This is a genomic window from Methylorubrum populi, from assembly GCA_036946625.1.
GTDB lineage: Bacteria > Pseudomonadota > Alphaproteobacteria > Rhizobiales > Beijerinckiaceae > Methylobacterium > Methylobacterium populi_C.
On sequence record JAQIIU010000003.1, the window covers coordinates 959,795 to 1,016,371 of the forward strand.

At 70.4% G+C, this 56,577-nt stretch carries 52 protein-coding genes and 1 pseudogene (1 of these 53 running past the window's edge); 26 read left to right on the top strand and 27 right to left on the bottom strand.

Translation table 11 applies throughout. The annotated features are described in order from the left end of the window. Positions 1 to 92 precede the first annotated feature (92 nt). Both PGN25_15890 and PGN25_15895 read right to left on the bottom strand, forming a co-directional pair. The gene (locus tag PGN25_15890; GenBank protein ID MEH3119019.1) at positions 93 to 620 is read right to left on the bottom strand and encodes a DNA starvation/stationary phase protection protein; all 528 of its coding nucleotides are present in this window, start codon (positions 618 to 620) and stop codon (positions 93 to 95) included. 133 nt (positions 621 to 753) lie between these two features. Then, entirely contained in the window at positions 754 to 2,490 is a 1,737-nt protein-coding gene (locus tag PGN25_15895; protein MEH3119020.1) for a L,D-transpeptidase family protein, read from the bottom strand. Between the two features lie 185 nt (positions 2,491 to 2,675). Between PGN25_15895 and ruvB the strand changes: the two genes are divergently transcribed. The 8 genes from ruvB (at position 2,676) to tolB (ending at position 10,705) form a co-directional block, all read left to right on the top strand. Continuing rightward, on the top strand, positions 2,676 to 3,746 hold the full coding sequence (ruvB, locus tag PGN25_15900; protein MEH3119021.1) for a Holliday junction branch migration DNA helicase RuvB: 1,071 nt from the start codon (positions 2,676 to 2,678) through the stop codon (positions 3,744 to 3,746). 126 nt (positions 3,747 to 3,872) lie between these two features. Beyond that, entirely contained in the window at positions 3,873 to 4,688 is an 816-nt protein-coding gene (locus tag PGN25_15905) for a metallophosphoesterase (protein ID MEH3119022.1), read from the top strand. Positions 4,689 to 4,994: 306 nt separating this feature from the next. Further along, positions 4,995 to 5,723, top strand: coding sequence for a DUF4142 domain-containing protein (locus tag PGN25_15910; GenBank protein MEH3119023.1), 729 nt, complete (start codon positions 4,995 to 4,997; stop codon positions 5,721 to 5,723). 416 nt (positions 5,724 to 6,139) lie between these two features. After that, positions 6,140 to 6,580: a tol-pal system-associated acyl-CoA thioesterase gene (ybgC, locus tag PGN25_15915; GenBank protein ID MEH3119024.1), complete on the top strand. Its 441-nt coding sequence runs from the start codon at positions 6,140 to 6,142 to the stop codon at positions 6,578 to 6,580. A 173-nt stretch (positions 6,581 to 6,753) separates the two neighbouring features. Continuing rightward, positions 6,754 to 7,470, top strand: a complete 717-nt coding sequence (tolQ, locus tag PGN25_15920; GenBank protein MEH3119025.1) for a protein TolQ — start codon at positions 6,754 to 6,756, stop codon at positions 7,468 to 7,470. A gap of 42 nt (positions 7,471 to 7,512) precedes the next feature. Beyond that, positions 7,513 to 7,962, top strand: coding sequence for a biopolymer transporter ExbD (locus tag PGN25_15925; GenBank protein MEH3119026.1), 450 nt, complete (start codon positions 7,513 to 7,515; stop codon positions 7,960 to 7,962). Between the two features lie 16 nt (positions 7,963 to 7,978). Beyond that, complete coding sequence (tolA, locus tag PGN25_15930; protein ID MEH3119027.1) at positions 7,979 to 9,286, top strand: cell envelope integrity protein TolA; 1,308 nt, start codon at positions 7,979 to 7,981, stop codon at positions 9,284 to 9,286. 78 nt (positions 9,287 to 9,364) lie between these two features. Further along, positions 9,365 to 10,705, top strand: a complete 1,341-nt coding sequence (tolB, locus tag PGN25_15935; protein ID MEH3119028.1) for a Tol-Pal system beta propeller repeat protein TolB — start codon at positions 9,365 to 9,367, stop codon at positions 10,703 to 10,705. A 714-nt stretch (positions 10,706 to 11,419) separates the two neighbouring features. On the opposite strand, the gene PGN25_15940 is transcribed toward tolB, so the two are convergent. Further along, entirely contained in the window at positions 11,420 to 12,730 is a 1,311-nt protein-coding gene (locus tag PGN25_15940; protein ID MEH3119029.1) for an IS4 family transposase, read from the bottom strand. Positions 12,731 to 13,239: 509 nt separating this feature from the next. Here PGN25_15940 and PGN25_15945 point away from each other — a divergent pair. Beyond that, complete coding sequence (locus tag PGN25_15945) at positions 13,240 to 14,202, top strand: IS110 family transposase (protein MEH3119030.1); 963 nt, start codon at positions 13,240 to 13,242, stop codon at positions 14,200 to 14,202. A 122-nt stretch (positions 14,203 to 14,324) separates the two neighbouring features. Here PGN25_15945 and PGN25_15950 read toward each other — a convergent pair. Continuing rightward, positions 14,325 to 14,635: pseudogene (locus PGN25_15950) on the bottom strand (DUF2380 domain-containing protein). Positions 14,636 to 14,786: 151 nt separating this feature from the next. Then, entirely contained in the window at positions 14,787 to 15,422 is a 636-nt protein-coding gene (locus tag PGN25_15955; protein ID MEH3119031.1) for a glutathione S-transferase N-terminal domain-containing protein, read from the bottom strand. Positions 15,423 to 15,615: 193 nt separating this feature from the next. Between PGN25_15955 and PGN25_15960 the strand changes: the two genes are divergently transcribed. The 6 genes from PGN25_15960 to gltX all read left to right on the top strand — a co-directional run bounded on the left by PGN25_15960 (position 15,616) and on the right by gltX (position 21,156). After that, positions 15,616 to 15,894, top strand: coding sequence for a hypothetical protein (locus PGN25_15960; protein MEH3119032.1), 279 nt, complete (start codon positions 15,616 to 15,618; stop codon positions 15,892 to 15,894). A 100-nt stretch (positions 15,895 to 15,994) separates the two neighbouring features. Then, positions 15,995 to 16,441 (top strand): DUF4345 domain-containing protein, encoded by a 447-nt coding sequence (locus tag PGN25_15965; protein ID MEH3119033.1) that lies wholly within the window; start codon positions 15,995 to 15,997, stop codon positions 16,439 to 16,441. Further along, positions 16,438 to 18,462 (top strand): FUSC family protein, encoded by a 2,025-nt coding sequence (locus PGN25_15970; protein ID MEH3119034.1) that lies wholly within the window; start codon positions 16,438 to 16,440, stop codon positions 18,460 to 18,462. Before PGN25_15965 ends, PGN25_15970 begins: the two co-directional genes overlap by 4 nt. A gap of 8 nt (positions 18,463 to 18,470) precedes the next feature. Then, on the top strand, positions 18,471 to 18,665 hold the full coding sequence (locus PGN25_15975; protein ID MEH3119035.1) for a DUF1656 domain-containing protein: 195 nt from the start codon (positions 18,471 to 18,473) through the stop codon (positions 18,663 to 18,665). Then, positions 18,662 to 19,747, top strand: coding sequence for an HlyD family secretion protein (locus PGN25_15980; GenBank protein ID MEH3119036.1), 1,086 nt, complete (start codon positions 18,662 to 18,664; stop codon positions 19,745 to 19,747). The genes PGN25_15975 and PGN25_15980 overlap by 4 nt, the downstream gene beginning before the upstream one ends. 59 nt (positions 19,748 to 19,806) lie before the next feature. Next, positions 19,807 to 21,156, top strand: a complete 1,350-nt coding sequence (gene gltX / locus PGN25_15985) for a glutamate--tRNA ligase (protein ID MEH3119037.1) — start codon at positions 19,807 to 19,809, stop codon at positions 21,154 to 21,156. Positions 21,157 to 21,283: 127 nt separating this feature from the next. Here gltX and PGN25_15990 read toward each other — a convergent pair whose 3' ends face one another. The 5 genes from PGN25_15990 to PGN25_16010 form a co-directional block, all read right to left on the bottom strand. Then, positions 21,284 to 22,246, bottom strand: a complete 963-nt coding sequence (locus tag PGN25_15990) for an IS110 family transposase (GenBank protein ID MEH3119038.1) — start codon at positions 22,244 to 22,246, stop codon at positions 21,284 to 21,286. 322 nt (positions 22,247 to 22,568) lie between these two features. Continuing rightward, on the bottom strand, positions 22,569 to 23,342 hold the full coding sequence (locus PGN25_15995; protein ID MEH3119039.1) for a methyltransferase domain-containing protein: 774 nt from the start codon (positions 23,340 to 23,342) through the stop codon (positions 22,569 to 22,571). After that, complete coding sequence (locus PGN25_16000) at positions 23,339 to 24,562, bottom strand: MFS transporter (protein ID MEH3119040.1); 1,224 nt, start codon at positions 24,560 to 24,562, stop codon at positions 23,339 to 23,341. Before PGN25_16000 ends, PGN25_15995 begins: the two co-directional genes overlap by 4 nt. Before the next feature lie 81 nt (positions 24,563 to 24,643). Beyond that, complete coding sequence (locus PGN25_16005) at positions 24,644 to 26,695, bottom strand: OmpA family protein (GenBank protein MEH3119041.1); 2,052 nt, start codon at positions 26,693 to 26,695, stop codon at positions 24,644 to 24,646. 146 nt (positions 26,696 to 26,841) lie between these two features. After that, entirely contained in the window at positions 26,842 to 27,843 is a 1,002-nt protein-coding gene (locus PGN25_16010; GenBank protein ID MEH3119042.1) for a DUF2865 domain-containing protein, read from the bottom strand. A gap of 154 nt (positions 27,844 to 27,997) precedes the next feature. Here PGN25_16010 and PGN25_16015 point away from each other — a divergent pair, with 154 nt between their 5' ends. Beyond that, positions 27,998 to 28,537 (top strand): CreA family protein, encoded by a 540-nt coding sequence (locus tag PGN25_16015; protein MEH3119043.1) that lies wholly within the window; start codon positions 27,998 to 28,000, stop codon positions 28,535 to 28,537. 184 nt (positions 28,538 to 28,721) lie between these two features. On the opposite strand, the gene PGN25_16020 is transcribed toward PGN25_16015, so the two are convergent. After that, positions 28,722 to 29,051, bottom strand: coding sequence for a hypothetical protein (locus PGN25_16020; protein ID MEH3119044.1), 330 nt, complete (start codon positions 29,049 to 29,051; stop codon positions 28,722 to 28,724). 328 nt (positions 29,052 to 29,379) lie between these two features. Here PGN25_16020 and cysS point away from each other — a divergent pair, with 328 nt between their 5' ends. Next, on the top strand, positions 29,380 to 30,768 hold the full coding sequence (gene cysS / locus PGN25_16025) for a cysteine--tRNA ligase (GenBank protein MEH3119045.1): 1,389 nt from the start codon (positions 29,380 to 29,382) through the stop codon (positions 30,766 to 30,768). Positions 30,769 to 30,771: 3 nt separating this feature from the next. Here cysS and PGN25_16030 read toward each other — a convergent pair whose 3' ends face one another. Then, a complete protein-coding gene (locus tag PGN25_16030) occupies positions 30,772 to 31,560 on the bottom strand; it encodes a class I SAM-dependent methyltransferase (protein ID MEH3119046.1) in 789 nt (262 codons plus the stop codon). Further along, positions 31,560 to 32,162, bottom strand: a complete 603-nt coding sequence (locus PGN25_16035) for a TIGR00730 family Rossman fold protein (protein MEH3119047.1) — start codon at positions 32,160 to 32,162, stop codon at positions 31,560 to 31,562. The genes PGN25_16030 and PGN25_16035 overlap by 1 nt, the downstream gene beginning before the upstream one ends. Before the next feature lie 201 nt (positions 32,163 to 32,363). Here PGN25_16035 and PGN25_16040 point away from each other — a divergent pair, with 201 nt between their 5' ends. The 5 genes from PGN25_16040 to PGN25_16060 all read left to right on the top strand — a co-directional run bounded on the left by PGN25_16040 (position 32,364) and on the right by PGN25_16060 (position 38,880). After that, positions 32,364 to 33,887, top strand: coding sequence for a LysM peptidoglycan-binding domain-containing protein (locus PGN25_16040; GenBank protein MEH3119048.1), 1,524 nt, complete (start codon positions 32,364 to 32,366; stop codon positions 33,885 to 33,887). Between the two features lie 104 nt (positions 33,888 to 33,991). After that, positions 33,992 to 35,899 (top strand): ABC transporter ATP-binding protein/permease, encoded by a 1,908-nt coding sequence (locus PGN25_16045; GenBank protein ID MEH3119049.1) that lies wholly within the window; start codon positions 33,992 to 33,994, stop codon positions 35,897 to 35,899. Between the two features lie 87 nt (positions 35,900 to 35,986). Continuing rightward, positions 35,987 to 36,697, top strand: coding sequence for a phosphatidylserine decarboxylase (locus PGN25_16050; protein MEH3119050.1), 711 nt, complete (start codon positions 35,987 to 35,989; stop codon positions 36,695 to 36,697). 51 nt (positions 36,698 to 36,748) lie between these two features. Continuing rightward, positions 36,749 to 37,579, top strand: coding sequence for a phosphatidylcholine/phosphatidylserine synthase (locus PGN25_16055; protein ID MEH3119051.1), 831 nt, complete (start codon positions 36,749 to 36,751; stop codon positions 37,577 to 37,579). Positions 37,580 to 37,917: 338 nt separating this feature from the next. After that, on the top strand, positions 37,918 to 38,880 hold the full coding sequence (locus PGN25_16060; protein MEH3119052.1) for an IS110 family transposase: 963 nt from the start codon (positions 37,918 to 37,920) through the stop codon (positions 38,878 to 38,880). A 167-nt stretch (positions 38,881 to 39,047) separates the two neighbouring features. On the opposite strand, the gene serB is transcribed toward PGN25_16060, so the two are convergent. Beyond that, a complete protein-coding gene (gene serB, locus PGN25_16065) occupies positions 39,048 to 39,944 on the bottom strand; it encodes a phosphoserine phosphatase SerB (GenBank protein MEH3119053.1) in 897 nt (298 codons plus the stop codon). A 14-nt stretch (positions 39,945 to 39,958) separates the two neighbouring features. Between serB and miaA the strand changes: the two genes are divergently transcribed. Beyond that, positions 39,959 to 40,912, top strand: coding sequence for a tRNA (adenosine(37)-N6)-dimethylallyltransferase MiaA (gene miaA / locus PGN25_16070; GenBank protein MEH3119054.1), 954 nt, complete (start codon positions 39,959 to 39,961; stop codon positions 40,910 to 40,912). Here miaA and PGN25_16075 read toward each other — a convergent pair. Further along, positions 40,890 to 41,756: an NAD(P)-dependent oxidoreductase gene (locus PGN25_16075; GenBank protein ID MEH3119055.1), complete on the bottom strand. Its 867-nt coding sequence runs from the start codon at positions 41,754 to 41,756 to the stop codon at positions 40,890 to 40,892. The genes miaA and PGN25_16075 overlap by 23 nt on opposite strands. Before the next feature lie 101 nt (positions 41,757 to 41,857). After that, positions 41,858 to 42,892 (bottom strand): GTP 3',8-cyclase MoaA, encoded by a 1,035-nt coding sequence (gene moaA, locus PGN25_16080; protein MEH3119056.1) that lies wholly within the window; start codon positions 42,890 to 42,892, stop codon positions 41,858 to 41,860. A gap of 159 nt (positions 42,893 to 43,051) precedes the next feature. Here moaA and PGN25_16085 point away from each other — a divergent pair, with 159 nt between their 5' ends. Beyond that, positions 43,052 to 43,480, top strand: a complete 429-nt coding sequence (locus tag PGN25_16085; GenBank protein MEH3119057.1) for a DUF971 domain-containing protein — start codon at positions 43,052 to 43,054, stop codon at positions 43,478 to 43,480. 329 nt (positions 43,481 to 43,809) lie between these two features. After that, a complete protein-coding gene (locus tag PGN25_16090) occupies positions 43,810 to 43,947 on the top strand; it encodes a hypothetical protein (protein ID MEH3119058.1) in 138 nt (45 codons plus the stop codon). Between the two features lie 79 nt (positions 43,948 to 44,026). On the opposite strand, the gene PGN25_16095 is transcribed toward PGN25_16090, so the two are convergent. The 4 genes from PGN25_16095 to nadA form a co-directional block, all read right to left on the bottom strand. Then, complete coding sequence (locus tag PGN25_16095) at positions 44,027 to 44,701, bottom strand: L,D-transpeptidase (protein MEH3119059.1); 675 nt, start codon at positions 44,699 to 44,701, stop codon at positions 44,027 to 44,029. Positions 44,702 to 44,996: 295 nt separating this feature from the next. Then, positions 44,997 to 45,857, bottom strand: a complete 861-nt coding sequence (gene nadC / locus PGN25_16100; GenBank protein MEH3119060.1) for a carboxylating nicotinate-nucleotide diphosphorylase — start codon at positions 45,855 to 45,857, stop codon at positions 44,997 to 44,999. Then, positions 45,850 to 47,379: an L-aspartate oxidase gene (locus PGN25_16105; protein ID MEH3119061.1), complete on the bottom strand. Its 1,530-nt coding sequence runs from the start codon at positions 47,377 to 47,379 to the stop codon at positions 45,850 to 45,852. The genes nadC and PGN25_16105 overlap by 8 nt, the downstream gene beginning before the upstream one ends. Continuing rightward, positions 47,379 to 48,422: a quinolinate synthase NadA gene (gene nadA, locus PGN25_16110; protein MEH3119062.1), complete on the bottom strand. Its 1,044-nt coding sequence runs from the start codon at positions 48,420 to 48,422 to the stop codon at positions 47,379 to 47,381. Before nadA ends, PGN25_16105 begins: the two co-directional genes overlap by 1 nt. Positions 48,423 to 48,819: 397 nt before the next feature. Here nadA and PGN25_16115 point away from each other — a divergent pair, with 397 nt between their 5' ends. After that, positions 48,820 to 50,193 (top strand): methyl-accepting chemotaxis protein, encoded by a 1,374-nt coding sequence (locus PGN25_16115; GenBank protein MEH3119063.1) that lies wholly within the window; start codon positions 48,820 to 48,822, stop codon positions 50,191 to 50,193. Positions 50,194 to 50,242: 49 nt separating this feature from the next. Here PGN25_16115 and PGN25_16120 read toward each other — a convergent pair whose 3' ends face one another. From PGN25_16120 to acnA, 7 genes are all read right to left on the bottom strand, one after another. Further along, on the bottom strand, positions 50,243 to 50,536 hold the full coding sequence (locus PGN25_16120) for a hypothetical protein (GenBank protein ID MEH3119064.1): 294 nt from the start codon (positions 50,534 to 50,536) through the stop codon (positions 50,243 to 50,245). After that, a complete protein-coding gene (locus PGN25_16125) occupies positions 50,536 to 50,862 on the bottom strand; it encodes an EthD family reductase (protein ID MEH3119065.1) in 327 nt (108 codons plus the stop codon). The genes PGN25_16120 and PGN25_16125 overlap by 1 nt, the downstream gene beginning before the upstream one ends. 135 nt (positions 50,863 to 50,997) lie before the next feature. Further along, positions 50,998 to 52,329, bottom strand: a complete 1,332-nt coding sequence (locus PGN25_16130) for an NAD(P)/FAD-dependent oxidoreductase (protein ID MEH3119066.1) — start codon at positions 52,327 to 52,329, stop codon at positions 50,998 to 51,000. Between the two features lie 181 nt (positions 52,330 to 52,510). Then, positions 52,511 to 53,158: a maleylacetoacetate isomerase gene (maiA, locus tag PGN25_16135; protein ID MEH3119067.1), complete on the bottom strand. Its 648-nt coding sequence runs from the start codon at positions 53,156 to 53,158 to the stop codon at positions 52,511 to 52,513. 26 nt (positions 53,159 to 53,184) lie between these two features. After that, a complete protein-coding gene (locus PGN25_16140) occupies positions 53,185 to 53,484 on the bottom strand; it encodes an antibiotic biosynthesis monooxygenase (GenBank protein MEH3119068.1) in 300 nt (99 codons plus the stop codon). Between the two features lie 99 nt (positions 53,485 to 53,583). Then, complete coding sequence (locus tag PGN25_16145; protein MEH3119069.1) at positions 53,584 to 54,174, bottom strand: PadR family transcriptional regulator; 591 nt, start codon at positions 54,172 to 54,174, stop codon at positions 53,584 to 53,586. 157 nt (positions 54,175 to 54,331) lie between these two features. Continuing rightward, positions 54,332 to 56,577 carry the 3' portion of an aconitate hydratase AcnA gene (gene acnA, locus PGN25_16150; GenBank protein MEH3119070.1) on the bottom strand. Its footprint extends 454 nt past the window's final position, so the window shows 2,246 of its 2,700 coding nt (coding positions 455-2,700); its start codon lies off the right edge, out of view; its stop codon occupies positions 54,332 to 54,334.

Consider the following 56,577-nt stretch of genomic DNA (forward strand, 5'->3'; position numbering starts at 1 on the left):
CGGAAGAATCGTTTCACATCGCAGACGACGAAAGGGCCACCGACCCTCGACGGGTCGACGGCCCCGATCCGGCGCGCCGGAGGCCTGAAAGATCAGTGGCCGCCCTCGGTGGCGTCGCGGGTGGCCTCGTAGAGGAACCACGTGCGTTCCTCGGACTGGTCGATCCATTCCTCCAGCAGGCTGGTCGTCGAGACGTCGTTCGCCTCGTCGGTGACGCCGTGCAGCTCGCGCATGTTGGCGGTCAGCGTCTTGTTGTCGTCCCGCAGTTCCTTCAGCATCTCGAGCGGGCTGACGTAATCGGCGTCGTTGTCGGTCACGCGCTTGAGGCGCTCGGCCTGGCCGAGCGAGCGCAGGGTGGTGCCGCCGATCTTGCGGGCGCGCTCGCCGACCGCGTCGATGATCGCGAAGATCTGCTGCGACTGCTCGTCGAGCAGCAGATGATAGTCGCGGAAGTTCGGTCCGCTGACATGCCAGTGGAAGTTCTTGGTCTTGATGTAGAGCGCGAAGAGGTCCGACAGCAGGACGGTCAAGCCCTCGGAGATCTTCTTGACGTCGTTCGGATCGAGATCGGTCGGGGTGTTGAGACGGTCGCTGGCGACGCGCAGCTTAGCCTTGGCCATGGGTCGTGTCCTTGACGATCTGCAAACGGATTTCTCCGGCGGTGACAGGGCCGGCACTCGTTCGGCAGAATGTGGGACACGGGAGCTTTGTTCCGCCCTGCATGACTGCGCTGCCGTGGATGGGAAGCCGATGTCAGCCGCGCCCGCCGACGAGACCCGGCGGCAGCAGGACCGGATCGCTCCCCGGCGCGCGCTCGGGCGGCGGCGCCGCCTTGCGGGCCTGCGGCTTCGGCGCGGGCGGCACCGCGGCCGGCGGCGGGGACAGGGGCGGCACGGCCGGGGTGACCTTGGCGGATGCAGGCTTGGCCGGGGCGGACTTCGCCGGCACGCCCTGTGCGGCCGAAGGAAGGGCGGCCGACGGCGCGGGGGCCGCGGTTCGGCGGGGCGTCGGCACCGCGCGGGGTGCGATGGCGCCCGTCGTCGTCACGTCGGGCACGGGCGGCGTATCGAGGCCGTAGATGTCGTCGCGGAAATGCACGCGCCCGTCCGAGGTGGCGTAGCCGGTGAGATAGACGAAGGCGACCGGCGTCGGCTTCGCCAGCTTCACGTCGCGCCGCTCGCCCGCGGCGATGGCCGTCTCGATCTCGATCGGTCCCCAGGTCGAGCCCGGCCCGTTCGGCCCCTCGGTGCCTTGGAGCAGCCACGCGGCGAATTCCTTCACCTGCCCGACGCGCACGCAGCCGTGCGAGTGGAATCGCACCGAGCCCGCGAACAGCGATTTCGAGGGCGTGTCGTGCATGTAGATCGCGTGGCGGTTCGGCATGTCGATGCGCACCTGCCCGAGCGAGTTGTCGAGGCCGGAATCCTGGCGCAGCGTGTAGTTGGCCGCATCTCGCGTGTTCCAGTCGATCGCGGTCGGATCGACCTCGACGCCGCCGGGGCCGAGGATGCGGATGCGGTTCCTGGCGAGATAGCCCGGGTTCTTGCGCATCGTCGGGATGATCTCGTTCCTGATCACCGAGACGGGCACGGTCCAGGTCGGGTTGAGGTTGACGTCGGTGATGCGGGTCTCGACCGCGGGCGTCTGCTTGTCGGGCGAGCCGACGACCGCGACGTAGCGGCGCGTGACCGCACCGTTCTCCACCGCCTCGACGGTGGCCGAGGGGATGTTCACGGTGACGTAGCGCTCGCCGAAGGTGAAGGCCGAGCCCATCAGCCGCTGCGCCGAGGCGCGCAACTGGCGCTGGCGCATGTCGGCCGGCACGTTGAGCGCGTTCAGCGTCAGGCGGCCGAGGATGCCGGCGTCCGGCAGGCCGTGGCGGGCCTGGAACGCCTTCACCGCGGCGATCAGCGGCGGGTCGTAGCGGTCGGAGGGCGGCGCATCGGCGGGCAGGTCTCCGGTCAGGGTCAGGTGATGGCGCAGCGACGGGATCGCCGGGTGGCTGTCGCCGGGCTTGGGCGCGAAATCCGCGGGCAGCGTCTTCCAGCCGCCGGCCTCGGCATAGACCTGATAGCGCTCGGCGGCGCGCATGGTGTCGACGAAGGTCTGCGCCGTGTAGGTCGGCAGCGGATCCTCCGAGACGCGGGCATAGACGATCGGCGGCAGTTCCCGGGTCGCCTTCCTGGCCGGCGGCGCCTCGGTCGGAACGGCCACCGTTCCGGCGGTCGGGCGCTCCAGCTTCTGCTCGGGCTTCGCGTCCGCCTTCTCCGGCCGCGGCTCCGGCTTCGGGTCGGCCCTGAGTTCGCGCTTCCGTTCCGGCGCGCCCTCGGCCTTCGGCTCGATCCGCAGGTTGATCCGGGAATCGGGCTGCGGCTCGGGAACGGGCTCGGCCCGCAGCGGGGCGGCGAGCAGGAGCGCCAGGGCGGCGCCGGTGCCGCCGATGAGCCGGGCGCGGCGGGGGCGGCGCGGGGCGGAGATGACGTTCGGCATCGCGGATCCCGTCGGGTGCACGGCGCGATCATCGGCGCGGTTGGTTACCAACTCGCTTCGGCGCCCTGAGGCGGCGTGTGCCGTGGCACGTCGCCCGCGCCGTCCGCGCCATCGATTTCGCCGCGGTGGCCCCGGGGCGCGGGATGTGCAAAACGCGGGGGCAGCCGCCGCCCCGCGAGACCCCCGTGAGCGAAGACAAGCCTTCCAGGCCCGGAAAGACCCTGCTGAACCCCGAGCGCCGGCCGGACGACGTGGATCAGTCGATCCGCCCCCTGAGCCTCGCCGAGTTCATCGGGCAGCGGGCGGCGCGCGCCAACATGCGGATCTTCATCGAGGCGGCCAGGAAGACCGGCCAGGCCCTCGACCACGTCCTGTTCGTCGGCCCGCCGGGCCTGGGCAAGACGACGCTCGCTCAGATCGTCGCCCGCGAACTCGGCGTCAATTTCCGCTCGACCTCCGGCCCTGTCATCGCCAAGGCCGGGGATCTCGCCGCGCAGCTCACCAACCTGGAGGAGCGCGACGTCCTGTTCATCGACGAGATCCACCGCCTCAACCCGGCGGTGGAGGAGATCCTCTACCCGGCGATGGAGGACTACCAGCTCGATCTGATCATCGGCGAGGGTCCGGCGGCGCGTTCGGTGAAGATCGAACTGCCGAAATTCACCCTGGTCGGCGCCACCACCCGCGCCGGCCTGCTGACCACGCCGCTGCGCGACCGCTTCGGTATCCCGATCCGCCTCGAATTCTACGAGATCGACGAGCTCGAACTGATCGTGCGCCGCGGCGCGCGGGTGCTCGGCCTCGGCATGTCGGAGGAGGGCGCCAACGAGATCGCCAAGCGCGCCCGCGGCACGCCGCGCATCGCCGGGCGCCTGCTGCGCCGGGTGCGCGACTTCGCCATCGTCGAGGAGGCGCAGACGGTCAGCCGCGCCATCGCCGACCGGGCGCTGCAGATGCTCGACGTCGATCCCGTCGGCCTCGACGTGATGGACCGCAAGTACCTGACCCTGATCGCCACCTCCTTCGGCGGCGGCCCGGTCGGGATCGAGACCATCGCCGCCGCGCTCTCCGAGCCGCGGGACGCCATCGAGGACATCATCGAGCCCTACCTGATCCAGAAGGGTTTCGTGCAGCGCACCCCCCGCGGGCGGGTGCTGACGCCCCACGCCTTCCGCCACATGGGCTTCGCCGAGCCCCGGCGCGACCCGGGCACCCAGTTCGGGCTTTTTTCCGGGTCCGACGATCCGGATGCCTGAGGCGAAGCGCGCGGACGCTCCGTCTCCGTCACCCGCCGCACGGTCCTGCTCGGGCTCGGCGCGACAGCGCTGACCGGCGCGGGCACGGGCGCCTACGCCGTCGGCATCGAGCCGATGCGGCTCACCGTGACGCGCTATCGCCTCGAACCCCTCGGGCCGTGGCCGGCGGGCTTGCGCCTGCGCATCGTCGCCATCGCCGACATCCATGCCTGCGAGCCGTGGATGTCCGCCGCGCGGATCGAGGGCATCGTCGCCGCGGCCAACGCGCTGCAAGGGGACGTGATCGTGCTGCTCGGCGATTACGTCGCCGGCATGCGCGCCGTCACGCGCTATGTGGACGCGGCCGAATGGGCGCCGGTTCTCGCAAAGCTCGCCGCGCCGCTCGGCACCTACGCCATCCTCGGCAACCACGATTGGTGGGAGGACAAGTCGGCCCAGGCCCGCGGCGCCGGACCGACCATCGCCGGAGAGGCCCTGCGGCGCAGCGGCATCCGCGTTCTCGAAAACGACGCGCTGCCGCTCTCGGTGAAGGGTCACGCGGTCTGGCTCGCCGGGCTCGGCGACCAGCTCGCTTTCCTGCCGAGCCGGAAGCGCCACGGCCATCCCCGCACCGGCGCCGACGACCTGCCCGGAACGCTGGCGAAGATCCCCGACGGCGCACCCGCGATCCTGCTGGCGCACGAGCCCGACATCTTCCCGCAGGTGCCGCCGCGCATCGCGCTGACGCTGTCCGGCCATACCCATGGCGGGCAGGTGCGTCTGTTCGGCCGCTCACCCGTCGTTCCGTCCCGCTACGGCAACCGCTTCGCCTACGGCCATGTCCGCGAGCAGGCGGATCTCATCGTGTCCGGCGGCCTCGGCACCAGCATCGCCCCCGTGCGCCTCGGCGTACCGCCGGAGATCGTGGTGGCGGACCTCGGTGACGGGAACGAAGCGCCGTAGTCGCATGCAAAAAATGCATATCTGACATCCGGATTTCGGCTACACCGAAGCGCGCCGAAAAACCTCGAGGTTCAATCCCAGCATCGGAGGCTGCCGCCCCTCGCCGGTAAGTAACTCCAAGATCATCGTCTTTCGAGGAGTTGGCTGCCGCGAAGTGCCATCGCCCGCCATCCGTGATCCTGTGATCACAGACTTGTGCGCATGCGGAACAGGAATGCGCCGCACAGGTTGGAAGCGCGACGCCGCTCTCGGAAGAGCGCCGGCACGACCCACGATTCCAGCACGACCTTCAAGGAAGCATCCGCCATGAAGACGACCGTCCTGGCCGCCCTCGGCCTGTCCGCCGCCCTCGCCACGCCCGCCCTGGCTCAGGACGCCTTCACTCAAGACGCCCTGCCGCTGCGCATCGGCGCCGACGCGCCGATCGGCTCCGCCGGCACCGACACCCGCGACTTCCGCGCCGAGGCGCTCCGTTCGGATGCCGCCAGCATCGAGGCGAGCCGCATCGCCCTCGAACGCTCCCGCGATCCGCACGTGCGCAACTACGCCAACCGGGTGCTGGTCGAGCGTGAGGCCACCACCAAGGCGCTGCTGCCCGAGGGCACCTCGCTCTCCGCCACCGGCCGCGTCGTCTCCGACCAGCAGGGCATCCCGACCCGCCTCGACAATCCGGTCGGCGTCGTGCTCGCTCCGGTGACGCTGGCCGCCAACATCGGCACCGGCATCGTCGGCGGCGTGCTCGGCGGCGTCGGCCTGGTCGACAACAGCCCGGCCGAGCCCGGCCGCCGCGTGGCGCTCGGCCCGAACGGCCAGCAGCGCCTGGAGCGCCTGCGTTCGGCCCGCTCGGCCCGCGCGTTCGACCGCGCCTACGTCAACGGGCAGGCCCGCTCCGACGCCCGGACGCTGGCGCTCTACAGCACCTACGCCCGCAACGGCGACAGCGCCGCCGGCCGCACCTTCGCCACCCAGGCGCTGCCCTACATCGCCGACGAGCACGCCCACTCGGCCAGCCTCGCCGACCGTATCGGCGGCTGATTCCGACCGCGCGCGAAGTGTCGGTCAGGGCCGTCCCCGAAAGGGGGCGGCCCTTGCCGTTCCGGCACGCTCGCGCCGTCTCGCCCGGATCGGCACGACTCGTTATACCGTTTCCGATCGATCGCCTCGGGTTTGGCCCCCCTCCGTCATCGCGAGCGGCCGCGAAGCGATCCAGGGCGCGACCTGTCCGGAAAGGTCGCGCCCTGGATCGCCACGGCTTCGCCTCGCGATGACGCAGGAGAGGCCAAAGTCATCAACCGGATGTCGTATAGACACCGGCGCTCCGAGAGCATCGTCTTTTCAGACAAGCCGGCAGCCACCTTTCGGGACGAGGCGCTCGACTCTTGTTTTTGCATCGTCTTTTTCCGAAAGCCGGAGGCCGCCTTTCGGGACTATGCCCTAGAATCCGGAATTCCATGACTTCACAGACGCGCGCGGACGTCCACCGGCTCCCGGTGCGGGTCTATTACGAGGACACCGACTTCTCGGGCTTCGTCTATCACGCGAGCTACCTGCGCTTCATGGAGCGCGGGCGCACCGAATTGCTGCGCGCGCTCGCGGGCGACCAGTCGGAGATGCATGCGGAGGGGGCCGGCCTCGTCTTCGTCGTGCGCAAGATGAGCCTCGACTTCCTCAAGCCCGCCCGCATGGACGACTGGATCGACGTGCTGACATGGTCGAGCGCGCTGCGCGGCGCCTCCATGCATCTGGCCCAGGAGGTTCGCCGCGGCGAGGAAACCCTGGTGCGCGCCGAGGTCGTCGTCGCCTGCGTCAGGAACGGCCGGGCGATCCGCCTGCCGGAAGGTCTGCGCCGGGCTCTCACCCCGCCGCCGCACGTCGACGAAACCGATCCTTAACCTTGAGAGGTGCTTAAACACCCCTCGCGGGGAAAGCCTCACCGCCACGAAAGGGCCCGGAGGCGACCCTTACTTTCGACAGATTCACGAGTGATCTCAAGCTTCATCGCTCAAAGGATCAGTCGGCGGTCCGGCCCGCGGCGGCGCGGCCCTGACGACGCGAGGATCGTTCGATGACTCCAGCCGATGCCATGCAGGCCGCGCCCGCCGTGGACATGAGCCTGTTCGGCCTGTTCTGGCAGGCCCATTTCGTCGTGAAGATCGTGATGCTGGGCCTGCTCGGCGCCTCGATCTGGTGCTGGTCGATCATCGTCGACAAGACGCTGCTGTTCCGCCGCAGCGAGGCCGAGATGGACGCGTTCGAGGAGGCGTTCTGGTCCGGCCGCTCGCTGGAGGAACTCTACCGCTCCTTCAACGACCGGCAGCCGACCGGCCTCGGCGCCCTGTTCGTCGCCGCCATGCGGGAGTGGAAGCGCTCCTTCGAGGGCTCGGGCCGGCAGATCCACTCGCTGTCGCAGCGCATCGACAAGGTGCTCGACGTGACGATCCAGCGCGAGGTCGAGCGGCTCGATTCGCGCCTTCTGTTCCTCGCCTCGATCGGCTCGGCCGGCCCGTATATCGGCCTGTTCGGCACGGTCTGGGGCATCATGACCGCCTTCACCTCGATCGCGGCGTCCAAGAACACCTCGCTCGCCGTCGTGGCGCCGGGCATCGCCGAGGCCTTGTTCGCCACCGCCATCGGCCTGTTCGCGGCAATCCCCGCGGTGCTCGCCTACAACAAGCTCCAGGCCTCGGTCGCCAAGTCGCAGTCGCGGCTCGAAGGGTTCGCCGACGAGTTCTCGGCGATCCTCTCGCGCCAGATCGACGAGCGCCTCTCGGTCGCCGCCTGAGCGTCGCAGCCAACCGGAAGCGGGATCGATGGGCAAGATACGATGGGCATGACGCACGGCGCGGTACAGGGCGGCGGCAAGCGCCGCCGCCGCGGACGGCGCGGCCACGGCGCCATCAACGAGATCAACATGACGCCGTTCATCGACGTCGTGCTCGTGCTTCTCATCGTCTTCATGGTGGCCGCGCCGATGATGACGGTCGGCGTGCCCCTCGACCTGCCGCAATCGAAGGCGAGCCCGCTCAATTCCGACGTCAAGCCGATCACGCTCTCGATCCGCCGCACGGGCGAAGTCTATCTCGGCGAGGTCGAGCTGAAGGACGACGACATCGTGCCCCAGCTCATGCAGACGGCGAAGACCGGCACCGAGGAGCGCGTGTTCGTGCGCGGCGACAAGCGCGTCGATTACGGGCGCGTGGCGCAGGTGATGGCGATCGTGACCGGCGGCGGCTTCAAGAAGGTCGCCCTCGTCACCGAACCGGAATCGAACTAGGCGGAGCGGTACCAAAGTGGCTCTGCGCTGGCCCGAGTCCTTCAGGGATCGCGAACCGGGTGTCTGGATCTCGGCCGCGGCCCATGCCGCCGTGCTGGCCGCCGCCCTGTTCGCGGTCGCCGCTCCGGCCCTGCCCGACGCGCAGGAGGGTGTGCCGGTCGAGGTGCTGACCGAGCAGCAATTCTCGGAGCTGACCCGGGGCGAGCGCAACGCGGAGAAACCGGAGAACAATCCGAACCGCGCCGACCGCGTGGCGGAGAAGCTGGAGCAGCGCGAGCCCGAGAACGCCAAGACCGACGCGCCCGCCGCCCCGACCCGCACCGCCGACACCCGGCTCGCCGCCGTCGATGCGATGCCGCTGCGCGCCGACACCGCCGACCCGCTGGCCGACCCGGTGAAGGAGGAGGCGGAAGCCGCAGCCGCCCAGGCGGAGGCCGCGAAGGCCGAAGCCGAGAAGGCGGCCGCGGCCAAGGCCGCCGAGGCGAAGGCCAAGGCGGAGGCCAAGGCGAAAGCGGACGCCGCCGCCGAGGCCGCGAAAGCGAAGGCCGCGGCGGCGAAAGCGGAGGCCGAGAAGCGCGAGGAATTGCAGAAGCTGATCGAGCGCGAGCAGGCGGAGGCCGAAGCCGCGGCCAAGGCCGCCGAAGCGAAGGCCAAGGCACGCGCGGAGGCGAAAGCCAAGGCGGACGCGGCGGCAAAGGCCGAGGCGGAAGCCGAGCACCGCAAGCAGGTCGCCGAAGCCAGGGCCAAAGAAGCCAAGGCCAAAGCGGACGCCGAGGCGAAAGCCAGGGCCGAGGCCGCCGCGAAAGCCAAGGCGAAGGCGATGGCCGACGCGAAGGCCAAGGCGGATGCCGAGGCCAAGGCGCGCCAGCAGGCGGAACTCGCCGACAAGTTCAGCCCCGGCGACATCCGCCAGACGCTCGCCTCGAAGGCGCCCTCGCAATCGACCGGTGCGACCGGCCGGGAAGTGCAGCGCACGGCTTCGCTCGGCGCGGCGACCGGCAATGCCCAGCGCCTGTCGCCGTCGCTGCGCGACGCCCTCGTCGGCATGCTGCAGCAGCAGATCGAGCGGTGCTACTCGGCCCCGCCCGGCGCGACCCAAGGGGTGGTGCTGCCGATGCTCGACATCCGCCTCAACCCGGACGGCTCGCTCACCAGCGAGCCGCGGGTGATGCGATCAGGCAACAACTCGGTCGATCAGTCGATCGCCCAGGCCGCGCTCCGGGCGGTACGGCGCTGCGCGCCCTACAAGATCCCGGCCCAGTACGCGCCGTATTACAACGACTGGAAGGCCATCAACGCCGAGTTCGAGTTCTCGCCCGTGTGATCCGCGGCGCGAACCCGCCGAGCCCCCGCATCATCGGCCTCTCCCTCAAGCATCCCTCGACGAGCCCGGACTTCTCCCATGCCTGGAACAGCCCTCACCCGGCGCACCCTCCTGCCGGCGCTCGCGGCCGCCCTCGGTGTCCTCGCCCTGGCGCTCCCCGCCGCCACCCCGGCGCAGGCGCAGCTTCAACTGCGCATCGGCAGCGGCGCCTTCCAGCCGATGCCGATCGCCATCGCCGATTTCGCGGGCGATGCCAGCCTCGGCACGCTGGTGGCGAGCGTGATCACCAACAACCTGCGTCGCTCCGGCTACTTCACGCCGCTGGAGAAGGGGCGATTCCCGGAGAACCCGAGTTTCGACGCCGCGCCGAACTTCGAGGCCTGGAAGGGGACGGGCGTCCAGGCCCTCGTCACCGGCCGGATCGGGCGCGATTCCGCGGGCCGGCTCACCGTCGCCTTCCGCCTGTGGGACGTGTCCTCCGGCCAGCAGATCACCGGCCAGCAATACGGCACCGACGTCGCCAACGCGCGCCGCACCGGCCATCTCGTGTCGGACGCGGTCTACACCAGGATCACCGGCCTGGGCCCCTGGTTCGACAGCCGCGTCGCCTATGTCGACGAGTCCGGCCCCAAGGAGAACCGCCGCAAGCGACTGATGGTGATGGATCAGGACGGCGCCAACGTGCGCGCGCTGACCGGCGGCGGCGACGTCTCGGTGGTGGCGCCGCGCTACTCCCCGGCGGGCCAGGAGATCGCCTTCATGACCCAGGCCACCGGGCAGCAGCCGAAGGTGCAGATGATCGATCTGGAGACCGGAAAGCGTCAGACGGTCGGCCACTTCGCCTCCATGAGCGCGAGCCCGCGCTTCTCGCCCGACGGGCGCCGCCTCGTGATGAGCGTGCAGCAGGGCGGCAACGCCGACATCGTGACGGTGGACATCGCCTCGAAGGCGCAGACCCCGATCACGCAGGGCCTCGCCATCGACACCTCGCCGACCTACTCGCCGGACGGCAGCCAGATCGTGTTCGAGTCCGATCGCGGCGGCTCGCAGCAGATCTACGTGATGGGCGCCGACGGCTCGAACGCGCGCCGGATCTCCTTCGGCGAGGGCTCGGCCTCGCAGCCGGCGTGGTCGCCCAGGGGCGACCTGATCGCCTTCACCCGGCAGCGCAAGGGCGGCTTCGCCATCTGCGTGATGAAGTCCGACGGCTCCGGCGAGCGGGTGCTGACCGAGGGCTTCCACAACGAGAGCCCGACCTTCGCCCCGAACGGCCAGTACGTGATGTTCTTCCGCGATCCCGGCGGCCAGGGCGGCGGCAAGCTCTACATGGTCGACATCACCGGCAAGGTGGAGCAGCCGGTGCCGACTCCGTCCTTCGCCTCGGACCCGACCTGGTCGCCGCTGCTGTCGGGGAAGTAGGCCGGCCGAGCGCCGCCCCGCGGGCTTCGTCGCGATCCCGCTGACGAATGCCGCCCAGGGGGCCGGAGCCGCTTCCGACATCGTACCGACGGCAAAGCCCACGCTGAAATCCGCGCGGGCCTCGACGGCCGGCACGGCAGAAACCCTTTCGCCGACGATAGAGACCGCGGCGGAAGCGGTCCGCAGGTGGGGCTGATGCGTGTTCGAAGTCGCGCCGTGTCGGCCGCTTCTGCGCCCCTAGGGATCCGCTTCCGTCCGGTGTTCGTGGCGGGCCGCTAAGTCCGAGACCGAACGGGTTCTCAGGCTATCCGAGCGGCTTCCTGCTGCGGTGGAGTCATCCCTGTCTCCTCCAGCTTTCGCCAACAAACCGCGCACAAACGACGCCGCTTCCTGGCCGATGTGCTTGCGATCGCGAAGCACCCAGGGAGACTGCGACTGTATTGGCAGGCCGTCAAGCGGAAATCTGCCGCCAAGCCTTCCGATTTTCATCCCGTCGAATTCTTGGCGACCGAAATCGTTGGCCGGCAAGGGGTTATACCGTTTCCGCTTGATCGCTTCGGGTTTGTCCGCCCTCCGTCATCGCGAGCGGCCGCGAAGCGATCCAGGGCGCGACAGGTCCGGAAAGGGCGCGCCCTGGATCGCCACGGCTTCGCCTCGCGATGACGCAGGACAGGCCGAAGTCATCAACCGGATGTCGTCTCAGAGCCATGCCTTTTAAGGTGTTTTCTTAGCCATTAGCTTGGCCTTTTCGAGGACCCTGGCGGTGGCGACGTGTTTTCGGGCCGTAGCCGCCGCTACATAGGACTTGTCGACCTTGCGCTTGGGACCACGCGGGCTGGTTGCAATCCGCCCTGGGTCGACCCGCTCCGCCAAGGCGAGCAAGCGGGCCGCGACGCTCGCCGCATCCTCCTGGCCCGTCAACACAGAGCCGTGTCCGAGCGCCACCATCAGCCCCTCGTAGCCGGCACCGATCTGACGGCTCAGGTGGAACACCGAGACCCGCGGCTCGGGCCCGTGCACCTGCTCGATGCACGCGCTCAGCAGGCTCAGCACGTTGTGGGCCAGAACGGCAGCGGCAAACCCCAGCAGGGCCGCCCGCGGACGACCCAGGCGACCGGCCTCGCTGTGCAGCACCCGTTCCATCTGCAGGAACAGACCCTCGATCCGCCAGCGTCGCCGATACACCTGCGCGATCTGCGCCGCACTGACGCTCGCCGGCAGGTTGCTCCACAGCCAGATCGTCCGGTCTCCCTCCGTCGTTGGCGCCGTCAAGCTCAGCGCGATGCGCCGCCACGCATCGCCGCTCCCCTCCAGCGTAATGCTCTGCTCACACAGTGTGCCGGTCTCGCAGGAGCCGCACGCCTGCCAATCCCCCTGCGCGCCCAGGCGGGGATGGTTGCCGTGCCGACGCACCACGAAGTGGCTGCCTGCCTCAACCAGACCCTGCAGCCAGGTCCGGACACAGAAGTGCCGATCGGCAACCCAGACCTGACCGGGCGCGGCAGCGTCCAGGAGGGCCCGGGCCAGCGCCCGTTCGTCGGCATAAGCATCTTCGGCCGCCACCAGATCGACGGCCAGGCCGGTATCGGGATCGTAGACGACCAGGGTCTGCCCCGGCAGGGCGGCGCCGCGATGCGCGCGCAGAGGCTTCAGGCGCTTGTCGCTGCCGGGCAGATGGTTGCCGTCCAGCACGCGCAGTGCGTAGCCCGGCAGGCTCGGATGGCCGGTGCCCGCCGCGGTCATCACCGGGGCCAGTCGGGTCGCGCTGCCGCGCACGAGGGCGCGCAGCAGGTCGGGCTCGGTGCGGTTGACCTTGTCGTAGAGGGCGGGCAGCGAGACGGTCAGGTCTTCGGCTTCGCGCGCAGCGGCGTGCAACGACGAGCGCAGGCCGAGAGCGACGAGCATCGTCAGCCTGACGACAGTGGAGAACAGCAACTCCCGCGTGTATTGCCGCTGGCGATGCTGCTCGAACACCTCGTCGATCCAGCCGGCCGGCAGCGCGTGTTCCAAGGCCGTGCGGGCCATCAGGCTCGTCGGCGCATAGTTCTCGAACCGTTCAATGACGGCAGACCAGACTGGATCGGATCCTTGCAATGCTTCGCTCATTGCAAGGATATAGTTAATATAAACGAACCTTAAAAGGCATACGTCTCAGAGCCTGTTTGACCGGCCGCCGTATCTTCGTCAGGCCACGGCAAGGCGAGAGGAAAGCCCTGCTCCCATCCTGAACCCTCATCCTGAGGTGCCGGAGCGCAGCGGAGGCCTCGAAGGGTGCTCCAGGGATCGCGCGGAACCTGGAGCCCCCTTCGAGGCCGCTCACGCGGCACCTTGTATTGGCGACTCATGGCAGAGTGGCCGCGTCCCGTGAGGGATGCCGGGACCAGGGTGGCCACCCTGGTCCCGGCGGCGGCCGTCGGATCGAACGCACCTCAGCCCTCGGGGCTGATGCTGAGCCTGATCGCGGTCGCCCTCTTCATCGGACCCGGATGGTTGATTGAACGCCCGGTTCGCATCGCAAGGATGGGACGACGAAGATGGCCGAGCATACCAAACCCGTGGCCGGAATCGACACCGGCAAAGTGACTCTCGACGTGGCGCGCACCGACAGCACCGAGCTGTGGAAGATCGCCAACACCGCCAGCGGCTGGGATGATCTGTGTGGTCGCCTGGAAGCGGCCAGCATCACACGCGTCGGCATCGAAGCCTCGGGCGGTTATGAACGCGGCGTGGTGGCCGCCCTGCGCACCCGCGGCTTCGAGGTGGACCTGCATCAACCCCTGCAGATCCGCGCCTTCGCCAAACTCAGCCTGCGCCGGGCCAAGAACGATCGCCTCGACGCACGCCTGATCGCCGCTTTCACGCTGTTCCAGTCCCAGCAGCGTGAGGCACGGCCCGCCCCCGATCCACGCCTGCAGCCCTTCGCCGCCCGTCTCGTCTTCATCGAGCAGGCGATGGAGGACGCCGCCCGTGCCAAGCTGCGGCTCGAACACCAGACCGACCCGCGCCTGCGCCGTCAGCTCGAAGGCGACGCCCGTCGCGCCCGCCTGCGCGCCGAGCGCGAGTTCGCCCGCTTGGCCGAAGAGGTCAGGGCCCAGCCCGATCTGGCCGCACGCCTCGATCTGCTGCTCACCATCCCCGGCCTGGGCGAGAAGACGGCGCTGCGGCTGCTCGTGCTGATGCCCGAGCTCGGGCGCATCTCCCGCGAGCAGGCCGCCAGCCTCGCTGGCCTCGCCCCCTTCGATCACGACAGCGGGCAGCATGAAGGCGAACGCCACATCGGCGGCGGACGCGCCCGCGTGCGCACCGCTCTCTACACCGCGGCCCTGCCCGCCTCCTATCGCTGGAACCCCGCCCTGATCACCCTGCGAACACGCCTGATTGCCCGCGGCAAGACCCACAAGAAGGCGCTGATCGCCTGCGCCCGCAAGCTCCTCACCTACGCCAACGCCGTCCTCGCTAGAGGCACACCGTGGAAACACGACACCGCGCACGCATAACGGTTGCTCAGGATGAGGGGCGAGAGGGGATCACCGCAGTCAAACAGGCTCTTAGACGCAAGGCTCGAAAAGGCCTTTCGCGTCACGCACGGATTGGCCTCGCCCGGCGGTTCGGCGAAGCGTCAGCGGCCTTCCAGCAGCCGGTTCTTGACGAGGTAGCGGATGCTGCGGTCGAAGGACTCGTCGGTGTTTCCGCGCAGATCGACGCTGTAGGCCCGAAGGTCCCCGCTCCTGGCCACCTCGTCCCGCAGGGATCGGTGGGCACCACCGTGCAGCGCCCGCTCTCGGCCAGCAGGATGCGAAGCGTGTCGCCGGTGCGTTTCAGCCGCTCGTGCTCCGCCTCGGTCGGTGCGCCCCGCGCGAACTGGAAATCGAAGACCGCGACCCTCTCGGGGGGCGCCCGCGCGGCGAAGGACGGCCTTTTGCCGGACAACGCCGGCCGGGAGGTTCTGGCTCAAAACCCGCAGCACGATCCCGCCGCCGAACCGGCAGGAACCGGACGCAAAGCAGTATCGATCGTCCGCGAAAGTGCCTCTCCCGACCCCGCCCTCATCCCCCGGCGGCAGGACAGGCTCGCGGGTTTCTCAGATCGCCGCGAAACCGCGCTGCACCGCCGGGCGGGCGAGCAGCGCGTCGAGCCAGCGGCGGACATTCGGCAGATCCGCGATCGCGATGCCCTGCTTCTCGTGGAACTTCGCCCAGGTCAGCGCGGCGATGTCGGCGATCGAGTAGTCGCCGGCGAGATGGTCGCGGCCGGCGAGGCGCCGGTCCAGCACGCCGTAGAGGCGCCTGGCTTCGTCCGTGAAGCGCTCGACGGCGTAGGGGATCTTCTCCTGCGCGTAGATCCGGAAATGATGGGCCTGTCCCAGCATCGGCCCGAGGCCCCCGACCTGCCAGAACAGCCACGCGTCCACCGCGGTGCGGGCGCGCTCGTCGGCGGGGTAGAGGCAGCCGGTCTTGCGGCCGAGATACTGCAGGATCGCGCCGGACTCGAACACCGTGATCGGCGCGCCGCCCGGCCCCTCGGGATCGACGATGGCCGGGATCTTGTTGTTGGGCGAGATGGCGAGGAAGTCGGGCGCCATCTGCTCGCCCTTGCCGATGTTCACCGGCACGATCCGATAGGGCAGGCCGCACTCTTCGAGCATGATCGGGATCTTCCACCCGTTCGGTGTGCTCCAGGTGTGAACCTCGATCGGCTGCGCCGTCGTGACCGCCATGCTGGCATCCCGGGAAAGCGGGCCCACGCCCATTCTCCGCACCGACGTAGCGCGGATCGGCCCGGCGGCTCAAGCCGTCGGGCCGGCGACGATCGTGTGCAAGTTGTGCGGGACGCTTGCTCTTTGGCCGCCGATGCGGCTGTGATGCGGCGTGGACGGCGGAACGGCCGAATCCACCCCACGGAGTTGCCCGATGCTCTCTCGACTTCTCGCTGCGGTTGTGATGGCCGCTCCGCTCCTTCTCGCGCAGGCCGCCGCGGCCAAGGAGGCCTGGGCTGCGCCGACCGCCAAGGAGACGGCGAAGGAGACCGCGAAGGAGCCGAGCGTCGCCCAATCCGCCGCCCGCGAGCGGCAGAAGAAGTGCGGCGCCGAGTGGCGCGCGCTCTCCGCCACCGAGAAGGCGGCCCAGGGGCCGAAATGGCCGCAATACTACAGCAAGTGCGTCAAGCGCCTGAAGGAGCAGAAGGCCTGAACGGATGCGACCATGCGCCGTCGCCCGCCGGCCCCGCGTGAACCGATCGGCCGCGGGCGTGTTGGCCCGCGGACCCGTTCGAGCCCGGAGCCTGATCGAGATGGAGCGTGAACGCCGCATCCTGCAGCGGACGGTGGCCGCCGCCGCGGTGATCCCCGTCGTGGCGGGGCTCTACGGCGTGCTGTTCGGCATCGACGGCATCGGCGGCGGCACGTCCGTCAACGTCTCGGCGGACAGCCACGTCCGCTACCTGTCGGGCCTGCTGACGGGCGTCGGCATCCTGTTCCTCACCTGCGTGCCCGGCATCGAGGGAAAGACGACGCTGTTCCGGTTCCTGACCCTCGTCGTGGTGCTCGGCGGCCTCGCGCGGCTGCTCGGACTCTACCTCACCGGCGTGCCCTCGCTCATCATGCTCGCCGCGCTCGCGGTCGAACTCGGCCTCGCGCCGCTGCTCTGCCTCTGGCAGACGCGGGTCGCGGGCCTCGCCAGGGATCGGGCGCAGAACCGGGCCCGGGATGCGGCACTCGACATCCGGGCCGGGCGGTGAGCGGGGCGGCGGACGGCGCGGGTCTCGGCGGGCGCCTGCTCGATGCCCTCGATCGGTGGGTGCCCGAACCCGCCGCCTGGGCCTTCGGCCTGCGGATCTGGCTCGCCATGGTGCTGGCGCTCTACGCCGCGTTCTGGCTCCAGCTCGACAGCGCCTCCTCGGCCGCGGTCTGCGTGGCGATCCTCGCCCAGCCGAAGCGCGGCCAGGCCCTGTCGAAGGCGGTCTACCGCTTTCTCGGCACCGTGATCGGCGGCGCGGTCGCCATCGTCCTGATGGGGCTGTTCGGGCAGGATCGGGTGCTGCTGCTCCTGAGCTTCGCCGGCTGGCTCGGCCTGTGCGTCTTCGTCGCCCAGTTCCTGCAGGACGCCCGCGCCTACGGGGCGATGCTCTCCGGCTACACCGTGGCGATCATCGCCATCGCCCATATCGACGCGCCGCAGACGACCTTCGACGCCGCGGTCGGGCGCATCGCCGCGATCGCCGTCGGCATCGTCGCGATCACCTTCATCAACGATGCGCTGGCTTCCCCCAGCACGTGGAAGGGGCTGCTGCCGCGCCTCGCCGACGCCCAGGCCGCGGCCAAGGCGTTCGCCCGCGCGAGCCTGACCCGGGGCGATCCCGGCCCGGAGCGCACCGCCGCCCTGATCGGGCGCATCGCCCCGCTGCGGGCGGACGCGAACGCCATCGGGGGCGAACTCGACGACGGCGTCCACCGGGCCGCGGGCGCCCGCAGCGCCATCGCGGCACTCTACGTCCTGCTGGCGGCGAGCCGGGCGCTGGCCGCCGCCATGGGCCGCATCGCCGAGCCCGATCCGCTGGTGCGCGAGGCGCACGCCCTCGCCCTGCGTTCGGTCTCGGAGGGGGAGGGATCGGCGGAGGCGCTCGCCCAGGACGGAGACCGGCTGCGCGACCTCGTGGACGCGGGCCTGTGCGAGGCCGGGCGATCCCTCGACGAGATCGTGGCCCTCCAGCGCGCCCTCGACGTCGCCGATGCCGCGACCTTCGCCGAGGACGGCCTGCGGGCTCTCGGCGACGGTCACAGGCCGCTGCGCGACATCGCCCTGCCGACGCATCGCGATTTCCAGGTGGCCCTGCGGGGGGCGCTGCGCGTGGTGATCGCCTTCGGGCTCACCGCCGGCTTCTTCGTCCTCGCAGGGCTGCCGCAGGCCTCCTTCGCCCTGGTGCAGGTCGCGGCCACCTGCGCCCTGTCCTCGGTCACGCCCGATCCGCGCAAGTTCGCGCAAGGGGTGCTGATCGGGATGCCGCTGGCGGCTGCCTGCGCCGGCATCGTCCTGTTCGGGATGCTCAACGGCGCCCAGGGCTTTCCCCTGCTCGCCATCGCCATGGCGCCGGTGATCTTCTTCGGCTGCTTCCTGTCGCTCAACCCGCCGACCTTCACCGTCGGCTTCATCACCATCGTGTTCTTCCCCGCCCTGATGGCGCCGGACAACCCGCAATCCTACGATCCGCAGACCTTTCTCCTGAACGCGCTGCTGGTCGTGGCCGCCGCGGTGATCCTGTTCCTCACGGTGCGGCTCGTCCTGCCGATCTCGGCCTCGCGGCACCGCGCCTTCGCCCTGGAGGAGGCACGCCGCGACCTCGCCGAGGCGCTGGCCGGGGAGGGGGGCGATGCCACCACCCGCACCAGCCTCGATGCCGACCGGCTGTTCCAGTTCTCCGCCTGGAACTCCGGCAGCGGCGCCGTGCGCCGGGCGAGCCTGCACCATGCCTTCGCCCTGGCGCAGTTGGAGGCCGCCGCCGCCCGGGCCCACGCGCAGCTTCGCCATCTCCGCGGGGTCGGCGAGCTCGTCCCGCTGATCGGACGGGCGCGCGAGGCACTGGCGAGCGCCCGCTCGGCCGAACTCGACCGGGCGGCGCGGGATCTGATCGGGCGGGCGAAGGCGCAGGGCCGCGACGGGCGCATGATGCTGGCACGCGCCGCCACCGACCTCGCGACCGCCTCGCATGTTATCAGGCGTCACGGGCGGTTCTTCCGGCGCCTGTCCCTCCCGAGTTCCTAGAAAGACGGATGCATCACGACCTCACCATCGGCGGGATTCTGGTCTCGCCCTTCGTCGCCTACGCGCTGATCGCCTTCGCGATCCTCGTGGCCCTGCGGGTCGTGTTCCGCTGGATCCGGTTCGGACGCTTCGTCGCCAACCCGCCGCTGGCCGAGGCCGGGATCTACGTCTGCATCCTCGCCCTCGTCGTGGTGCTGCTGTGAGACGCGACGACGACGCACCGACGAAGGCCGGCTCGGACGACCGGACGGCCTCGGACGCGGCCCCCTCCGACGAGCCGCGCTCCGCGCAGGCCGCCCGCTCGGCGGCGACACCGTGGGCCGGCCGGCGCCGGCGCTTCGGGCGCCTGCTGCGGCTCGCCGCGACCGCGGTGATCCTCGCCTTCGCCGCCGCCGCCGCATACGTGGTCTGGCAGTTCTACGTCACCGCGCCCTGGACCCGCGACGGTCGGGTGCGCGTGCAGGTCGCCAACATCGCCCCCCAGGTCGCGGGCACCGTCGTCGCGCTGAAGGTGGTCGATAACCAGCGGGTCGAGGTGGGCGATGTCCTCTACGTCATCGATCCGTTCGACTATCAGGAGGCGGTCGTCTCGGCCGAGGCCGAGATCAAGAACCGCGAGGCCGACCTCTCGGTGAAGCAGGCCCAGGCCGCCCGCCGTGCGGCGCTCTCCACCATCTCGACCTCGGTCGAGGAGAAGCAGCAATATGCCGGCACCGCCAAGATCGCCGAGGCCGCGCTGGAGACCGCCAGGTCGCAGCTCTCGCAGGCCAGGAAGAACCTCGAACGCACGCAGGTCCGCTCCACGGTCAACGGCCGGGTCACCAACCTGCTGCTCCGCGTCGGCGACTACGCCCAGACCGGCACCGCCAACGTGCGGGTGATCGACACGGATTCGTTCTGGATCGACGGCTACTTCGAAGAGACCAAGATGGCCCATATCCAGGTCGGCGCGCCCGCCGAGATGTCGCTGATGGGTTACGGCGCCTCGCTGCGCGGCACGGTCGAGAGCCTGACGCTGGGCATCTCCACCGCCAACGCCGCGCCGAGCACGCAGGGCCTGCCGAACGTCGATCCGGTCTATACCTGGGTGCGGCTGGCCCAGCGCGTGCCCGTGCGCATCCGCATCGACCGCGTTCCCCCGGGGGTGACGCTGGTGGCGGGCATGACCGCGACCGTGGTGATCGGCGACGGCAGGGCGGGTCAGCCCCAGTGGGTGACGACGTTGCGCGAGAAAGTTCTCGGGCTGCCCGATCGCCCGGTGCCCGCCGAGGCGGAGAACCGTTGAAGCCGGCCTTGCCTCACGGGGGCGGTGCGGCACCCGAAAAAATTGGGTAGAGCGGCGGCATGGCCGCCTCTCCCCTCGTCCGCTTCGCCCCCTCGCCGACCGGCTTCCTGCATATCGGCAACGCCCGCCCGGCGCTGCTGAACGCCCTGTTCGCCCGCCGCGGGCAGGGGCGCTTCCTGCTGCGCCTCGACGACACCGACCGGGAGCGCTCGACGGAGGAATTCGCCGCCGCCGTAACGGAGGATCTCGGCTGGCTCGGCATCCGGCCGGACCTGTTCTTCCGCCAGAGCCAGCGCACCGCCCTCTACGACGCGGCGGCGGAGCGGCTGAAGGCGGAAGGACGGCTCTATCCCTGCTACGAGACGCCGGAGGAGCTGGAGCGGCGGCGCAAGCGCCAGCTCGGCCGCGGCCTGCCGCCGATCTACGACCGCGCGGCCCTCGCCCTGACGGAAGCCGAGCGCGCCGCGCTGGAAGCCGAGGGCCGGCGCCCGCACTGGCGGTTCAGGCTCGATCACCGCGTGGTCGCCTGGAACGACCTCGTGCGGGGCGAGAGCCACGTCGATTGCGCCTCGCTGTCGGACCCGGTGCTGATCCGCGCCGACGGCAGCTACCTCTACACGCTGCCCTCGGTGGTGGACGACGCGGAGGTCGGCGTCACCCACGTGATCCGCGGCGAGGACCACGTGACCAATACCGGCGTGCAGGTGCAACTGTTCGAGGCCCTCGGCGCGGCGGTCCCCGCCTTCGGCCACCACAACCTGCTGACGACGGCGGACGGGGAGGGGCTGTCGAAGCGCCTCGGCCACCTGTCGCTGCGCGCGCTGCGCGAGGCCGGCTACGAGCCGGCCGCCGTGCGCTCGCTCGCGGTACTGACCGGCTCGGCGGAAGCCGTGCGCCCGGTCGCCGCGCTCGATGAATTGGCGGGCCTCGCCGATCTCGCCCACCTGTCGCGGGCGCCGGCCAAGTTCGACCCGGCCGAGCTCGACGGGATGAACGCCCGCCTCGTCCACGCGATGCCGTTCCCGGAGGCGAGCGCCCGCCTCGCCGCGCTCGGCATCCCGGAGGCGGTCGCGGAACCCTTCTGGACGGCGGTGCGGGCCAATCTCGGCCGCGTCGCGGAGGCCGGCGACTGGTGGCGGGTGGTGACGGGGCCGGTGACGCCGGCCATCTCCGAGCCGGATCTCATCGCCGCCGCCGCCCGCCTGCTGCCGGAGGCGCCCTTCGGCCCCGGCACGTGGAAGGCCTGGACCGACGCGGTGAAGGGGCGGACCGGCGCCAAGGGCCGCGCCCTGTTCATGCCGCTGCGCCGCGCGCTGACCGGCCTCGACCACGGCCCGGACCTTTCGGCGCTGCTGCCGCTGATCGGCCGGGAGCGGGCCGCGCGGCGGCTCGCCGGGGAGGCGGCCTGACGCCGCGACGAACCGTCTCCGGCTTGCGTCGCGGTCCTGGATTGCTTCGCCTGACGGCTCGCAATGACGGTGCGGGCCACCCTCTCCGTCATTGCGAGCGGAGCGAAGCAATCTACCGTGTCTCAGGTCAAGCGGTCTGGAAGGTCTTTCCGGCGCGGACCATGGCGTTGAGGGTGGTGACGAGCTTTCGCACGACGGCGATGAGGGCGAGTTTGTGGGGCTTGCCGGCTTGGCGCAGGCGCTCGTAGAGGCGGCGGAAGACGGGGTTGTGGCGGCTGGCGGTCAGGGCGGCCATGAACATCACGTCGCGCAAGGCTTTGCGTCCGCCGGTGATGCTGGCCGAGCGGATCGAGGAGCCGCTGTGGCAGGTGATGGGCGCCACGCCGACCAGAGCCGCGACCGTGCGCCGGTTCAGGCGGCCGAGTTCCGGCAGCCACGCCAGCAGGGCACGACAGGCCACGGGTCCGACGCCCTTGCACGTGCGCAACAGGGCGGGGGTGCGAGCCAGTTCGGCATCGGCGGCGATGGCTTCGTCCAAGGCCGCGCCGATCGCGGCGATCTGGCCGTCGAGCAGGGCGAGGCTGGCGGTGATCGAGGCGCGCACGATCGTGCTCTCGGTGCGTTCGGCCCGGCACTGCTCGGCCTGTCGCTGATCCTTGAGCTGGCCGAGCCGGGTCATCAGTTCGGCGAGCGCGCGCTGAGCCGGGCTCGGCAGCGGCGGGGCGACTTCGTCCACGGTAAAGGCCGCCAAGGCGGCCAGGACGGCGGCGTCGATCCGATCGGTCTTGGCCAGCCGCGCCTGGGCGCGGGCGAATGCCCGGGCGCGGCCGGGATGGATCCGGCGGATCGGCAGCCCCAGCGCCGTGGCGGCTTCGATCAGCGGCCACTCGTAGCCGCCGGTGGCTTCGCACACGAGGTTGGCGCAGGCGCGCCAGTGCGGCTTGGACAAGGCGGCCGTCAGGGCCGCGACCGTGTTGTCGATGCGGGCGGTGCGTCCGCGCGTGTCGGCCAGATCGACCCAATCCTTCGAGACATCGGCGCCGAGAAAGCAAGGGGAGGCTGGCGCGGTGTGGGCTGGCGAGGCTACCATGACGAGGCCTTTCGCGAGACAGGCAAGGTCCTCTGGCACGGGATTGTAAGCTCGGGCTGCGCCCGCTCTACCGTTCGTGCTCAAGACCGTGGAGGCGCCGCCGACGGATCAAGATTGCTTGCGACCTCGCAGTCGATCCAGAAGCGATCCCGCCGGCGGCCCTCCCGTTGTCGCTCCGGTTCCGTCGCCGGAAAAGACCGACAAACCCAACGTACAATCCAGAACGCGACGAGAGCCGAACGATCCTCTCACATCGCCGCAGCTCCGTTCGCCAGCAGGACCGCGAAGCCGCCAGCACCGCAACGGTACCGGAAAGGCGCCCTCACACGCCGTCCGGCTCGGCCTCGATCATCATCACGTCGAGGGTGAAGCTGCCGTCGTCCTCCAGGGCGAAATGGGACCGCACCGGCTCGGGCGCGCCCCCTTGCAGGGCGCGGATCGCGGCGACGTTCGTCTCGGGCGTGCCCATCCGGGCGATCCAGCTCGAAAACTCCATGCGCACCCGCCAGCGCTGGACGGCGCCCGGCACGAAGCCGGCCTCGGCCAGCATCGCGCGCCACTCCGCCTCGCCGTAGTCGCGCACGTGCGAGGGATCGCGCAGCAGTTCCCAGGCCTGGAGATGGGTGTCGAGGAGCGGCGGACCGGGATGGACGACATCGACGAGGCCGAGGCGCCCGTCGGGGCTCAGGACCCGGCGCGCCTCCCGCAGGGCGGCCGGCACGTCGCCCCAGTGGTGGGCGCTGTAGCGCGAGAGCACCCGCTCGAAGCTGGCATCGGCGAAGGGCAGCGCCGCGACGCCGGCCCGCCGCGTGGCGAGGTTGGTCAGGCCCCGCCGCCGCGCCTCGTCCGCCACGGCGTCGAGCATGGGCTGCGACAGGTCGAGGGCGGTGACGGAGCGGACCTGCGGCGCGACCGCATAGGCGACGTGGCCGCCGCCGCAGCCGAGATCGAGCACCGCCGCGTGGGGCAGGGCGCCGAGCCGGGCCAGGGCCTGGAGATCCTCGCCCGCGGCGTGGACGGCGCTCGCGACGTAATCGGCGGCGCGGCCGCCGAACTGCCCGGCGACATGGGCGTCGTGGCTCTGCGGTTCGTTCATGCGGTCGGTCCCGTGCCGGGCGGCAGCGGCGCGAGGCGCGTGAGCCGCAGGGCGATGAGCAGGGCGGCAGCATAGAGGCTGCCGAAGAAGCCGGCGACGCCGATCCAGCCGTAATGCAGGAAGAACCAGCCCCCCGCCGTGCCGAGCATCGAAGAGCCGAGATAGTACATGCAGAGATAGATCGCCGAGGCCTGGGCCCGGTCGCTCGACGCGCGGCGACCGATCCAGCTCGACGCCACCGAATGGGCGCCGAAGAAGCTCACCGTGACGACGACGATGCCGGCGACGATGAGGACGAGGCTCTGCGCCATCGTGAGCGCGATGCCGGCAAGGCCGAGCAGGATCGCCAGCCACAGCACCTTGCGCCGCCCGAGCACCCCGGCGACGTGGCCGGTGATGGCGGAACTCGCGGTGCCGGCGAGATAGACGACGAAGATCAGGCCGATCGCCGTCTGGCTCAGGGAGTAGGGCGGATCGAGCAGGCGAAAGCCGATGTAGTTGTAGACGCAGACGAACCCGCCCATCAGCAGGAACGGTTCGAGGAACAGCCAGGGCAGGCCGGCATCGCGGAAATGGTGGGTGAAGGTGCCCGGCACCTCGCGCCAGCGCATCCGGTGGGCCAGGAAGTGGCGCGAGGCCGGCAGCGCGAACTGGAAGGCCAGGGCGGCGAACAGCGCCAGCACGCCGATCGTGCCGAGGCCCCAGCGCCAGGAGACGTGATCGGCGATCACGCCCGCGAGCAGCCGCCCGACCATGCCGCCGAGCGCGTTGCCGCCGATCAGGAGCCCCATCGACAGGCCGATGGCGCGCCCGTGCATCTCCTCGCTCAAATAAGCCATCGCCACCGCGGGCAGGCCGCTCGCGGCGATCCCCGTCAGCGCCCGCAGAGCGAGGAAGCCGTGCCAGCTCGGCATCAGCACGGCGCCGATGGTGAGCAGTGCCGAGACGAACAGCGAGGCCGCCATCACCGGCTTGCGCCCGAAGACCTCGGAGAGCGGGCTGACGAGCAGCAGCGAGACCGCCAGCGTGGCGCAGGGCAGCGAGAGCGCGAGACTGCTCTCGGCGGGCGAGACCGCGAAGGTGTCGGCGAAGATCGGCATCAGCGGCTGGACGCCGTAGAGCACCGCGAAGGTGGAGAAGCCCGCCGCGAACAGGGCGAGCGTCGCCCGGCGGAAGGTCGGCGTCCCGGCTTCGATGTACCGGTCGCTGTCTTCCGTCATCGCGGCCCCACACCCTCGCCCGGGCTCCCGCCGGCGCGTGCCCCCTCTCCCGCGCCGGGGGAGAGGGGTCAAGAGCCTCGATCAGCGCGGGGCCGGCTGCGGCTGTCCTTCCGCCTGCTGCTGGAGCAGCGGCGTGATGCGGCGCACCGTGACGCGGCGGTTCTCGCGGTTGGCCTCTTGCGTGTTCACCTTCAGGTACTGCTCGCCGTAGCCCTGGGTGGTCAGGTTCTCCGGCGGCACCTGGAAGTCCTGCGTCAGCACCGTGGCGACCGACTGGGCCCGGCGGTCGGAGAGCGACAGGTTGTCGATCTCCGCGCCGACCGCGTCGGTGTAGCCCTCGATCAGGAAGACCTCCTGCGGGTTGGCCCTGACCGCCCGATTGATCGCCGCCGCGATGGTCGCGAGGCGCTTGGCCTGATCGGGCGTGACCGTGAACGAGCCGGTGTCGAAGTTGATCGTGTTGATGTCCACCGAGGGCATCCGGGCGCGGAGCTGCGGGCTGTAGCGCACCTGATCCAGGGTGTAGCGCCGCTCCAGCGGCTGCACCGGCGGGGCGGAGAGCGCCTGGTAGACGGTGCGCTCGTCGGCCTGCTCGTAATCGACGACGTAGCGGTCGCGCGGGATGCGGATGTCGGGCGGGGGCAGGTCGACCACGTCCTCGTAGATCGGCCGCGGCGGGCCGTCGTAGACGTTGTTGATCAGCACCACCTCGCGCCCGTCGCGGGTGCGGCGGAACCGGCGCAGCAGCCGGCCGTCGTCGTCCACCACGGTCACGATCTGGCCGCCCGCCGGGCTGTCGACGTAGCTGTAGACCTCGCGCCCGCGCCGCTCGCTGCGGTAGCCGCGATCGCCGTAGATCGTGCGGAAGCGCTCGTTCTCGTCGTGGCGGATGAAGGTGCCGTCGCGGTCGCGCACGATGATGCGGCCGGGCTCACGGTAATAGGTACGGCCGTCGACGTCGTATTCGCGGCGGTCGCGGCGGACGGTGTCGTAGTCGCGCACACGATCGTCGTCGTCGCGGAATCCGCCGGGGATGTAGGCGGGCGTGCCGGGGACGTTGAAGCGGTCGCGCCGGTCGGAGCGTTCGCGCTGATCCGGACGGCCGCCGGGCTGAGATCCCGGCTGCCCCGGCTGAACCGCGCCGGGCGGCGTGGCGGGAGGCGTGGCGGGTTGACCCGGCGCGGGCTGACCGGGGGGCACGGCGCCGGGCTGGCCCGGCGGCGCCACACCGGGCTCGGTTCCGGGCGGCTGCACCGGACGCCCCGGAACGCCGGGCTGCTGGTTCGGCGCCACCGGGCGGCCGGGCGCGCCCGGCTGCGTGCGCCCGGCCGGAGCTTCGCGGGTTGCGTCGGGCTGCGCCGCGGGGGCCGCCGCCGGCTGATCGGGACGGCCGGGCCGCTCCGGATGGGGCGCGACCGGACGGCCGGGGACGCCGGGACGCTGATTCGGCGGCGGGCTGGGCGGGTTGGGCTGCGCCGCATTCGGCGCGGCCGGCGGGGTCGGACGCTCGGGGCGGTCCGGAATGGGCGGCGTCGGCGCGTCCGGCGCACGGCGCGGGTTCGGCGCCGCATCGGGACGTTCGGTGTCGCGGCCGGCGGGGCGGCCCGGACGGTCCTGGCTGTCGCGGGCGGGGCGATCCGGCGCGTCCCGCCGGGCGGGCGCCTCGCGCTCGGGGGCTTCACGACGCGCGGGGGCCTCGCGCTCCGGCGCACGCTCACGGGCCGCCGGCGGCGTCGGACGCTCGGCCGGCTCCGGCCGTTCGCGGGCGGCCGGGGCCTGGCGGGGCTCGGGCCGCTCCGGTCTCGGGGGCTGAGGCGCCGCGCGCTCGGGCGCCGACGAACGGTCAGGCCTCTCCGGGCGATCCGGCCGCTCCTGCGGCGCAGGGCGCTCGGGGCGGACCGGACGCTCGGCCGGCTCGGGACGCTCGCGGGCCGGCGGGCCGCCGCGCTCGGCCGGTCCCGGTCCGCCCGGACCGCGCCCGCCCCCGCGCGGTCCCTCGCCGGCATCCTCCCGCTGCGCGACTTCGATCCGCCCGCCTGCGCCCTCGCTCAGGGAGCGCGCCGGCGCGAGGTCGGAGAGGACGAGGGCCGGCAGCATCGTGCCGGCCAGAAGCAGCGAGCGGGTGATCCGCATGGAGTCATGCCTCGTGAAACACAATCGGCGGTTCCGAACACGGTCGCGCCGATTTGGTTCCCGATCACGGGGCGTCGCGCTTTACAGGCAGGCGATGGAAGAGGCGGGTCGTCCGATCGCCGCGGAAGCGGGCCGGGCCGTCCCGTTCAGGGCGTCGGCGTCAGGGCCGGCGGCGGGACGAGGCCGGGGACGATGATGCGGATCGCGCTGCGACTCTCGCCGGTCGAACCGGTCTGGTCGGCGGCGGCGGGTGCCGCGGCGGGCGTGCCCTCGCGGCTGGCCGCGTCGGCGGCCAGGCTCGCCGCGGTGCGGTCGGCCCGGCCGACGAGCGTCAGGCGCACCTTCGGCGCCCGCGAGAGCCTCTCGGCGGTCATCGGCGTGACGAAGATGTCGCCCTTGTGCCGCACCAGCATGCTCTCGGCCTTGGCGAGCGACTGCGCCCAGTCCTGCCCCTCCCTCTTGCAGGAGCAGTTCGGGGTGAAGCTCTTGCGGAACCTGAAGGCGGCCGGAAGCGCCGTGTAGGCGCGGCTGCCCTTGATGGTGGCGGCGTATTTCAGGGCCTCGTCGCCGTGCGGCATCGAGTAGGCGGCCGCCTCGGTGCCGGGGCAGAGCGCCTGGCACATCTCGTCCGCCCCGCCGCGCCCGTCGGGCAGGTTGCCCATCGGGAAGTAGGAGCCGTCGCAGGTCTTCACGCAGATGACCTGCGGGCCGCCGCGGGCGGTCTGGCCGCCGACCGCCGTCTGCCCGTCCGCGCCCTCGCCGGGGACGAGGCCGGCGCAGGCGCCCGACACCGCGGCGACGAGCTGGCGGCGGCGGGCGGCCACGACCTCGCCGTCACCGCCGCCATAGGTGGCGTTGAGCGAGCGGATGCGGGCCTCGACCGCGCCGCATTGCGGCGGGCGGGTGTCGAAGAACAGGAACTTGCCGCCCTCGCAATTGAGGCTGCGGTAGTAGGATTCCAGGCGCGCGACCTCGCTCTGCAGGGCGGAGGCGGTCGAAGCGCTGGCGTTGAGGTTGGCGAGTTCCGTCCGGTAGCGCTGGCAGGCCCAGACATCCGGCGCGGCGGCGGCCGGCGACGCGCCGGCCAGGGCGAGGGCGGCGAGCGGAAGCGTCAGGGCGCGGCGAAGCTGCGGTCCGATCATCGGCATGGTGCGGATGCTGGGGATTTCGGGCAGGGGGCGCGGGCGGAGAGGCTGACGGGTGTCGGACGCGGCAGCGGTCATGCATCCGTGATAATGCCCCTCGTCCTTCGGGGACAGGGATACCATGTCTGCGCGGCCTAGCTTTGCGGGGATTGCGTCGATGATGTGGCTCAGGGGCACCAATGGGATCACGGGCCGGCTCGCGGCGGCGGGCCTCGCCGCCGGACTGGCCCTCGCGGCGGGCGGTCCGGCCAGGGCGCAGGAGCCGGATCGGATCTTCGACAAGTCGACGGTGTGGCGCCCGCTGACCCCGAACGACAAGCTCGTGGTCTACGGCATCGACGACCCGGCGGTGGCCGGCATCGCCTGCTGGTACACCCAGCCGGAGAAGGGCGGCATCAAGGGCACCTTCGGGCTGGCCGAGGACGTCTCCGACATCTCGCTCGCCTGTCGGCAGGTCGGCCCGGTCCAGTTCAAGGACAAGGTCAAGCAGGGCGAGGTGGTGTTCAGCGAGCGCCGCTCGCTGATCTTCAAGTCGATGCAGATCGTGCGCGGCTGCGACGCCAAGCGCAACGCGCTGATCTACATGGTCTATTCCGACAAGGTGGTGCAGGGCTCGCCCAAGAACTCCACCTCCGCCGTGCCGCTCGCCCCCTGGGGCACCGAGCCGCCGCCGAAATGCGCGGATTTCGTGAAGTAGGAGCCCCCACAGGGCTTCCGACTTGCGCCAGCTCCGTCACGCGGGAGCTTGCGAAGCGAGCCGGGGCCGCGACCTTTGCGAAAGGAGCGGCGCCCTAGTCTGTTTCGGCTCGAGCTTCGCAATGACGCGCGTTGGGACGAGCCGCGATCGAACGACCGTTCATCAGATGGGTGATGGTAAAAAATCAATCCTGGCAGGTGATGCGCAACGGGCGCGGCGCGCTCCCCGCCGGGGCGGCGACGCCGTCGATGGCGCCGGTGTACTCGTCCTGGGCGGCCACGCCGTAGTTGCTGGCGCTGGCGAACCCTTGCGATTCGCACCACGCGTTGGCGACGACCTGCCCGCACTCGCTCGGGCCGCCGCTGAGGCACTCGCCGACGCCGTAGCCGTCCTCGGCCGGGATCAGGAAGGTTTTTTCGACGTGCTTGACGGCGGCGGACTCGCTCCCGGCGCGCGCCGGGAGCGCGGTGGTGGCGAGAACGAGGGCGAGGAGAGCGACGGCCGGTCGGCGCATGGTGAAGACCTTGTGAACGGGTTCGTTCGAGTGCGGAGTGTTCGGACGGCGCGGTAAACAAATCCTTGCCGGTCCGATCAGGGGCGGTCGAGCCGCGGCCGGTACGCCGCCCTTCTCGAATTCATCACCGTTTTGAGGTAGCCCAGCCTCGGCGGGGGCACCGTCGCGGCGGGGCAACAGCGGCGGCCGGCGGCTCGGGCGACACTGTGGCGGCGGCGCCGTTCGCCGTCGCGGTGCGACCGGCGGAAGGCGCTGTGGCGCAACGACAAACGACGAGGGCGGCCCGCGCCGCAGAGGAGGCCGGGCCAGCCCGGCAGGAACGCAGTCGATGATCCCGATGTTGCGGCTCTACAACACGCTGACCCGCGAGAAGGCGGCCTTCGTCCCGATCGATCCGGCCAACGTGCGGATGTATGCCTGCGGGCCGACGGTCTACGACGCGGCGCATATCGGCAACGCCCGGCCGATCATCGTCTTCGACCTGCTGTTCCGGCTCCTGCGCCATCGCTACGGCGAAGCGCACGTCACCTATGCCCGCAACGTCACGGACGTGGACGACAAGATCAACGCCCGCGCGGCCGAGCGCGGCATCACCATCCGCGACCTCACCGACGGCACGCTGGCGCAGTTCCATCGGGACATCCGCGACCTCGGCGTGCTGATGGCCGACGCCGTGAACCGGGCGGGCGAACCGGCGCGCTTCGTCGAGCCGCGGGCGACCGACCACATCGCCGAGATGCACCGGCTGATCGAGGGGCTGGTCGCGGCCGGCCACGCCTACGTCGCGGAGGGGCACGTGCTGTTCGACGTGCCCTCCATGCCCGATTACGGTGCGCTCTCGAAGCGTCCGCTCGACGAGATGGAGGCGGGCGCCCGCGTCGAGGTGGCGCCCTACAAGCGCTCGCCCCTCGACTTCGTGCTGTGGAAGCCCTCCAAGGCCGGCGAGCCGGCCTGGCCCTCACCCTGCGGGATCGACGCGGCGGGGCGCCCCGGCTGGCATATCGAGTGCTCCGCCATGTCGTGGAAGCATCTCGGGAAAACCTTCGACATCCATGCCGGCGGCATCGACCTGATCTTCCCCCACCACGAGAACGAGGTGGCGCAGTCGCGCTGCTGCTTCGGCACCGACATGATGGCCAATGTCTGGCTCCACAACGGCTTCCTGCAGGTCGAGGGGGAGAAGATGTCGAAGTCGCTCGGCAACTTCGTCACCATCCGCCGGGTGCTGGACGACTGGCCGGGGGAGGTGGTGCGCCTCAACATGCTCAAGACGCACTACCGCCAGCCGATCGACTGGACCCTGCGCGGCCTGGAGGAATCGAGCCGGATGCTGGAACGCTGGTACGAGGCGGCCGGCGAGGCGGCGCCCGACACGGACGTTCCCGAGGGCGTGATCGAGGCGCTGTGCGACGACCTGAACACGCCCGCGGCCATCGGCGAGCTGCATCGCCTCGCCGGCGCGAGCCCCGCGGCGCTGAAGGCCGGCGCCGGGCTGATGGGCTTCCTGCCGCACACCAAGGCGCAGCGAGAGGCGGAGCGGGTCGGGGCGGCGGGGATCGACGTGGCCCGGGTCGAGGCGCTGATCGCCGAGCGCAAGGCGGCCCGCGCCGCCAGGGACTGGGCGGCCTCCGACCGGGTGCGCGACGCGCTCACCGCCATGGGCGTCAGCGTGAAGGACGACAAGGACGGCACCACCACCTGGACGGTGGCGGGCTGAGCGTCAGCCTCGCAGCCGATCGAACCAGGTGCCATGGGCGTAGGAGCGCCGGCCCAAGCGGCGCAAAGCCTCCTCCGTCGGCACGATCGGCTGCGCGGCGTAGAGCTTCGCGATCTCGGCCGCCGTATTCGGCAGTCCTGAGAATTCCTCCACGATCGCGTCGTAGTTCCGCTTGAGCGTGCGGGAGGACGGATCGAGCCCGGTGACGACGACGAGGCCGGTGGGGGCTGCATCCACCAGCATCACGTCGAGATCCGGCCGGTAGCGCTTCAGGATCGGCACCACCTTCCACACGTCGCCGGTCCACCAGTTCTCGAAAGGGGTGCCGCGGCCGCGCTCGTTCGCCCGCATCGGGTCGCGGTCGGCCATCGGCTCGGCCACCGGCAGACAGTCGTGCAGGACGACGATCGAGTCCCTGCGGCAGATCGCTTCCGTGTTGAAGAAATCCCGCAGCAGGAACTCGAACAGGTGCATGCCGTCGAGGAAGGCGAGGTCGAGCCGCCCGCCGATGTCGCGGCGCAGGTTCAGGTGCTCGAAGAACACGTCGCTCATCACCTGGAACAGCGAGACCTTGACCTTGTTGGCCGCGACGTTGGTCTTGAGCCGGAATTCGGGATCGACGGCGATGCCGTGGCGGCAGGCGATGCCGGCGAAGATGTCGCCGAAGGCGACGCCGATCTCGAGGTAGCGCCGGACGGCGGCGTTGCGGGAGAGCCGGGCCAGCACCTTCGAATAATGCTCGCCCCGGTGTTCCCCGGCAATGGTGGAGCCGGGCTCGGTCGAGGCCGTCATCAGAACCGCTTCTCGATCAGCGCGTCCGCGAGCGGCGCCGGCGGGGCCTCGGCCAGGGCCGCGCTCAGGCGCTCCACGACCCGATCGGGATCGTGTCCGACGAGGTAGCTCAGGTCGAGACCCTCGCGGATGAAGCCGTGGCCGCGCATGTGGTCGATCAGGGTGATCAGCGGGTCCCAGAAGCCGTTCACCGAGAGCAGCAGGATCGGCTTGCGGTGCTGGCCGAGCTGCGCCCAGGTGAGCTGCTCGACCAGCTCCTCCAGCGTGCCGATGCCGCCGGGCAGCGCGACGAAGGCGTCGGCGCGGTCGAACATCAACTTCTTGCGGGTGTGCATGTCGGAAACGACGATGGTCTCCTGCACGTCGTCGAGCATGCGCTCGCGCGACTTCAGGAAGTCGGGAATGATGCCGGTGACGTAGCCGCCCGCTTCGAGCGTCGCGCCCGCCACCGTGCCCATCAGGCCGACGTTGCCGCCGCCGTAGACGAGCCTGACGCCCGCGCGCGCCAGCGAGGTGCCGAGACGGCGCGCCGCGTCGGCGAAGGCCGGATCGCCGCCGAAGCCCGAGCCGCAATAGACGCAGACCGAGGTGAGAGCCCCCATCACACGCCTCCCGGATTGCGAAGATCGGGGCCGCCCACGTGCCAGAATGCTGAGTTTGCAGGAGAAACGGCGGTCTCCGCGGGTTCGGGCTTTGGTGTTCTTCTCATGTTCGTTAACATGTCACGGGATTGAGACGGGTTGTCGACGGTCGCCTCCGCACGGAGCACCGCGGCGGACCGGAAGACAGGGGAGTGGGCAGCCATGACGGCTGAGGTGCGGCGAAGCCTCGTCCTCGCGGCTGCGGGGCTGCTCGGCGGCTTCGCCATGGTCGTGGCTCTGTTCGGGACCGGGGAGCTTCTCAAGCGCAACGCGGCGGGCCACCCTTCTGCCGAGACACCGGCCGCGCCGAACACGCCTTCGGCCGGGACGGAAACCGGGGACCGCGCGGGCGGAACGCCCCCGACGGACTCCCCTCATGCCGCCCTCGGGGCCCTATCGCAAGGGGAAAGCGGCCCGCCTCGAGCCGGTACGAAGGCGGGGGAGCCGGCGGCGCCGGAGGCGGGACGAGACAACGCCGCACCGACCTTCGACATCGTGCGCGTCGAGCCGGACGGGGCCAGCGTCATCGCCGGCCGCGCGGCCCCGAACGCCCGGATCGACCTGCTGCGCGACGGAAAACCCTTCGCCACGGCCCAGGCCGACGCGGCCGGCCAGTTCGCCCTGACGCTGCCGGACCTGCCCGCGGGCACGAGCGAGATCGCCCTGCGCGCCACCGGGGCCGACGGCAAGCCGCTGCCGGGCCGCGAGAGCGTGTCGGTGGTCGTGGCCGAGAAGCGCGATGCGAAGCCGCTGATCGCGCTCAGCGCGCCGGACGCGCCGACGCGGGTTCTCTCGCAGCCGGGCGCGCAGGACATGACCGGCAAAGACATCGCGGGCAAAGACACGGCGGCAGCCGTCGCCGAAAGCCCCGGGACGGCGGTGCCCGCGGCGGCCGGCCGGGACGCCGTGCGCATCGTCAGCGTCGATGCGCAGGCGGGCGGACGCCTCGACGTGACCAGCCAGACCGCACCGGGCAGCAGCCTGCGCCTCTATCTCAACGACACGCTGGTCGCGTCCGGCCCGTCCGGAGCGGACGGGCGGACGGCCTTCACCATCGGCCGCGGGGTGAAGCCGGGCGCCTACCGCATCCGCGTCGATTCCGTCGATCCGAAGGGCAAGGTGAGGAACCGCGCCGAGGTCGCCTTCGCCTATCCCGACGGCGATCCGCCGACGCGCTTCGCCGAGGCCGGTCCGACCGGAAAGGCAGTGCCCGACGAGACGAGGGCGGCGACCGAAGCGGCACCTTTGTCCGCTCCGATCACCCGGCCGAAGCCGGCGCATCCCGCCGCCGAAGCCGAACCCGCAAAGGTGCGACCGGCGCCGGGCTTCGCCGTCGCCCCGCCTCAGGCGAAGGGTTCCGCGGGCGCGGACGGGCAGGCGGCCGAAGCCCCGGCGCCGAGCCTCCCCGAGGGTGACCCCCCCGTGGCCGGTCCGACCGGAGAATCCGTCGGTACGGTCTTCGTCCCGGAGATTTCCACGGCGCGGATCACCCGCGGCGACAGCCTGTGGCAGATCAGCCGGCGCACCTACGGCCGCGGCAACCGCTACACCGTGATCTACGACGCCAATCAGAACCAGATCCGCGATCCCGACCTGATCTATCCCGGCCAGATGTTCGTCCTTCCCAAGGACGAGCCCACGGGCGCCTCCCCTTCGGCCAAGCGCGGCGCGGACCGGCGCACCTGAGGCGCGGGGGCCTGTCCGTCTCGTGGGGTGCGCGACGCGGCGCGGACGCCTATATGCGCCTCGCGACGGCCGCCTCGCGCCGATAGATCCTTTCCGAACCCACGATGGCAAATGCACCCGTGCCGGCGGGGGAGGGCGCGTCCGCGCCCCTCGAACGCCCCGGCCTCCTGACGACCTATCGCCGCCTCTGGCCCTATCTCTGGCCCCACGGCCGCGCCGACCTGCAGCGCCGGGTCTTCCTCGCCTTCGGCCTGCTCTTCGTCGCCAAGGGCGCGACGATGGTGATGCCCTTCACCTTCAAATGGGCCACCGACGCCCTGGTCGCGGCGGTCGGCGCGAAAGACGCCGCCTCCGCCGTGCCGGCGGGACTCGTCTCGGCGCCCTTCCTCCTGATCGCCCTCTACGGCCTGTCGCGCATCGCCATGGCCGGGCTGACGCAGGTGCGCGACGGGCTGTTCGCCAAGGTGGCGATGCACGCCGTGCGCAAGCTCGCGCTCCAGACCTTCGAGCACATGCACCGCCTGTCGCTCCGCTTCCATCTGGAGCGCAAGACCGGCGGCCTGACCCGGGTGCTGGAACGGGGCCGCTCCGGAATCGAGGAGTTGTCGCGCCTGATGGTGCTGACGCTGGTGCCGACCGTCGTCGAACTCGCCCTGGTGCTCGGCATCCTGGCTTACGCGTTCGACTGGCTCTACTCGGCCGTCGTGGCGGCGATGATCGCGGCCTATCTCGGCTTCACCTGGAAGGCGACCGAGTGGCGCATCGGCATCCGCCGCCGGATGAACACCTCCGATACCGAGGCCAACACCAAGGCGGTCGACTCGCTCCTGAACTACGAGACGGTGAAGTACTTCGGCGCGGAAACGCGCGAGACCGCCCGCTACGATGCCTCGATGGAGCGCTACGAGACCGCCTCGACGCAGACCTACGTCTCGCTCGCGGTGCTCAACGCCGGACAGGCGGTGATCTTCACCCTCGGCATGACCGCCGTGATGCTCCTCGCCGCGCGCGACATCGTGGCCGGCCGCACCACCATCGGCGGCTTCGTGCTCGTCAACACGATGCTGGTTCAGCTCTCGATCCCGCTCAACTTCATGGGGATGATCTACCGGGAGATCAAACAGGCGCTGATCGACATCGACGACATGTTCCTGATCCTGCACCGCAATCCCGAGATCGCCGACCGTGCGGACGCGGCCCCGCTCGCGGTCGGGGCCGGCACGGTGCGCTTCGAGGACGTGCGCTTCGCCTACATCCCGGAGCGGCCGATCCTGCGCGGGGTCTCCTTCGCGGTGCCGGCCGGACACACGGTCGCCATCGTCGGCTCCTCGGGGGCAGGCAAGTCGACGCTCTCGCGCCTGCTGTTCCGGTTCTACGAGCCGCAGGGCGGCCGCATCACCATCGACGGGCAGGACATCGCGGGCGTGCGCCAGGACAGCCTGCGCGCGGCCATCGGCATGGTCCCGCAGGACACGGTGCTGTTCAACGACACCATCGGCTACAACATCCGCTACGGCCGCTGGGACGCGACGGACAGCGAGGTCCGCGAAGCCGCCCGGCTCGCGCGGATCGACCGCTTCATCGAGAGCCTGCCGGAGGGCTACGATACGCCGGTGGGCGAGCGCGGCCTGAAGCTCTCGGGCGGCGAGAAGCAGCGCGTGGCGATCGCCCGCACCCTCCTCAAGAGCCCGCCGATCCTCGTCCTCGACGAGGCGACCTCGGCCCTCGATTCCTTCACCGAGCGCGAGATCCAGAGCGCCCTCGACCGCGTGTCGGAGGGCCGCACCACCCTCGTCATCGCCCACCGCCTCTCCACGGTGATCAACGCCGACGAGATCCTGGTGCTCGACCAGGGCCGCATCGCCGAGCGGGGCGACCATGCCGGCCTGCTGGCGAAGGGCGGCCTCTACGCCGCGCTCTGGAACCGTCAGCGCGAGGCGGATGCGGCCCGCGAGGCGCTCAAGCGCGCCGAGGACGAGGCCGCACGGCCGGAGCCCGAGCCGGCGATGTGAACCATCGCGCGACCGCCGGTTGACGGAACCGCGCCCCCCTGCCATCCGGCGGGACAGATTCGCCCCGCCGGAGTCCAACGGGAGCCCATGACCGACCTCATCGAGACGATCCGCCGGACGCTCGTGCCGATCCACAAGGAGGGCTACCCCTTCATCCTGATCGGCATCGTGCTGACCGTGGTGCTCGGCTACTTCTCGCAGTTCTTCGGCTGGATCTTCCTGATCCTCACGCTCTGGGTCTGCTACTTCTTCCGCGATCCCGAGCGGGTGGTGCCGGTGGGCGAGGGGCTGGTGATTTCCCCCGCCGACGGGCGCGTGAACCTGATCTCGACCGTGCCGCCGCCGCCGGAACTCGACCTCTCGCACGAGCCGATGCTGCGGATCTCGGTGTTCATGAACGTGTTCGACTGTCACGTGAACCGCGTGCCGGTCTCCGGCAGGATCGGCCAGATCCACTACACGCCGGGCCTGTTCCTCAACGCCGAACTCGACAAGGCGAGCGAGGACAACGAGCGCAACGGCCTCGTCATGGAGACGACGCATCGGGGCCAGCCGCTGCGCATCGGCGTGGTGCAGATCGCCGGGCTCGTGGCGCGGCGCATCGTCGGCTTCGTCTCGGCCGGCGAGACCAAGCAGGTGGGCGAGCGCTTCGGCCTGATCCGCTTCGGCTCGCGGGTCGACGTCTACCTGCCGGTGGGCACCCGCGTGCTGGTCGGCCTCGGCCAGAAGGCGGTGGCCGGCGAGACCGTGCTCGCCGATCTCGGCGGCGGTCCCGAGCGGACCTTCCGCCGCATCTGACCTCTTTGCAAAAAGCGCGACATGCCGAGAAGCGACGAGCCGCAAGACGAGATGGACGATCTCTTCCCGCCCTTCGCGCCCGACGCGAACGACCGGCCGCGCCGGTTCCGGCCGGTGCCGTTCCGGATGATCGCGCCGAACATGATCACCCTGCTCGCGCTCTGCCTCGGGCTGACCGCGATCCGGCTCGCCTTCGAGGGGCGGTTCGAGCCGGCGGTGATCGCGGTGATCGTCGCCGCCGTCCTCGACGGGATCGACGGCCGGGTGGCGCGCCTGCTGAAAGGAACCTCGCGCTTCGGCGCCGAACTCGATTCGCTGGCCGACTTCGTCAATTTCGGCTGCGCCCCGGCGCTGATCCTCTACAGCTTCACCCTGCACAACCTGAAATCCGTCGGCTGGATCGTGGCGCTGGTCTTCGCCATCGCCATGTGCCTGCGGCTCGCGCGCTTCAACGCCATGCTCGACGACCCCAACCGGCCGGAGTGGAAGAAGGACTACTTCGTCGGCATGCCGGCCCCGGCGGGCGCCATCACCGGCATGCTGCCGCTCTATCTCCACTTCCTCGGCCTGCCCTTCGACCACTGGGGCACGCCGGTGATCCTGGCCTACGTGCTGGCCATCGCGCTGCTCGTCGTCTCCACCGTGCCGACCTTCTCGGGCAAGACCTGGGGCAAGCGGGTGCCGCGCGATCTCGTGGTGCCGATCTTCCTCGTCGTCGTGGTCGGCTTCGGCCTCGTCATCAGCTTCCCGTTCGAGGCGATGGCGGCGGTGAGCGTCGGCTATCTCGCGGCGATCCCCTTCGGCGCCGTGCAGTACCGCAAGCGGGTGAAGCAGGACGCGGCGGGCGAGGGCGCGGAGACCACGGCCGCTCCGAAGGCGTAGGGCGTCGTCGCATCCGCTCGGATCAACCCGCGCCGTCAGTGCGAGTCTTCGGCCGATATCGCTGACGAATGGGGTTATGGATGACGCGCTTGCCTCATCCGGCCTGCGTCGCGGTCCTGGATTGTACGTTGGGTTTGTCGGTCTTTTCCGGCGACGGAACCGGAGCGACAAAGGGAGGGCCGCCGGCGGGATCGCTTCTGGATCGACTGCGAGGTCGCAAGCAATCTTGATCCGTCGGCGGCGCCTCCACGGTCTTGAGCACGAACGGTAGAGCGGGCGCAGCCCGAGCTTACAATCCCGTGCCAGAGGACCTTGCCTGTCTCGCGAAAGGCCTCGTCATGGTAGCCTCGCCAGCCCACACCGCGCCAGCCTCCCCTTGCTTTCTCGGCGCCGATGTCTCGAAGGATTGGGTCGATCTGGCCGACACGCGCGGACGCACCGCCCGCATCGACAACACGGTCGCGGCCCTGACGGCCGCCTTGTCCAAGCCGCACTGGCGCGCCTGCGCCAACCTCGTGTGCGAAGCCACCGGCGGCTACGAGTGGCCGCTGATCGAAGCCGCCACGGCGCTGGGGCTGCCGATCCGCCGGATCCATCCCGGCCGCGCCCGGGCATTCGCCCGCGCCCAGGCGCGGCTGGCCAAGACCGATCGGATCGACGCCGCCGTCCTGGCCGCCTTGGCGGCCTTTACCGTGGACGAAGTCGCCCCGCCGCTGCCGAGCCCGGCTCAGCGCGCGCTCGCCGAACTGATGACCCGGCTCGGCCAGCTCAAGGATCAGCGACAGGCCGAGCAGTGCCGGGCCGAACGCACCGAGAGCACGATCGTGCGCGCCTCGATCACCGCCAGCCTCGCCCTGCTCGACGGCCAGATCGCCGCGATCGGCGCGGCCTTGGACGAAGCCATCGCCGCCGATGCCGAACTGGCTCGCACCGCCGCCCTGTTGCGCACGTGCAAGGGCGTCGGACCCGTGGCCTGTCGTGCCCTGCTGGCGTGGCTGCCGGAACTCGGCCGCCTGAACCGGCGCACGGTCGCGGCTCTGGTCGGCGTGGCGCCCATCACCTGCCACAGCGGCTCCTCGATCCGCTCGGCCAGCATCACCGGCGGACGCAAAGCCTTGCGCGACGTGATGTTCATGGCCGCCCTGACCGCCAGCCGCCACAACCCCGTCTTCCGCCGCCTCTACGAGCGCCTGCGCCAAGCCGGCAAGCCCCACAAACTCGCCCTCATCGCCGTCGTGCGAAAGCTCGTCACCACCCTCAACGCCATGGTCCGCGCCGGAAAGACCTTCCAGACCGCTTGACCTGAGACACGGTAGATTGCTTCGCTCCGCTCGCAATGACGGAGAGGGTGGCCCGCACCGTCATTGCGAGCCGTCAGGCGAAGCAATCCAGGACCGCGACGCGGCCGTGTCGAACGCCGCCCTCGCTTGGGCCCGCGGCTCTTCCGTCCCGGCCGATGGGAAAAACCTTACGCCGCGAACTCTGCCGCCGAAAACCCTTGCAGGTAGAGCAGCGCGGTGAGATCGCCGTGCTCGATGCGCGCGCGGGCGGCCTGCGCCACCTTCGGCTTGGCGCGGAAGGCGACGCCGAGGCCGGATTCGTTGAGCATCGGCAGATCGTTCGCGCCGTCACCGACGGCCAGCGTCTCGGCCGCATTCAGGCCGAGCCGGTCGCGCAATTCGAGCAGGCTCGCCCGCTTGGCCTCCGCCCCGACGATCGGCTCGATCACCCGCCCCGTCAGTTCCCCATCCGCCACGTCGAGGCGGTTGGCGCGGGTTTCGTCGAAGCCGAGCCGCGCACCGATCGGGCCGGTGAACAGGGTGAAGCCCCCCGAGACGAGACAGGTGTAGGCGCCGTGCGCCCGCATCGTCGCGACGAGGGTGCGCCCGCCCGGCGTCAGGCGGATCACGTCGCGGATCAGGCCGTCGATCACGTTGACGGGAAGCCCCTTCAGCAGACCGACCCGCTCCCGCAGGGCCGGCTCGAAGGCGATCTCGCCGCGCATGGCCCGCTCGGTGATCGCGGCGACAGGCTCCTTGATGCCGACGACGGCGGCGAGTTCGTCGATGCATTCCTGCTCGATCATGGTCGAGTCCATGTCGGCGAGGAACAGCCGCTTGCGGCGGCGCTGGTCGTCGGCGAGCACCGCCACGTCGATCGGCTCGGCTCCGAGCGCCGCGCGCAGGGCCTCGGTGAGGGCCGGCGCCGTCTCCGGCCCGCCCGGCACTAGCAGTTCGGCGGCCACCTCGCCGTGCAGGATCCGCGGCTGATGCTCCGTCCGCGTCACCCGTCTCGCCTCGGCGAGCACCGCATCGGTGATGGCGGGCCGGGCCGGGTTTGCTATCAGCGTGGCGACGAGTGTCATGGAGGAGTGAAGCCGTGCGGGGTCCGGACGGGCTGGAAGCGGAGCGCCCGGCCGCAATCCTCATCGCAGGGCCCACCGCCTCGGGCAAGTCGGCGCTGGCCCTTCGGATCGCCCGGGCCTTCGGCGGCACGGTGATCAACACCGATTCGATGCAGGTCTATGCCGATCTGCACGTGCTCTCGGCCCGGCCCACCCGCGAGGAGGAAGCCCGCGCACCGCACCGGCTCTACGGCAGCATCGACGGCGCCGTGAATTTTTCCGTGGGTCACTTCCAGCGGCACGTCGCTGCGCTGCTCTCAAACCTCCCGACTGGAAGCCTGCCGGTCTTCGTCGGGGGCACCGGCCTCTATTTCCGCGGCCTCGACGAGGGCATTTCGGACCTGCCCGAGGTGCCTAACCTCGTCCGGCAGAGAATCCGGGCGCAAGCGGAGGGGCAGCCGACCGAGGGGCTTCACGCCGTGCTGGCGCTGCGCGATCCGGAAAGTGCCGAGCGGCTGCGGCCCTCGGACCGGATGCGGGTGATGCGGGCACTCGAAATCTTCGAGGCGACCGGCCGCTCGATCGGCTCCTATCACGAGGCCCGCCTGCCCGGCCCGCTTGGCGGCAAGCCGCTCCTGAAGATCTTCCTCGCTCCCGAGCGCGAGACCCTGCGCCGTCGCATCGACGCCCGCTTCGTCGCGATGATGGAGACCGGCGCCCTCGACGAGGTCGCCGCGCTCCGGGAACGACGTCTCGATCCGCTGCTGCCGGTGATGCGCGCCCACGGCGTACCGGGGCTGATCGCCCATCTCGACGGTGCCATCTCCCGGGAGGAGGCGATCCGGCGGGGCCAGGGCGATACCCGCCGCTACGCCAAGCGGCAGTTCACCTGGTTCCGCCACCAGATGGGCGAGGCGTGGCTCTGGACCACGCCGGAGGCCGCGTGGTCGCTGGCGGAAGGCCGCCTCAGCGCTCCAGCCGGGCGATGAGGGAGGAGGTGTCCCAGCGCTTGCCGCCCATGGCCTCGACCTCGGCGTAGAACTGATCGACCAGCGCCGTCACCGGCAGGCGGGCGCCGTTGCGGCGCGACTCGGCGAGCAGGATGCCGAGATCCTTGCGCATCCACTCGACCGCGAAGCCGAAATCGAACTGGTCGGCGTTCATCGTCCGGCCGCGGTTCTCCATCTGCCAGGAGCCGGCCGCACCCTTCGAGATCACGTCCAGCACCGCCTCCACGTCGAGGCCGGCGCGCTTGGCGAAGTGGATCGCCTCGGACAGCCCCTGCACCAGCCCGGCGATGGCGATCTGGTTGACCATCTTGGTGAGCTGGCCGGAGCCCGAGGGCCCGAGCAGGCGGCAGGACTTGGCGTAGGCCATGATTGCCGGCTCGACCCTCGCATAGGTCGCCTCGTCACCGCCGCACATCACGGTGAGCACGCCGTTCTCCGCGCCCGCCTGACCGCCGGAGACCGGGGCGTCGACGAAGTGCAGGCCCGCCGCATCCGCCGCCGCGGACAGTTCCCGGGCGACTTCGGCCGAGGCGGTGGTGTGATCGACGAAGACCGCGCCCTTCTCCATGCCGGCGAAGGCGCCGTCCTTGCCGAGCACGACGGAGCGCAGGTCGTCGTCGTTGCCGACGCAGGCGAACACGATCTCGCATCCGGCCGCCGTCTCACGCGGCGTCGCCGCGGCCCGGCCGCCATTCGCGGCGACCCAGGCCTCGGACTTGGCCCCGGTGCGGTTGAAGACGGTGACGGCGTGGCCCTTCTTCGCGAGATGTCCCGCCATCGGCGAGCCCATCACGCCGAGGCCCAGGAACGCGACTTTGGCCATGGATCGTCTCCGAACGCATTCGATTCGGAGCGGATCTACGGGGCGTCCGAGTGGGCGTCAAACCGAGCCGAGCGTCCTCCCGCATCGATACCCTGGGACGCTCAGCCGCCGGTCACGCTCATGTGCCGCGGCACCGCCGCCGGACGCGCCCGCTCGATGACGAAATCGTGGCCCTTCGGCTTGCGGGAGATCGCCTCGGCCACGGCCTGCGTCACCAGCGCATCCTCGGGGGAGGCGCGCAGGGCCGCACGCAGATCCGCCGCGTCCTCCTGGCCGAGACACATGTAGAGCTTGCCGGTACAGGTCAGGCGCACCCGGTTGCAGCTCTCGCAGAAATTATGCGTCAGCGGGGTGATGAAGCCGAGCCGCCCGCCGGTCTCCTCGACACGGACGTAGCGGGCCGGGCCGCCGGTGCGGTCGGGCAGCGGCGTCAGGGTGTAGCGCCGCTCCAGGCGCTCACGAGCGACCGAGAGCGGCAGGAACTGGTCGGTGCGGTCGCCCTCGATCTCGCCGAGGGGCATCACCTCGATCAGCGTCATGTCCATGCCGAGCCCGTGGGCCCAGGCGATCATGCCGGCGATCTCGTCCTCGTTGACGCCCTTCAGCGCCACCGCGTTGATCTTGACCTTGATCCCGGCGGCCCGGGCCGCGTCGATCCCGGCCAGCACCACCGACAGGTCGCCGCGCCGGGTGATCGCCCTGAACTTCTGCGGGTCCAGCGTGTCGAGGGAGACGTTGATCCGGCGCACGCCGAGTTCGGCGAGTTCGGGCGCGAAACGGGTGAGCTGCGAGCCGTTGGTCGTCAGCGTCAGTTCGTCCAGCGCGCCGCTCCTCAGATGGCGGGAGAGCCGGCGGAACAGGTGCATGATGTCTCGGCGCACCAGCGGCTCGCCGCCGGTGATGCGCAACTTCCGCACGCCGCGATCGATGAACACGCCGCAGAGCCGGTCGAGCTCTTCGAGCGTCAGCAGATCGCGCTTGGGCAGGAACTGCATGTCCTCGGCCATGCAATAGGCGCAGCGGAAATCGCAGCGATCCGTGACCGAGATGCGAAGATACGTGATCGCCCGCTGGAACGGGTCGATCAACGGCGCCGGGCGCACGGGCGCGGGAGCGTCTTCGGCGGGACCCCACATGCGCGCCTCTGAACTCGACTCGTTCCGACGATGGGCGGTTTTGTCGGCTGACAGATCCAACATCGCCATCCATATGAGGGCGGTGGCATGTCCCGGCAAGCGCAAGCGCGCAACGCCGGCACGAGACCTTCGAACGGCGAGACTTGGAAACGGACCGTCATGAGCGAGCGCTGGCCCACCGAAATCCGTCTGTCCGGCGACAAGCGCATTCTCACGGTCGCCTTCGACGGTGGCAGCCGGTTCGAACTGCCCGCCGAATACTTGCGCGTGTCGAGCCCCTCGGCCGAGGTCCAGGGCCATTCGCCGGCCGAGCGCAAGGTGCTGGGCGGCAAGCGCGAGGTGGCGATCCTGTCGGTGGAGCCGGTCGGCAACTATGCCGTGAAGCTGTTCTTCGACGACATGCACGACACCGGGATCTATGGCTGGGACTATCTGTTCGATCTCGGCCGCGAGTACCGCAACCGTTGGTCGACCTATCTGCGGGAGCTGGAGGAGCGCGGCCTCTCCCGGGACCGTGCCGCGAGCGCACCCGCCAAGGCGGCCCACAGCCACGGCGGATGCGGCAGCGGAAGCTGCGGCTGCCACTGACGGCCGCGGGCGTCGAACCCTGATGCGACCACCCTCACCCGACGCCGTTGCGAAAGATCGGCGCGGCCGACGCCCACTCGCGGTGTCAGAGCCTGTTTGACTGCGGTGATCCCATCTCGCCCCTCATCCTGAGGTGCCGGAGCGCAGCGGAGGCCTCGAAGGGGGCTCCAGGGATCCGCGCGGGATCTGGAACACCCTTCGAGGCCGCTCACGCGGCACCTCAGGATGAGGGTGGGGATGGGAGCATGGCCTTCTCGCCTTGCCGTGAACCATCGGGCGCTCCTGCCGTTGCCCTGCGGACTTCTCGGCGGATCAAACGGAGGTGCCGCGTGGCAGCCACGGATACCCGACACCGCGCCGGCCAGGACGTGAACTCCGTCGATCAGCTCGGCAGCGTCGTCATTCTCGGCCTCGCCATCGTCGGCGGCCTCGCCGTCGTGGCGCTCGATCTGCTCCTGATCGGTTGAGGGCGCCGCACCTGGCTTGAGGCGCAGAGAAGGACCGGCATCGCTGCCGGCCCCTCGTATTTCGCTGCACGTCGGACCGTCAGCGCTGGACGACGACCCGGGCGCCGACCTTCACGCGGCCGTAGAGATCGGTGACGTCCTCGTTGGTCATGCGGATGCAGCCCGAGGAGACCGCGGTGCCGATCGTCTCCGGCTCGTTGGAGCCGTGGATGCGGTAGATCGTATTGCCGAGATACATGGCGCGCGCACCGAGCGGGTTCTCGATGCCGCCCTTCATGTAGCGCGGCAGGTCCGGGCGGCGGCGCAGCATCTCGGACGGCGGGCGCCAATCCGGCCATTCGCGCTTCATGGTGACGGTCTGGGTGCCGCCCCAGGTGAAGCCGGGACGGCCGACGCCGACGCCGTAGCGCAAGGCCTCGCCGCCGGGCTGGATCAGGTAGAGACGGCGCTCGGTGGTCGAGACGATGATGGTGCCCGGTGCGTAGGGGCCGGAATACGGCACCGTCTCGCGCGGGATCGCGGTCATCTGCGGCACTGTCGAGGCCAGCGGGTCGGCAGCGGCCGGCGAGCCCGGGATGTCCGCCGGCAGGACGGCGTTGGCGGTCGGCACCACGTTCTGCGGGCGCACGCGCACCGTCAGGACGTCGGTCAGCGGCTGGCGGGTGAGCGGGTCGATCTCATAGGCGGCGGCGGGGCTTGCGAGCGCGACCGTCGCGCAGGCGAGCCCGCCCAGGGCAATGACGAAACGGCGCATCAGGGCCTCTCGAGGCAGGCGAAGAACAGGGGACGCGGTGGGAGAACCGCCGCACGATGCCGTGCGGACCCTCGCCAAGGCGTAAACGCTCGCGGTTCAAAGCCAAGCTTGATTTGCGGTGCGGCACCGCTTCCGCCGCCCTCGTGACTGCGTGGCCACACTGTGGCAGCTTGGCCGTACGGGCAAGAAGCAGGTTCGGGTCAGGGAAGCGGTTGGAGCGCGATGGCGAGGCATCCCCCGTGATCCGTCCCTTCGCGTCCGGCGCAGATCGCGGCCTCGCCAGTCGGACCGGTTATCAGGCCGCGTCGAGGCCGAGATCGACGATCGCGGAGCTGTGGGTGATCCAGCCGACCGAGATCAGATCGACGCCGGACGCCGCGACGGCACCGACCGTATCGCGGTCGATCCGGCCCGAGGCTTCGGTGACGGCGCGGCCATCGACCATCGCCACGGCCTGCCGCAGGGTGTCGGGTCTCATGTTGTCGAGGAGCACCGCGTCGGCACCGACCGAGAGCGCCTCTTCGAGCTGCGCCAGGGTATCGACCTCGACCTCGATCTTCACGAGGTGACCGGTCCCCGCCCGCGCCCGCTCGATCGCCGGGATGATGCCGCCCGCGACCGCGACGTGGTTGTCCTTGATCAGCACCGCGTCGTCGAGGCCGAAACGGTGATTCGAGCCGCCGCCCGCGCGCACGGCGTGCTTCTCCAGCGCCCGCAGGCCCGGCGTGGTCTTGCGGGTGCAGACGATCCGCGCCTTGCCGTGCGGCCGGGCCGCCTCGACCAGCGAAGCCGTGGCCGTGGCGACGCCGCTGAGGCGGCAGAGCAGATTGAGGGCGACGCGCTCCGCGGTGAGTACGGCCCGGGCCGGGCCCGAGAGACGGATCACCGTGTCGCCCGGAGCGACGCGGCTGCCGTCGCCCCGCTCGACCGAGACCGACAGGCTCGGATCGATCAACGCGAAGGCGATGGCCGCGGCATCCGTGCCGGCGATCACGCCGTCCTGGCGGGAGGCGATCACCGCCTCCATCCGCCTCCCGGCGGGTACGATGGCATCGGTGGTGATGTCGCCGGCCCGGCCGAGATCTTCCAGGAGCGCGGCCCGCACCGCCGGCTCGACGAGGAGCCGCGGCAACGGCAGCAGGATATCGTCAGGCATCGGTGAGTTCCTGAAGGGCAGCGGGACCGCCCTGGACAGCGAGGGTGGTCACGGCGTGGCGGGCCGAATGCTGGCCCGGGAAGTCGCTGCGCCAGTGCGCACCGCGGCTCTCGCGCCGGTCGAGGGCGGCGCGGGCGATCATCAGGCCGGTGGCCGCGGCATCGCAGCCGGTCGCCGACAGGTCCGCGAGGCCGGAGACGGCCCGCGCCAGTCCCGCCGCGTCGCGCACGACGCCGACGCACGCCTCCATGATCCCGCGCACCTCGCCCAAGGTTTTCGCGTCCTGCGGGCGCATCTCGGGCAGCGGCGCGGGACGATCCGCGGAGATGGGTGCCGGCGCACCCCCGATCGACTCGGCGATGCGGGGGGCGAAGGCGAGCGCTTCGAGGAGCGAGTTGCTCGCGAGCCGGTTGGCGCCGTGCAGACCGGTGGAGGCGACCTCGCCGCAGGCCCACAGACCCGGGACGCTGCTGCGGCCGGCCTCGTCCACGAGGACGCCGCCCATGTGATAGTGCGCCGCCGGGCGAACCGGGATCGGTTGGACGGCCGGGTCGATGCCGGCCTCCGCACAGAGCGCCGCCACGGTCGGGAAGCGCTCGGGCATGCGGGCGCCGAGGCTGCCGCGCGCGTCGAGAGAGACGGTGCGGCCGCGGCTGAGCGCCTGGAAGATGCCGCGGGCCACGATGTCCCTGGGCGCGAGATCGCCGCCTTCGATTCCGGCCATGACGGGCTCGCCGCGCTCGTCGATCAGGACGGCGCCCTCGCCCCGCAGGGCCTCGGTGGCCAGCGGCATCGGATCGCGGCCGGCGGCGATGGCGGTCGGGTGGAACTGCACGAATTCGAGGTCGCGCAGGGTTGCCCCCGCCCGCGCCGCGGCGAGCAGGCCGCGGCCGAGCGCACCGCGCGGGTTCGTGGTCGAGGCGTAGAGCGCCCCGAGGCCGCCGGTCGCGAGCACCACGGCCCGTGCCGGCAGGCGGAAGGCCGCGCCGTCCCGCTCGCACACGACGCCGCGCACGCTGCCGTCGGCGTCCTGCATCAGCCCATGCAGGCTCGCGACGAGAATCTCGATGGAGGCCGTCGCCCGAACCGCGCGGGCCAGAGCTTCGAGCACGGTGCGCCCCGTCGAGTCGCCCCGCGCCCGCACGATGCGGCGGCGGCTGTGGGCGGCCTCCAGGCCGAGCGCCAGCGCGCCGTCCACCTCGCGGTCGAAGCCCGTGCCGAGGGCGACGAGCCAATCGATCAGGCCGGGGCCGGCCTCGGCGATGCGCAGGGCCACGCCCGGCTCGGTCAGCCCGGCGCCGGCGGCCTCCGTATCGGCGGCATGCAGGCGCGGCGCGTCGTCGGCACCCATGGCGGCGGCGATGCCGCCCTGGGCCCAGCCCGTGGCGGTGCCGGTTCCGAGCGGTGCCGCGGTGACGAGGGTGACGGGACGGGGGGCGAGCCGCAGGGCGGTGGCGAGACCGGCCACCCCGGCGCCGACCACGATCACCCGGTCGGCGGGGCTGCGGGCGAAGACGCTCATCAGGCGGCCTGTCTGGGTGAGACGGTCTGGGTCGGCTTGACCGCGAGCATCCGCTCGACCGCGCGCCGCGCCCGCTCGGCCAACCCTTCCTCGACGGTGATCTCGTGCGTCATCGTCTCGAGGGCGTGGCGGATGTTGGCGAGGCTGATCCGCTTCATGTGCGGGCACAGGTTGCAGGGCTTGATGAACTCGATGTCGGGATTGGCGACCGCGATGTTGTCGGCCATCGAGCACTCGGTCACCAGAACGACCTGAGAGGGCCGCCTCTCGGTGACGTAGTTCATCATCATCGCCGTCGAGCCGGAGAAGTCCGACGCCTCGACCACCTCCGGCGGGCATTCCGGGTGGGCGATCACGGTGATGCCGGGATAGCTGTCGCGCACGTCGGCGATGTCGGCCGGGGTGAAGCGCTCGTGCACCTCGCAATGCCCGGCCCAGGTCAGCATCTCGACCTCGGGCACCTGTTGCTGGACGTTGCGGGCCAGGAACTCGTCCGGGATCATCAGCACCCGCGGCACCCCGAGCGAGCGCACCACGTCGGCGGCGTTGCCCGACGTGCAGCACACGTCGGATTCCGCCTTCACCGCAGCGGAGGTGTTGACGTAGGTCACCACCGGCACGCCCGGATACTTGGCACGCAGGGCCCGCACGTCGGCGGCGGTGATCGAATCGGCGAGCGAGCAGCCGGCGCCCATATCGGGCATCAGCACGGTCTTCTCGGGGTTCAGCAGCTTGGCGGTCTCCGCCATGAAGTGCACGCCGGCCAGCACGATCACGTCGGCGTCCACCCGCGCCGCCTCGCGCGCCAGGGCGAGGCTGTCGCCGACGATGTCCGCCACCGTGTGGAAGATCTCGGGCGCCTGATAGTTGTGGGCGAGAACCACCGCGTTGCGCTCGCGTTTCAGGCGCAGGATCGCCTCCACGTCGGGCGCCAGCGCCGGCCACTCGATGGCGGGCACGTGACGGCTCACGCGGGCGTAGATCTCGGGCAGCGGAAGGGCCCGGCCGGCCGGCTCGCGAAGGGCGGATCCTGCCTGGGACATCGTGGTCTCCTTTATGCTCAAATTGAGCATTGCGCCGCCTAACTTAGGCGTCGCCCTCCGCCTTGTCCAGATATGCTGAGACTGAGCATAACGATTTTGCGACGCAAACTTTTGCTGCGGTCGCACAAGCGGGGGCGTTGGAGAACAGCCGACAAACAGTTTCCTATTAAATTATAAATATCACTTGATGGGAATGTTTAACCACCAGAATGCAGGAGCGACTTCATCTAAATCTCACGTTAACAATTCGGGTGAGACAACCATCGTTGCAGACAGTGGGAGCATGGCTTCAGGCCGAGCCACGATCAAGAGTTGTACGATCAGCTCATTCGCGGCGGCCGCGAGCCTGTCTCTCGAAAATCCAACGGCGAAGAAATCGTCGGGGCCCGCCTCTATCATGCTGCTTCTCAAGCTCCGTCGCGGTGCAGGACATTCCGCACCGACGCTCACCGAAAGCCCGATCGCCGGCCCCTCGGACGAGGAGCGCCTGATCGGCGCGATCAGGCAATTGGCCGAGCATGCCGGTCCCGACGACGATTCGTTTACGGAAACGGCGATCGGCTCAGCCTTGGCCGATCTCGACCGGAAGCAGCGCAGGGACATCCGCACCGGGCGGTCCGACATCGCCGCCGTCGCCAAGGAGGCCTCGGAAGGCGCGATCAATATCGGCTGGACCACCTACGACGTCGGCGAGGTCGCGCAATCGACGCAGACGATCGCCAGCGCCATCGAGGAGATGGTCTCCTCCATCGCCGAGGTCGCGGAAACCTCGACGACGGCGGGCGCGAGTGCCGCCGCCGCCCGCGAGGCAATGAGCGCATGCACGGCCGATGTCGGCAACGCGCGTTCCGCCATGGATGCGATCCGCGACCGCACGCATCAGATCGACGAGCGCCTCCAGCTTCTCCAGAACGCCATCGCCGAGATCGGTACCATGGCGGGCACCATCGCGACGATATCGAGCCAGACCAACCTGCTCGCGCTCAACGCCACCATCGAGGCGGCCCGCGCCGGCGAGGCGGGACGCGGCTTCTCGGTCGTGGCCGCCGAGGTGAAATCGCTGTCCGGGCAGACCGCCCGCTCGACCGAGCAGATCCGCACCTGGCTCAACACGCTCCAGGGTGAGATGAATCAGATCGCCCGGGCGGTGGAGGAAAGCCGCACGGCGGTGGCGACGGGCAGCACCGTGGTCGATACGCTCGGCACCCGTGTCGAGGGCGCGGCCGAGCGCATCGCGCAGACCAGCGAGATGAACACCGCGCTCGCCGCGACCATCACCGAGCAGCGCAGCGCGACGGCGGAGATCTCCCGCAGCGTCCAGAGCATCGCGGAGAAGGCGGCCAAGACCCGCACCGAGATCGACAGCATCACGAAGCGCCTCCTGAAAGCCGAAGGCATCGCGCAGACGGCCCTCGCAGACGCCGCCGGTCTCGATCTCTACGAATTGGTGCGCCTGCCGGCCGATATCGGCCTGTGGAAGCGGGAACTGGCGACGATTTTGCTCGGCGCGGCGGCGGCCGATCCGGCCAAGGCGTCGTTGCGCGGACGCGCCGCGCGGCAGGTCGCGGAGGGTCTGCGCTCCGACGCCGCGCGCAGTCAGGCGGCGGATGCGTTCCTGACGGCCGAAGCGACCGCCCACGAGCAGGCGGAGCGCATGGTTCAGGCGATCGCTCAGGGCAACTGGGATGTCGGCACGCCGGCCTATCAGGCCGCGGGCGCCGCGATGAAGGAGATGATCGCGGCGGCGAACCGGATCGTCGAAGCCGGCTGAGCCGGGAAGGGCCGCCCGTCCTCTCGGGATCGGTGCGGCCCCGATCGTTTCAAGCGGCGTCGGGATCGCCGGTCCAGGTCGTGGCGAAGGTGGCCAGATGACGGGCATCCGTGAAGGCCAGCACCGTGACGGTGCGCTCGGCCGGCACGGCGCCGGGGTAGGGCGCCAGCATCACCGTTTCCTGCGACAGGCGAGCGTCGGGCGCGTTCGCGTCGAGCCACGCCTTCGCCTCCGGCGTCAAGCTGGCCGGGTCGGCCAGCGCCCGCGAGTCGGAGCGCAACACGATGATCGTCGTGCCGAGCCCCGGATTGGCCTCTTGGATCTGCTTGATGATATCGATCATCAGACCCTTGTTTCCGACGAAGCGTATTCGCTGAGCTGCACCGCCGGCTGCGTATCGGTGAAGTTCGGGATGTCTCCGAAGATCTCCGGGCCGTCCGCGGCGGCCGCAGCCTTGAACGCATCCGCCGACTCGAAGCGCAGCAGCGCCACCACCTGATAGGGCGGCGCTCCGCCGTCCGGCGTGCCGATGCCCTTCACCACCGTGTAATCGTGCAGGCCCTTCGGGGTCCAGCGCTCGCCGACCAGCGGCATGTGCTTCTTGAGATAGTAGTCCATATCGAAGCGGGTGCCGGCGCCGCTCGGATACATCACGCTGACGAGGATCATGGCGTCTCCTTCCGCCGGCGCTCTACCGCGGGCCGGCGGATCGGGAACATGACGCACCCGGCCGCCGGATCAAGCGCGGGCGGCGCCCAAGTCACGAGAGCCCCAGTCACGAGAACGTTCTTGAGAGACCGTTCGTCAGTGCAGCTTCACCCGCGGCTCGGTGCGGCGGGTCAGGGCCCGGGCGAGGGCATCGAGGCTGGTCTTCCACCAGCCGTTCACCGCCGTCTCGTGCATCTTGTAGAGCGAGCGGTACATCAGCCGGGCGAACAGCCCGGCGATGAACATGTTCTTCCCCTGGATGAAGCCCATCAGGTTGCCCACCGCGGTGTACTCGCCGAGCGAGACCAGGGAGCCGAAGTCGCGGTACTTGAACGGCTTCAGCGGCCGGCCGGCCAGCCGGTTGGCGATCTGCCCGTAGAGGTGCGAGGCCTGCTGATGCGCGGCTTGCGCCCGCGGCGGGATCGGCGTGTCGAAGCCGGCCTCCACGAGGTAGGCGCAGTCGCCCATGGCGAACACGTCCGGGTCGCGCGACGTCTGCAACGTCGGCGTGACGACGAGCTGGTTGTTGCGCGTGCTCTCCAGGCCGCCGAGATCCTTGAGGAAGGCCGGCCCCTTCACGCCCGCGGCCCAGACCACGAGCTCGGACGGGATGAAGCCGCCATCGGCGAGCTGGACGCCGTCGGCGCGCACCTCGGTCACGCGCGCCTTCACCCGCACCTCGACGCCGATCTTCGTGAGGAGCGCCATGACCTCCCCCGCCAGCCGCTGCGGCACCGCCGGCAGGATGCGGTCGGCGGCCTCGACCAGGGTGATCTTGAGGTCCTTGGCCGGGTCGATCCGGTCGAGGCCGGTGCTGGCGACCTCGCGGGTGGTGCGGTGCAGTTCCGCCGCGAGCTCCGTGCCGGTCGCGCCCGCCCCGATCACCGTCACGTGGAGCTGGCCGGGGCGCACCGGGCCCTCCTGGGTGTGGGCGCGCAGCATGCCGTTGACGAGGCGCTGGTGGAAGCGCACCGCCTGCTCCTTGGTGTCGAGGGCAATGGCGTGCTCCGCCACCCCCGGCGTGCCGAAATCGTTGGTGGTGGACCCCACCGCCATGATCAGCGTGCCGTAGGGCACCGTGCGCATCGGCGTGACCTCGCGCCCCTCGCCGTCACGGCTGGCGGCGAGCTGGATCACCCGCTTCTCGCGATCGAGACCGGTCATCTCGCCGATACGGTAGCGGAAATGGTTGGCGTGGGCGTGATGCAGGTAGTCGACCGCGTGGTGGCCGACATCGAGCGAGCCGGCGGCAACCTCGTGCAGCAGCGGCTTCCAGATGTGGGTCCGCGCCCGGTCGACCAGGGTGACGTGCGCCTTGCCGCGCTTGCCATATTTGTTGCCGAGCTTCGTCACCAGTTCCAGGCCGGCGGCCCCTCCCCCCACCACGACGATCCTGTGCAGATCGGTGACCGTTTCGCTCGGAACCATCCTCGCCCCACTCCCGTGCGTGGGCCGCGTCATTCGGCGGCCCTCCAGCTTGGAATGATCTTACATCAGCACCCGTGCGATCACCCACTCGTTCGCCGCGTGGGTGGGGCGCAAGTTTGGCAAAGCATCCTGGGCGGATCCGGCAAAATTTTTTGTGCCGCTGAGAAGCTTTTCTTTTGTTCTACTGGGCCGGGGCACCGGGCTGGCGCAGGGGATGGGCGCGGGCGACCGCATCGAGCGAGAGGAGCGTCTCGGCGATCCGCTTCACTGTCGGATAGGGTTCGGTGTCGATGCCGAAAATACCGGTGCCGACCCAGAGGCTGATCAGGCAGAGATCGGCATGGCTGACCGCGTCGCCCTGGCAGAAGCGGCCCGTGCCCGGCTCGGCCGAGAGACGCGTCTCCAGCGTCTTCAGGCCGGTGGTGAAGGCGTTGCGCAGGAATTCCAGCATCCGCTCGCGCGACAGGCCGTAATTCTCCATCAGGAAGGTGCGCACCCGCGGGACGTAGAGGGGATGCGTGTCGCAGGCGACGAGTTGAGCCAGCGAGCGGACGCGGGCCCGCGCCCGCGGCTCGGCCGGCAGCAGCGGAACGCCGGGATGCGTCTCTTCGAGGTAATCGAGGATCGCCAGCGACTGCGTCAGGGGTGGGCCCTCGCCGTCGAACAGGGCCGGCACCGCACCCTGCGGATTGATGGCGAGGAAGTCCGGCTTGAACTGATCGCCGGCATCGAGATCGAGGAAGCTTTCCTCGTAAGCGATGCCCTTCAGGTTCAGCGCCGCACGCACCCGGAACGCGGCGGCGGAGCGCCAGTTGCCGTACATCTTCATGGGTCGCTTCCTTTCCCGTCTTCCGCTCAGAAGGCCTGGAGCGTCAGTTCGGTGTGCTCGACCTGCGGCGGAGCCTCGAAAGTGGAGGACACCATCGCACGGTAATCCTTCCAGGCCTGGGAACCGGTAAAGTCTTTGGTATGGGCCTCCAGCGTGTCCCACTCGATCAGCAGGCGGTAACGCTGCGGCTTCTCGACCGAGCGGCGCACGGCGAAGCTGCGGCAACCGGCGGCGGCTCGGAAGATTTTCGCGGCCTCGGCAATGCCGGCCTCGAACGCGGCCTCCGAGCCGGGCTTCACGTCGATCTGCGCGATTTCGAGGATCATCCTGTTGCCGCTCCCTTGCCGGTCGGCGACCGCCCTACCGCTCGCCGGGCCCGCGGTCGAGCCCGGTCGGAATCAGGCCGGCGGCATTCGGCGCGCGGTTCAGGCACGCTCGACGGCGGTGGCCGCCGCATCGATGGCCGCGGCGACGGCGTTGATCGCGTCCTCGCTCAGGGGACCGCGACCGAGCCTCAGGCGCAGCGCCAGCTTCAGGTTCTCCATCGCCCGCACGACCTGCGGGGCCGGACCACCGCCATGGGTGCGGGCGGCCTCGGCCATGCGTGCCAGCAGCGGATCGAGGACGGCGCGCTGCGCTTCCAGATAGGCGCGGCCTTCCTCGGTGATGGTGTGAAGCTTCTTGGCGCCCTCGCCCTCGCTGACCGTGACGTGGCCGAGTTCTTCGAGGAGCGTGAGGGTCGGGTAGATCGTGCCCGGGCTCGGGCTGTAGGCGCCGCCGACCTGCTCCTCGATCGCCTTGATGATCTCGTAGCCGTGGCGCGGCTTCTCGGCGATCAGATGCAGGATGACGAGCCGCAGGTCGCCATGAGCGAAGAAGCGGCCGAGCCCGCCCCGGCCGCCGCGCCCGAAGGGCGGCCCCTCGCGATGCATGCGGTGATGAAGGGGCCGGTCGTGCCGTTCCCCGCGGGCGAGGAAGTCGTGGAGGGGGTGATGACGGGGGAAATGGTGACGCATCGGATGATTCGATCCTGTTTCGATATGTCGTGATTTTAGATATATCGAAAATAGGTCGAATGCAAGTCCGCCGACCCGCCGGACCGCCTTCTCATGCCGGAAACGAAAAAGGCCTCCCCGGAGGGAGGCCTTTCCGCATCGTTCGAGGTGGAGCCGCTTACGCTGCCAGCGAGCGCAGCACGTAGGGCAGGATGCCGCCGTTGCGGAAGTATTCCAGCTCGTCGAGGGTATCGATCCGGCAGGTCAGCGGGACTTCCTTCTTCGAGCCGTCGGCAGAGGTGATCTCGGCCGTCAGCGTCTGGCGCGGCTTCAGTTCGCCCGCCAGCCCCTTGATCGTCACGGTCTCGTCGCCCTTGAGCCCCAGCGACTGCCAGGACGTGTCGCCCTGGAAGACCAGCGGCACCACGCCCATGCCGACGAGGTTCGAGCGGTGGATGCGCTCGAAGCTCTCGGCGATGACGGCGCGCACGCCCAGGAGCTTGGTGCCCTTGGCCGCCCAGTCGCGGGAGGAACCGGTGCCGTATTCCTTTCCGGCGAAGACGACGAGGGGGATGCCCTCCTCCGCGTATTTCTGCGCGGCGTCGTAGATGTACATCCGCTCGGCCGAGGGCTGGTGCAGCGTGAAGCCACCTTCGACGACGTTGCCGGCCTCGTCCTTCACCATCTGGTTCTTGATGCGGATGTTGGCGAAGGTGCCCCGCATCATGACCTCGTGGTTGCCGCGGCGGGTGCCGTACTGGTTGAAGTCCTGCACCCGCACCTGATGGGATTGCAGGTACTCGCCGGCGGGCGAGGCCGCGCGGATGTTGCCGGCGGGCGAGATGTGGTCGGTCGTGATCGAATCGAGGAACAGGCCGAGGATGCGCGCGCCCTCGATGTCGGTGACGGGGGCCGGCGTCATCTCCATGCCCTCGAAGTAGGGCGGGTTCTGCACGTAGGTGGAGCCGCCGTCCCAGGCGAAGGTCTCGGCCTCGGTGACTTCCACGCCCTTCCAGTTGGCGTCGCCGCCGAACACGTCGGCGTAGCGGCTCTTGAACAGGGCCGAGGTGATGTTCTCCTCGATGAAGCGGTTCACCTCCTCCGAGGACGGCCAGATGTCGGCGAGGTAGACCGGCTTGCCGTCCGAACCCTGGCCGAGCGGTTCCTTCGTGATGTCGATCTGGAGCGAGCCGGCCAGCGCATAGGCCACGACGAGCGGCGGCGAGGCGAGGTAGTTGGCCCGCACGTCCGGGTTCACGCGGCCCTCGAAGTTGCGGTTGCCGGAGAGCACGGCGGCCGCGACCACGTCGTTGTCGTTGATCGCCTTCGAGATCGGGGCCGGGAGCGGGCCGGAATTGCCGATGCAGGTGGTGCAGCCGAAGCCGACGAGGTTGAAGCCGAGCGCGTCGAGGCTCTCCTGCAGGCCGGACTTCTCCAGATACTCGCCGACGACCTGGCTGCCGGGGGCGAGCGAGGTCTTCACCCACGGCTTCGAGCGCAGGCCCTTGGCGACCGCGTTGCGGGCGAGCAGGCCGGCGCCGATCATCACGCTCGGGTTCGAGGTGTTGGTGCAGGACGTGATCGCGGCGATCACCACGTCGCCGTGGCCGATGTCGAAGTTCGTGCCCTCGACCGCGTAACGGCTGGCGATGTCGGACGCCTTCCTGAACTCCTTCTCCATGGCGTCGGTGAATCCCGCCTTGGCGGCGTCGAGCAGAACCCGGTCCTGCGGGCGCTTCGGGCCGGCGAGCGACGGGCGCACGGTGCCCATGTCGAGTTCGAGCGTGTCGGTGAAGACCGGGTCGGGGGTCTGCGCGTCGCGCCACATGCCCTGCGCCTTGGCATAGGCTTCGACGAGCGCGATGCGCTCGTCCTGCCGGCCGGTGACCTTCAGGAAGTCGATGGTCTTCCGGTCGATGGGGAAGAAGCCGCAGGTCGCGCCGTATTCGGGCGCCATGTTCGAGATCGTGGCGCGGTCGGCCACCGGCATGTCGTCGAGGCCGGGGCCGTAGAACTCCACGAACTTGCCGACCACGCCCTTCTTGCGCAGCATCTGCGTCACGGTGAGCACGAGGTCGGTCGCGGTGGTGCCCTCCGGCAGCTTGCCGGACAGCCTGAAGCCGACGACCTCGGGGATCAGCATCGACAGCGGCTGGCCGAGCATCGCGGCCTCGGCCTCGATGCCGCCGACGCCCCAGCCGAGCACGGCCAGACCGTTGACCATGGTGGTGTGCGAGTCGGTGCCGACGAGGCTGTCGGGATAGGCGATCTCGGCGCCGTCCTCGGTCCGGGTCCAGACCGTCTGCGACAGGTATTCGAGGTTCACCTGATGGCAGATGCCGGTGCCCGGCGGCACCACGGAGAAGTTGCGGAAGGCCGACTGGCCCCACTTCAGGAAGGTGTAGCGCTCGCCGTTGCGGGCGT

Coding starts and splice junctions, on each gene's coding strand:
- PGN25_16055 (MEH3119051.1), top strand. CDS start 36,749: ATGGACGATCTCTTCCCGCCCTTCGCGCCCGACGCGAACGACCGGCCG.
- PGN25_16075 (MEH3119055.1), bottom strand. CDS start 41,756: ATGGCCAAAGTCGCGTTCCTGGGCCTCGGCGTGATGGGCTCGCCGATG.
- PGN25_16005 (MEH3119041.1), bottom strand. CDS start 26,695: ATGCGGATCACCCGCTCGCTGCTTCTGGCCGGCACGATGCTGCCGGCC.
- PGN25_16140 (MEH3119068.1), bottom strand. CDS start 53,484: ATGATCCTCGAAATCGCGCAGATCGACGTGAAGCCCGGCTCGGAGGCC.
- moaA (MEH3119056.1), bottom strand. CDS start 42,892: ATGTGGGGTCCCGCCGAAGACGCTCCCGCGCCCGTGCGCCCGGCGCCG.
- PGN25_15945 (MEH3119030.1), top strand. CDS start 13,240: ATGGCCGAGCATACCAAACCCGTGGCCGGAATCGACACCGGCAAAGTG.
- PGN25_15965 (MEH3119033.1), top strand. CDS start 15,995: ATGGAGCGTGAACGCCGCATCCTGCAGCGGACGGTGGCCGCCGCCGCG.
- PGN25_16095 (MEH3119059.1), bottom strand. CDS start 44,701: ATGCGCCGTTTCGTCATTGCCCTGGGCGGGCTCGCCTGCGCGACGGTC.
- PGN25_15940 (MEH3119029.1), bottom strand. CDS start 12,730: ATGGCCCGCACGGCCTTGGAACACGCGCTGCCGGCCGGCTGGATCGAC.
- PGN25_16030 (MEH3119046.1), bottom strand. CDS start 31,560: ATGACGGCCTCGACCGAGCCCGGCTCCACCATTGCCGGGGAACACCGG.
- serB (MEH3119053.1), bottom strand. CDS start 39,944: ATGACACTCGTCGCCACGCTGATAGCAAACCCGGCCCGGCCCGCCATC.
- PGN25_16115 (MEH3119063.1), top strand. CDS start 48,820: ATGCTGCTTCTCAAGCTCCGTCGCGGTGCAGGACATTCCGCACCGACG.
- PGN25_15960 (MEH3119032.1), top strand. CDS start 15,616: ATGCTCTCTCGACTTCTCGCTGCGGTTGTGATGGCCGCTCCGCTCCTT.
- PGN25_15955 (MEH3119031.1), bottom strand. CDS start 15,422: ATGGCGGTCACGACGGCGCAGCCGATCGAGGTTCACACCTGGAGCACA.
- PGN25_16020 (MEH3119044.1), bottom strand. CDS start 29,051: ATGCGCCGACCGGCCGTCGCTCTCCTCGCCCTCGTTCTCGCCACCACC.
- PGN25_15910 (MEH3119023.1), top strand. CDS start 4,995: ATGAAGACGACCGTCCTGGCCGCCCTCGGCCTGTCCGCCGCCCTCGCC.
- tolQ (MEH3119025.1), top strand. CDS start 6,754: ATGACTCCAGCCGATGCCATGCAGGCCGCGCCCGCCGTGGACATGAGC.
- PGN25_16145 (MEH3119069.1), bottom strand. CDS start 54,174: ATGCGTCACCATTTCCCCCGTCATCACCCCCTCCACGACTTCCTCGCC.
- PGN25_16130 (MEH3119066.1), bottom strand. CDS start 52,329: ATGGTTCCGAGCGAAACGGTCACCGATCTGCACAGGATCGTCGTGGTG.
- gltX (MEH3119037.1), top strand. CDS start 19,807: ATGGCCGCCTCTCCCCTCGTCCGCTTCGCCCCCTCGCCGACCGGCTTC.
- PGN25_15990 (MEH3119038.1), bottom strand. CDS start 22,246: ATGGTAGCCTCGCCAGCCCACACCGCGCCAGCCTCCCCTTGCTTTCTC.
- nadA (MEH3119062.1), bottom strand. CDS start 48,422: ATGTCCCAGGCAGGATCCGCCCTTCGCGAGCCGGCCGGCCGGGCCCTT.
- maiA (MEH3119067.1), bottom strand. CDS start 53,158: ATGAAGATGTACGGCAACTGGCGCTCCGCCGCCGCGTTCCGGGTGCGT.
- PGN25_16085 (MEH3119057.1), top strand. CDS start 43,052: ATGAGCGAGCGCTGGCCCACCGAAATCCGTCTGTCCGGCGACAAGCGC.
- PGN25_16125 (MEH3119065.1), bottom strand. CDS start 50,862: ATGATCCTCGTCAGCGTGATGTATCCGAGCGGCGCCGGCACCCGCTTC.
- PGN25_16015 (MEH3119043.1), top strand. CDS start 27,998: ATGATGTGGCTCAGGGGCACCAATGGGATCACGGGCCGGCTCGCGGCG.
- PGN25_15995 (MEH3119039.1), bottom strand. CDS start 23,342: ATGAACGAACCGCAGAGCCACGACGCCCATGTCGCCGGGCAGTTCGGC.
- PGN25_16050 (MEH3119050.1), top strand. CDS start 35,987: ATGACCGACCTCATCGAGACGATCCGCCGGACGCTCGTGCCGATCCAC.
- cysS (MEH3119045.1), top strand. CDS start 29,380: ATGATCCCGATGTTGCGGCTCTACAACACGCTGACCCGCGAGAAGGCG.
- nadC (MEH3119060.1), bottom strand. CDS start 45,857: ATGCCTGACGATATCCTGCTGCCGTTGCCGCGGCTCCTCGTCGAGCCG.
- PGN25_15925 (MEH3119026.1), top strand. CDS start 7,513: ATGGGCATGACGCACGGCGCGGTACAGGGCGGCGGCAAGCGCCGCCGC.
- ybgC (MEH3119024.1), top strand. CDS start 6,140: ATGACTTCACAGACGCGCGCGGACGTCCACCGGCTCCCGGTGCGGGTC.
- PGN25_15890 (MEH3119019.1), bottom strand. CDS start 620: ATGGCCAAGGCTAAGCTGCGCGTCGCCAGCGACCGTCTCAACACCCCG.
- PGN25_16035 (MEH3119047.1), bottom strand. CDS start 32,162: ATGGGGGCTCTCACCTCGGTCTGCGTCTATTGCGGCTCGGGCTTCGGC.
- PGN25_15975 (MEH3119035.1), top strand. CDS start 18,471: ATGCATCACGACCTCACCATCGGCGGGATTCTGGTCTCGCCCTTCGTC.
- tolB (MEH3119028.1), top strand. CDS start 9,365: ATGCCTGGAACAGCCCTCACCCGGCGCACCCTCCTGCCGGCGCTCGCG.
- PGN25_16120 (MEH3119064.1), bottom strand. CDS start 50,536: ATGATCGATATCATCAAGCAGATCCAAGAGGCCAATCCGGGGCTCGGC.
- PGN25_16060 (MEH3119052.1), top strand. CDS start 37,918: ATGGTAGCCTCGCCAGCCCACACCGCGCCAGCCTCCCCTTGCTTTCTC.
- PGN25_16000 (MEH3119040.1), bottom strand. CDS start 24,562: ATGACGGAAGACAGCGACCGGTACATCGAAGCCGGGACGCCGACCTTC.
- PGN25_16010 (MEH3119042.1), bottom strand. CDS start 27,843: ATGCCGATGATCGGACCGCAGCTTCGCCGCGCCCTGACGCTTCCGCTC.
- PGN25_16040 (MEH3119048.1), top strand. CDS start 32,364: ATGACGGCTGAGGTGCGGCGAAGCCTCGTCCTCGCGGCTGCGGGGCTG.
- PGN25_16105 (MEH3119061.1), bottom strand. CDS start 47,379: ATGAGCGTCTTCGCCCGCAGCCCCGCCGACCGGGTGATCGTGGTCGGC.
- PGN25_15895 (MEH3119020.1), bottom strand. CDS start 2,490: ATGCCGAACGTCATCTCCGCCCCGCGCCGCCCCCGCCGCGCCCGGCTC.
- PGN25_16045 (MEH3119049.1), top strand. CDS start 33,992: ATGGCAAATGCACCCGTGCCGGCGGGGGAGGGCGCGTCCGCGCCCCTC.